We start from the raw sequence: 56,475 nt of genomic DNA, 5'->3' as shown, positions 1-56,475 counted from the left end.
TGCCCGCGAGGCGGCAAAGCACGCGGAAGTACCGATCCCGCAGGGTCGCGCGCCGTCATGAGACATCAGGCCGATGACGCAAATAACTACTTCCCGCGTGGCGCGCACCGTCGCGCCCGCCTGAACGGATAACCGGACATGACTGAACCCACCCGCGACAACGAGATCCTGCGTTACTACGAAGCGGAAATGCGCTACCTGCGCGAAGCCGGCAAGGAATTCGCGCAAGCGTTCCCCGACCGCGCGCGCGAACTCGACCTCGATCGCGTCGGCGAGCGCGATCCGCACGTCGAGCGACTCTTCGAAGGCTTTGCCTTCCTGATGGGGCGCCTGCGCCACAAGCTCGACGACGAGTTGCCCGAGCTGACCGAGGGCCTCGTCAGCATGCTGTGGCCGCACTACCTGCGGATGATCCCGTCGCTCGCCATTCTCGAACTCATCCCGGAAACCGGCGCGCTGCAAAAACACGAAACGCTCGAAGCGGGACTGGAAGCCACGTCCGATCCGGTCGCCACCGAACTCAACGCGGGCGATGCCGCGATCGAGTGCGTGTACCGCACCACGCAGGCGGTCGAGCTGTATCCGCTCGCCTTGAGCGAAGCGGGCGTGTATGCCCGCGAGGATGGACGCTCCGTCATCCGTCTGCGTCTGGCGATTCAGACCCAGGCCGAACGCGAGCGGCTGCAGGTGCCGCGCCTGCGTCTGTACCTGAATGCAGACCGGCCCGTTGCGCTCGCCCTTTACGCCGCGCTGACCGCACAGCCGGTCGCGATGCAGGTGCGCGTGCCGGGCTGGCCCGAGGACCGGCCCGGTGTGCCGATGCCGATGCCGGGACTGCGCCTCGCCCCCTCCGGGTTCGCCGCCGAAGAACGGCTCTGGCCCAAGGCCGACAACGCGTTTGGCGGCTACCAGTTGCTGCTCGAGTACTTTACGTTCCCCGAGAAGTTCATGTTCGTCGACCTGCTCGGGCTCGACATTCAGGCAATTCCCGCGTCGGCGACCTCGCTCGATGTCGAGGTCGTGCTCGAACATCCGTATCCGGACGACATGCGCTTCAACGCGGACAACATCCGTCTGTACTGCACGCCCGTCATCAATCTGTTCCCGGTCGGCGCCGATCCGGTCACGGTCACGCAGCACGAAACCGAATACCGGGTGCGCGCGCGTGCCGAACACGGCTCGCTCGTCGATATCTATTCGGTCGATGCCGTGAATTATTTCGAGCGAGGGCGGCGCTATGAATATGTGCCGTTCGCGGCGTTCCGTCATCGCGGCGGCATGCTGCGCCACGACATGCCCGAGCGGTACTACCACACGCGCATGCGGCGCGGTCCGTCCGGGCGGTTCGACACCTGGATCGTGCTCGGCGGCCACGCCTGGGATCAGGCGAAGACCTTGCCCACCGAGACGCTGTCCCTGTCGGTGACGGGCACCAACGGGATGCTGCCGCGCAAGGCCCTGCGCGAAGCGGGCATCACGCGCATGCGCGGCGGCTTTACCAACATCGGCGCGGTGCGCAACTTGACCGCGCCGACGCTGCCCGTCTATCCGCCCACCGGCGACCGCTTCCAGTGGCGCGTGCTCTCGCATCTCGCGCCAAACTACCTGTCGCTGCTCGACGCGGAGATTTTGCGCGGCTCGCTCGCGCTCTACGACTGGACCGACGGCGAACTCAACAGCCGGCGCATCAACGCGATCACCGACGTGCGTCACCGGCCGCTCAGCAAGCTCGTCAAGGGCGGCCTGCTGCGCGGCGTGGAGATCACCGTGACGCTCGACGCGGGGCGCTTTGCGGGCAACGGCGATCTCGAACTCTTCGGCGGCATGCTCAACCGGTTCTTGGGCCTCTACGCCACACTGAACCTCTACACGAAGCTCGTGATCGTGACCCAGCCGACGGGGCAGCGTATCGAATGGCCTGAAACGAAGGGCGAGGGGGCACCGTTTTGAACGCGAGCACGATGCTGGCGGCCGACGCGCCGTCGCTGCTACCGGCGATTCTCGACGACGCGCCGCGGATGAACTTCATCCGCTTCTGCGAGCTGCTCGAACTGGCCGCGCCCGATGCGCCGCCGCTCGGGACGACGGATTCCCCGGCCGCGGACCCGATCCGGTTCCGTTCGCGCGCGCAACTGGGCTTTCCCGGGCGTGAAATCGATGCGGTGCGGTACGACACCGACCAACCGGCCGCGCCACCCTCGGTGGTGACGACGTTTCTTGGACTGTATGGCGTCGACGCGCGCATGCCCGCGTATTTCGTCGATGAGGTCGCGCAGAACCGCGATGGCGCCGAGCGCTTGTCGGCGTTTTTGGACTTGTTCCATCACCGCGTCATCACGCAGTACTACCGTGTCGCGCGCAAATACCGGTATCCGGTTGGGTTCAGGCGCGATGGGACGGACCCGGTGTCGCGTTATCTGCTCAGTTTCGCCGGCTTCGGGTTCAGTACATCGGCGCGTATTAGCACGCACATCACCACGCGCATCGGCACGGCCACGGAGAAGCAGCAGGCCTCGGTCGCACGAGCGCAGCTCTCGGAGATCGCCGACAAACGCCGGTTGCTCTCGATGCTCGGACTCGCGATGCAGAAGACGCGCACCGCGGAAGGCCTCGCCGGTGTGCTGCGGCATGCGGTGCCGGACGCGTCGATTGCGGTCGAAGAGTTCCACCCGGTGTGGCGGGAAGTCGACGAGGTCGAGCCCGCCGCGCTCGGTGAGCAATGTCTGCTCGGGCGCGGCTTCTACGACCGGGCGAACACGGTGCGGGTCGTCATCACGCCCGGGTCGCGTGAAACGGTACTGGCGCTCGTGCCAGGGCAGCGCGCGCATCGTGAGGTGATGGCGCTGCTGCGCTTCTATCTGGGCTACGAAAGCGAAGCGGATCTGGAGATGCACGTGCGTCCCGAGCTGATGCCGACGCCCACGCTTGAGCCGCGTCAGGCGAATCTGGGTTTTACGGCGCAACTCGAAGCGCCGGCTGGCGATGCGGCGCGTATCACGCAAATCACGCCTATCACGCGCATCACACGCGTGCAGCTCGGTCGCTGGAACGGCGCCGGCGAGGCAATCGCATGAAGAACAACAACAGGAACAGGGGCATCCCCGAAATGGACGCAAACATGAAGCGCGCGGCACGCTGCGCAAGTCTGGCGATCGCGATCTTGTCGGCTGTCGCCACGGCCGGATGCGGCGTTGCGCAGTCGGTCAGCGATAGCACCGTCGATGCCGCGAAGTGGGCCTTCACGACCCAGGTCAAGACGATGAACGTGGACCTCAAAAGCCGTGCGTCACTCAACGCCGACGCCCAGGGGCAATCACTTTCGACGGTGGTGCGGTTCTACCAGCTCAAGGACGCGAAGACCTTCGCGCAACTCAACTACGAGCAACTACAGTCCGACGATCTGAATCTGCTCAAGGCGGATCTGCTCGCGACGAAGGATGTCGTGCTGCGTCCGGACGCGAGCGCGAGTATCGCCGAGCCGATGAACCCGGATGCGCAGGTCGTGGGCGTGGCGGCGTTCTTCCGCGATCCGGGGCAGGACGCGGTGTGGAAGCTCACGATCGCAAAGCAGCAATGGAAGAAAACGGACCCGGTGAAGATCGAAGTCAACGGTAACGCGCTGGTGCTGGGTGGTTCGGAGTCGCAACCCGTAAGACATCAGGCGCCGTTGCAGAGTCCGCCGGCGAACGCGAAGCCGGCGCCTTCCGCAGCCGCACAGCCGGCTCCGTGGTGAGCGGGAGGGACCTAGGGCCCGCGCGGCCCACTCGCGTACCGCGATAAACCGCATGTCGGGACCGAAGCGGATCGCCACCATGTCGCGCGGCACGTCCTGCAGGACCCGGATCCCGGCATCGAAACCGTCGGCGACGATATCCACGAGTCGCGTGTCGACGACGAACTCCACGTGGATTTCCGGATAAGCCGCGAGAAAGTCCGGCAATACATTGCGCACCAGCGACTTCGCCGCGGATTCGGACGCGCTGATACGCGGCGAACCCGAAGGACGGTCGCGCTCGGACGCGACTTCGATGGCTCGAGTCACGCAGTCTCGATCGTCCTTTCTTCCTCGCCGGACATCGGCCCGAAGCCCGTCGGCACGATCACGAGCGGATGACCGGATGACGCGCTTGTCTCGTGCGCATCGGCCAGCGCGAAGGCCTCGGAGATGATGCGCTCGACGTCCTGGCGCATCATCGTCACCTCGAAGGGCAGATGGGCGGCAAACGGGTCCCAGTCGAAGCAGCCGACCACCGCCGAATGCCAGTCTTCCCGCGACAGGCGCGAGGCGAACTGCACGAGTCCTTCGAACGCGGTGATCGAGTTCATCAGCAGGCCGTCGGGGAGGCGGCCGAGCGTCTCGTAGCGGCGCGCGACCGCTTGCCGCGCAGACGACGCGTCATAGCCGAAGCACTCGACGGCATCGTCCGCAGGGAGCAGGCCGCGGGCCGCGAAGGCGTCGCGAAAGCCGGCGATGCGCATGTCGGTCGCGTATTCGTCGACGACGCCGCCAAGGAACACGAGTTCCCCGGGCGAGGCGCCGCGAGCGATCATCTTGTCGATCAGCGCATCGGTCAGCGCGCAGGCGCCGCCACGGTTGTCGGAGACGACGGAAGGCGCGTCGGCGCCGGGCAGGTCCACGTTGATGCAGATGATCCCGGCCGCCAGACACAGCGCGTTGAGCGGCGACGGGTCCCGCACGCCCGCGATGAACAGCACTTCGACCCGTTGCGATAGCAGTGTCTCGGTCACGCTCATCTCGACCGACGGATCGCGCTGGGTGCTCACGACGATCGGGCACAGGCCGCGGCTTCGTGCCTGCTCCTCGAAGGTCTCCGCGAGGCCCGCGAAGAAGCGGTTCCGGTAGTGCGGCAGGATCATGCCCGCGAGTCCGGAGCGCGAGAGCCGCAGTCCGCGCGCCTTCATGTTGACGTTGTAGCCGAGCTGCTGCGCGCTCGCCAGGATGCGGTTGGCGGTGTCTTCCTTGATGCGGTAGCGCGCCCACGTGCCGTTGAGCACCATGCTGACCGCAGACGTCGACGAGCCCGTCGCCTTCGCGATGTCGTAAATCGTGGACTTGCGTCCTGACTTGTTGCGGACCATCTGCCGTTCACTCCAAAAGCACGCCCGTTCTCAATTTACCCGATACCGGACACTGCCAGGCGCACGCTCGACGGCAGGGTATTTACCCGATTGACCCTTATGCTAAATGGATTCAGCATCCGTGTCACTGAATGCTGAATGGATTTAGCAAGACGTATCAGCTTCAGCAGGCAGCGCGCACTTTCCACGATCTAATTGGCCGTTCGGCGACAGTTGCCAGCGGTTCAGCGGAGGAGACAATGTCGAAGAAACTGGTACGCACCCTGTTTGCGGGCGTCGTTGCGTTCGCGCTGTCAGCCGGCTTTGCTTCGGCGTCGCCTGACAAGCCGGTGATCGGTGTGGTCGTGAAGATCGGCGGCATTCCCTGGTTCAACGCGATGGACGCCGGGATCAAGCAGCAGGCCGAGAAGCTCGGCGTCAAAGCTTTCATGGTGGGCCCGACGAGCGCCGACCCGGCGCTCCAGGTGCGCGCGATCGAGGACCTGATTGCGCAGAAGGTCGACGTGATCGGCGTGGTGCCGAACGATGCCGAAGTGCTGGAGCCGGTGTTGCAGCGGGCGCGGGCCGCGGGCATCAAGGTCATCACGCATGAGTCGCCGAAGCAGAAGAACGCCGACTGGGACTTCGAACTGGCGTCCGTCAAAGGATTCGGCGAAGCGTACGCGAAGAAGCTCGCCACGGCGCTGGGCGGCAAGGGCGAGTACGCGGTGTTCGTCGGGTCGCTCACCGTGCCGCTTCACAACGCGTGGGCCGATGCGGCGATCGCTTACCTCAAGGCCAACGATCCGGGCATGAAGCTCGTCGGCGACCGCTACGGCGTCGCGGAGGACGTCGACGCGTCGCGCAAGACCGCGCTCGACCTGATGCGTGCGCATCCCGACCTCAAGGCGATTCTCGCGTTCGGCAGCCAGGGGCCGATCGGGGCGGCGCGCGCGGTCGCGGAGAGGCAGGCGAAAGGAAAGGTGCTCGTGCTCGGACCGTTTTCGCCGGGACAGGGCAAGCGTCTCGTCCACGACGGCGTGTTGACCGGCGGCTACATGTGGAATCCGAAGCAGGCGGGCGAGGTGTTCGTGACGCTGGGCGTGATGGTCGCGAAGGGCGAACCGATCAAGGACGGCACGAATATCCCGGGCCTCGGCGTGGTTCATCCCGATGGTCACAATCTGATCGTCGATCAACTCGTCGAACTCAACGAGAAAACGGTAGACGATCTCGCGAAGTCGGGCCTCTGAGCGCAGCGTCTTCGCGGCATGCGTGAAAGAGCCGCACGACGGCTTGAGCGTGCTCGGATCAGGAGCGTTCCCATGACGACAGCAGCTTCCCCGGATCACCACGCGGTGCAGCCGGATCGGGCGGACGGTGCGGCGACTCCCGTCGACGCCGGCCGCACCGAACTGCTCAAGCTCGACAACATCTCCAAGATATTCGGCGGCGTGAAAGCGCTGCAGTCCGTGAAGTTCGACATCATGCCGGGCGAAGTGGTCTGCCTCGCGGGCGAAAACGGCTGCGGCAAGAGCACGTTGATCAAGGTGATCAGCGGCGTCTATCAGCCGGAAGCCGGGGCCGTGATGCTGATGGACGGCCAGTCCATCGAAGGGCTGAATCCGGCGAAGGCGCGCGACCTCGGCATTCAGGTGATCTGGCAGGACCTCGCGCTGTTTCCCGAGATGACCGTCGCGGAAAACATCGCATTCGAGCAGAACCTCGGACCGCGCCCGCGCCTCGTGAACTACCGGCAGATGAAGGACGCGGCGCGCCGTATCCTGGCGCGGCTGGGCGTCGCGATCGACCTCGACCGCTCGGTGCGCACGCTGTCGATCGCGCAGCGGCAGACGGTCGCGATCGCGCGGGCGCTCGTCGCGGACGCGCGGCTCGTGTTCATGGACGAGCCGACCGCCTCGCTGTCGCACGCGGAGACCGAGGCGCTGCTTGCGATCGTCCGGCGTCTGTCGGCGGACGGAATCGCGGTCGTGTTCGTAAGTCACCGCCTTGCCGAAGTGCTCGACGTCTGCACGCGCGTGACCGTGCTGCGCGACGGACAATACGTCGGCACGTTCCCGACCGCCGGCATGACGCAAACCCGGCTCACCGAACTGATGACCGGGCGCACGTTCGACTACGCGGTGCGCAGCACGGATCTCTCCGGCGCGCCGGTCGTGCTGCAGGTCGAAGGCCTGACGCGTCGGAGCGAATACGACGGGGTGTCGCTCTCCATCAGGAAAGGGGAAATCCTCGGCCTCACAGGCCGGCTCGGCGCGGGTCGAACGGAACTCGCGCTGACGCTCTTCGGCATGTCGCCGGCGAATTCCGGTTCGATCCGGCTCAACGGCGAGACGTTGTCGCTGCGCTCCAATAAACAGGCGATCCGCGCGGGCATTGCGTATGTGTCGGAAGACCGGCTTTCGCTCGGCCTCGTACAACCTCAGTCGATCGGCGACAATACGGTGGCCGCGGTGCTCGACAACCTGCTCGGCCCGGCGCGTCTGATCGACCCGGCGCGGCGCGGCGCGCTGATCGACGACTGGATCAGGAAGCTGGCCGTCAAGATCGGCAAACCGGAGGATGCGGTGTCGACGCTCTCGGGCGGCAACCAGCAGCGCATCGTGCTTGCCAAGTGGCTCGCGACCAATCCGAAGCTGCTGATTCTCGATTCACCGACCGTCGGCGTCGACGTGGGCGCTCGCGCCGGCATCTTCGCGATCATCCATCAGCTGGCGGCACAGGGCATGGCGATCCTGCTGATCTCGGACGAGATTCCCGAGGTCTACTTCAACGCGGACCGCATCCTGCACATGCGCAACGGCCGCATCGTGGCGGAGTATCTGCCGGGCGCGACCACGATGGACCGGATCGAAGGAGACGTCCATGCCTGATCTGCGCAAATGGGGCATCGGCTCGATCGAGGCGCTCCTGATCCTGCTCATCGCGGCGATGGTCGTCGGTCTGAGCATCTCGACCACGACCTTCCTCACGCTGCCGAACCTGTTCGATCTGCTCAACCAGAGTTCGGTCAACATCATCTTCGCCGCGGGGCTGCTCGTCGTGCTGATCGCGGGCGGCATCGACATCTCGTTCGCCGTGGGCGCGTCCGTGGTTCAGTACCTGACCGCGCTGACGGTCATCCAGCTCGGCGGCGGCAACTGGGCGATCGGCTTTCTCGCGGCGGCCGCATTCGGCTTCCTGCTGGGCGCCGTCAACGCCACGATCATCTACCGGTTCCGCATTGTCTCGATCGTCGTGACGATTGCGACCTTCAACGTGTTCTTCGGCGGCCTGATGTTCCTGACGGGCGGCGTCTCGATCTACGATTTGCCGGACTGGTGGACGCATCGCGTTTCGCTGATCCAGCTGAAGACGTCGAGCGGCGTCGCGGATCTCGCGCTGCCCGTCGCGGTGATGGTCGTCATGGTGGCGGCCACCTGGTTCCTGCTGCGCCGCACGACCACGGGGCGGCAGCTCTACGCGATGGGCGACAACCCGGACGCGGCGCGACGCGTCGGGATCAACATCGGCACGATGCACTATGTCGCGTTCGGCTGGCTGGGGATGATGGCCGGCATCGCCGGGCTCATGCAGGCGCACTACGTTCAGGAAGTCGTGCCCAATGCGCTCTATGGCCGCGAACTCGATGTGCTCGCCGCCGTGGTGCTCGGCGGGGCGCGGCTCGGCGGCGGACGCGGCACGATCCTCGGCGCCATCCTCGGCATCCTGCTGACCGCCATCACCGCGAACGGGCTGAACCTGCTCGGCATCTCGCCTTACGCGTTCAAGATGATCATCGGCGCGATCATCCTGATTGCCATCACGATGTCGAGCGGCGGCTTTGCGAAGCTCGTCGGATCGCGATTCACTTCGCCACGCGCAGAGGCCAGATCATGAAACTCCTGTCGTCACAACGCTCGGGCGTGCCGCTCGTGCCTCCCGATGTCGTCGGCCTGCTTGGGTTTCTCGCCTTCGTGATCGCGGTCATGAGCTTCGCCTCCGAGCGCTTTTTCTCCACCAGCACGTTCGTCTCGGTAGCTTTCCAGTTGCCGGAACTGGGACTCTTCACGCTCGCGATGCTGATGCCGCTGATCTCGGGCGGCTTCAATCTCGCGGTGACGTTCACCGCCAATATCGCCGGGCTGGCGATGGCGTGGGTGCTGCACTCGCAAGGCGGCGCCGACGCGGGCGCGGGCGCCATCGCGCTCGGGATTGCCGCAGCGCTCGCCACGGGCGCCGCCGCCGGCTGGCTGATGGGCGCGATCATCGCGCGCACGGGCGCAAGTCCGATCCTCGTCTCGCTCTCGATGATGATTTTCCTGCGCGGGCTGGGCGAATTCCTGACCCACGGCGGCGACATTTCCGGCTTCCCGCCTTTCGTGCGCGAGATGGGCAACGGCCTGTTGTTCGGCGTGCCGATCCCGCTCTGGATCTTCGCCGGATGCGCGGCGCTCTGGCACGTCGTGATGACGCGTTCGCGACTCGGCTTTGCCACGCGCATGATCGGCTCGAACCTGGAGGCCACGCGCTATTCGGGGATCGCCACGACGCGCGCCGTCACGCGGATCTACATGCTGTCCGGCCTGATGTGCGGCGTCGCCGGCGTCGTGATGGCCGCGCGCTTCAACTCGGTGCGCGTCGGTCACGGCGAGGCGTTCCTGCTGATTGCCGTCCTCGCCTGTTTCCTCGGCCGCGTCGATCCGTTCGGCGGCTTCGGGCGCGTCGTGCCGGTCGTGATCGCGCTCGTGATCCTGCAAGTGATCGCGTCAGGGCTGAATCTGCTCGGCGCCAACCAGCACCTCGCCACGGCCTTGTGGGGCGTGTTCTTGCTTGCCGTGATGCTCATCCGCTGGGCGTGGGCGAACGGCTTTTTTCAGTCCTTGGTCCGCAGACGCGTGACCGCTTCGGGAGGAGTCGCACAATGAATACGCTGGGTGTTCACGCTTTGGTATGGGCCGGCGATCTGACGCCGGAGTCGACGCGCAAGGTCATCAGCCAGACCAAAGAGGCCGGCTTCGACCTCGTCGAACTGTCGCTGCACGGGCCGAAGGTCATGGACCTTGCGATGACCCGCGGTCTGCTCCAGGAATACGGTCTTCAGATCGGCTGCTCGCGCGGTCTGACGCTCGACGCCGACGTGTCGAGCGACGATCCGGCAACCGTCGCGCGCGGACTCGCGCTGCTCGAAGAGGGCATCGGCATCACTGCGGAACTCGGCGGCAATTACTTTGGCGGCATCCTGTACGGCGCGATGGCGAAGTACGGACAGCCGCTCACCGCGCAGGGCCGTCGCAATGCGGTTGATTCGCTCAAGCGTATCGCCGACTTCGCGCTGAAGAAGAACATCACGCTCGGGCTCGAAGTGGTGAACCGCTACGAAAGCAATCTGCTGAACACGGCATCGCAGGCGCTCGCCATGCTCGACGACGTCGGCGCGCCTAACGTCGTCGTGCATCTCGACACGTATCACATGAACATCGAGGAGTCGGACTTCATGCAGCCGGTGCTCGCGTGCGGCAAGCGCCTTGGCTACGTTCACATCGGCGAAAGCAATCGGGGTTATCTCGGCTCCGGGACGATCGATTTCGCGCAGTTCTTCCACGCGCTCGCGATGATCGACTATCAGGGCGTGGTCACGTTCGAGAGTTTTTCGTCGACCGTCGTGAACGAACAGCTATCCAACGCGCTCGCGATATGGCGCAACCTGTGGGACGACAGCATGGATCTGGCGACCCATGCACGCACGTTCATCGCGGGCGGGATCAACGCGGCAGCGAAGGCGAGAGCCCATCACTAGACGCGTTGCGCTAACCCAGCGCGGGCGACCTCGAAAACGCGCGCGCCACGATGGCGCGCGTGCCGGGCGTCGTGCGCCAGTCGGACACTTCGCGATGATCGACCCATTGCACCGACTCGACCTCCGCGCCCGAGCGCACACGCGCATGGTCCGCGATGACCATGCGATACACGTGATGCACATGATGCGCCGAGACGTGTTCGAAGAGGAACGCGGCCGCCCGCGCCTCGACGCCGGTTTCGTCATACAACTCGCGGATCGCGGCGACGATGGGCAACTCGTCGTGTGCGACGGAGCCGCCCGGTAGCAGCCACATCCCCGTGTATTCTCTGACCATCAAGACCGCGCTTTGGCGGATCACCAGCCCTGTTGCTCGGATTCTCATTGTTTTGTTCTGTAGATTTCCGCGCGGCCACGTTCCGCGCGGGGCTCCTTCGCAAGCGTACATGGACATTCGCGAGGACTGCGACGCCGACGATAGCTCATCTGCCACCGGCTTTCAGTTCGACGACGCTCGAACGGTTATCGCACGGTTCGAAGAGCGCGAGAATTAGAAATATCCCTGCCGCTTCGCTGTGTCGAACTGGCGCACGCCGCCTGTGCTTTGGCGTCCAGCGCGCGGCTTCGCGATCCATAATGGAAGACGCGTGGGCGATGACACACGCATGATGGGGAAGACACGATGTCGAGCGATTGGAAACGCCGCGTCAGGCTGTTCGTCCAGCGCTTCTGGCAACCGACCAGCGCATGTATGACCTGCATGCCGGGAAGCTGGAGCAATGTCCTGAGCCTGGCGCACTGGACGATTGCACTGCAGACCGGTCTCTTCACGGGAATTCTGGCCGTGCTCCTCACGTTCACGCCGGCGTCGAAACTCTACGGCCACCGGTACGGCAATGCGCTCGTGGTCGGCACGCTCACCATGCTGGGCGATGCCTATTCGCACGTCAATCACTACGGCATGCCGTATGCAGAGGCGGTCGTCACGGGCGTGATTTCGGGTCTGCTAACGCTCGCTGGCTCGTATCTCTTCGAAGACCGCGCCCGCCGTCTTCGGGCAGCATGGGCGCGGATTGTCGGGTAGTGCGCCTTAGCCGCGCTTGCGCGCTTTGGTGCCGTCCGCCTGAACGGCGAGCGGTTCGGCAACGGTCAGAAGCAACAGCAGACAGAGCGTGGCCGTCCCGACCATATACAGGAACACGCTCGTCCAGCTATAGCGGTCCAGCAGGATGCCGACCGCGAGCGGAGCACACGCGCCGCCGATCTGACCGACGCAGTTGACGATGCCGAATGCAGTCGGATACGTCGATTTGGTGGCGAGGCCCATCGGATAGGCCGAGTAACCCGCGAAGCCGATACCCAGCATGAGTCCCGACGCGACCAGCGTCACTCCGAGATAGGCGACGCTATCGGGCGCGTCGATTAGCAGCACCATCATGATGACGGTGCCGAGTGCGCCGAGCATCATCATCGGCTTGCGCCGGCCGCCGAGCAGACGGTCGGAGATCACGCCGCCGAGCATGTTGCCGGCCACGGCGCCGATGAACGGCGCTGACGCGAGAAAGCCCATCTTCACGGAAGCAAACCCCTTGACCGTGACGAGATAGGTCGGAATCCAGGACATGAAGATATTGCTGATGCCGATCATGCAGCCATACCCGATCGCGACCCCGAAAATATTCCACGAGCGAAAGACCTGGCGAATCGTCTCGAGTTGCGGAACCTGCTTCGTGCGGTTGATCGCGTCGAGATAGGGCATGGGCGTTGCGCGCACGGCGCGTGCCGATTTCGTGTCGGTGTCGTTCGCGGGCGTTTCGTCGAGAATGTAGCGGCGCTCGGCAGGCGAGCAAAAGCGGTTCTCGCCGGGCGAATTCGTCACCAGCACCATCCATACGATCGCGAACAGGATGCCCGGGATCGCGAACACATAGAAGATTTCGCGCCATCCCCACAGCTGGATCACGACGATGCAGACCGAAGGCACGATGAGCGGACCCAGCTTCGACGCGGCGATCCACAGACCGGTCGCCGTGCCTTTTTCCTTCGTGGGAAACCACCGGTTGATCACGTTCGTGCAGCCGATCCCGAGCGGTCCTTCCGACAATCCCAGTCCGACACGGTACGCCTGCAGCAGAAACACGGACGACGTCGTGCCCATCAGTCCCGTGAAGATCGAGGTGAGGATCATGAAGATCGAGAACAGGAAGCCGGTCGTCTTTTCGCTAAGCCGCTTGTAGATGAGACCGACGGGAATCTGCACGAAGCCATACGCGAACGAGAACAGACTGACGATCAATCCGGCCTCGGTATTGGTGATGCCATATTCCTTCCTCAGGTACGGCAACGCGATGCCGAAGTTCGCGCGGTCGGCGCAGGCGATCGCCCAGATGCAAAAGATGAGCCCCATCACGACCCAGCGATGGCGGGTGCGTTTCTCCGTCATGGGCTCCGCTTTCGCGGAAATCGCCACGCTATCAGCGTTATTCATTTGAATTCCTCCCGATTGTCCGGCGTCGGCGACCACTGTCGCGAGCGCGGATGCCGTCTTCGTCATGCGAGCAAGCCGGCTGCGCGAAGTCGTGCAGCCTCGATGAGTTGCGCTGAATCTAGACGGCGCGTATCCGGCGGGGCTCGACGTCTGGCGATGTCCCGAGCGAACGGGCATTGATGCGGAAAGGGAATGTGATGCGGATCGAATTCACGCTGTTGTCTCCGGATTTGGGCTATTAGGGCTTTTTATTATTTTTCGATTGGAAAGCATATTTCGAAGGTCGCGCAACGACCGTTCCAATGCGCTTTCCGACGCTTCGAATTGTGGCGATTCGGAAATAGGCCGTCTAATCTTTTATTGCTATTACGTGATGCTCGGATTGAATCGATACGACACGCCGATTCGTGGATCAACTGATAGCGTTTTGGGATTGGACGCGCCTGCGGAAAAGGACGATCATCCGGCCACATTTCAATCTCACGGAGTGCCTCAATTGAAACCGAGCATCTTGCAACTGAATCCCATCCTCGTTCCGGCCATCAACGATAAACTGCGCGAGCTTTATACCGTGCATCGCCTCTTCGAACAGGACGACAAGGACGCTTATATCCAAGAACACGGCGCTTCGATCCAGGGCGTGATAACCGGCGGACACACGGGTATTTCAAACGCGCTCATCGAACGGCTTCCGGCTTTGAAGGTCATCGCGGTGAACGGCGTTGGAACCGATGCCGTCGATCTCGGCTTTGCACGTGAGCGCGGTCTTCCCGTCACGGGCACGTTCGGCGCGCTGACCGAAGACGTCGCCGACCTCGCCATCGGACTGATGCTGGCCGTCTGCCGGGAGATCTGCGCGGGCAACGAATTCGTGAAGACGGGAAGCTGGGTCGAGAATCCGCATCCGGGCGCGCTGCCTTTGTCCCGGCGCCTGAGCGGCAAGCGGGTCGGTATCGTGGGCATGGGCAAGGTCGGCCGGGCGATAGCGCAGCGTGTGTCTGCGTTCAACTGTCCGGTGTCCTACACCGACTTGCGCCGTATGGAGGACGTGCCCCATCAGTTCGTTCCCGATCTCCTGTCGCTCGCTCGCGGCTGCGACTTTCTCGTGTTGTCCGCCGCGGCGGACAAGGCGCACGGCATCGTGAACGCCGCCGTGTTCGACGCGTTGGGCAAAGACGGCTATCTCGTGAACATCGCGCGCGGGAAGCTGGTCGTCGAAGAAGATCTGGTCGAAGCGCTGACGAACGGCGTCATTGCGGGCGCGGGCCTCGATGTATTCGTCGACGAACCGAATGTGCCGTCGGCGCTGTTCGGCATGGATCGCGTGGTGCTGCAGGCGCATCGTGCGAGCGCCACGGTGGAGTCGCGCACCGCGATGGGCGAGATGGTGCTTGCCAGTCTGGCTCAGGCCCTGGCGGGCGAGCGGCCCGAGGGCAGCCTGACGACGTGAGTCGAGGCGCGAAGCCTTCGCCCTATAATGTCCGTCGACCATGACCTTCCTGTCGACTGAGAATGCTTGATCTTGGACAAGTGCGTTGCTTCGTTGCTGCCGCGACCGAATCGAACTTCAGACGCGCTGCGGCGCTTCTGAACATGACTCAGCCGCCGCTCAGCAGACAGATTCATTTGCTCGAAGACAATCTGGGCGTGAAGCTCTTCGAGCGCATCGGCCGCACGGTCAGGCTGACGACGGAAGGACGGGTGTTCCTCGCGGACGCGACGCGTCTGCTCAGCCTGGCCGAGCAGGCCGAAAGCACGGTCCGGCGCGCGAGCAAGGGGAAGACGGGGCGCGTGCGTATCGGGTTCACGGGCGCGGCCGGTTATGAACTGATTCCCGAGTTGCTGGTGGCGGCCGGCAGCGCGCTGCCCGATATCGACGTCGTGCTGCTCGAACTGATCTCCGTGTCCCAGATCGAAGCCTTCTCCGCGAACGCGATCGATCTGGGCTTTCTCAGGCCTTTGCCTTCAAGACAGAACCTGGAGTTTCTGCTGGTCGATGAAGAGCCTTTGATCATCGCGCTTCCCAAGGGCCACGCGTTGTGCCGTTATGAGCAGATCGAACTCAAGCAACTCGACGGTCAGCCGTTCATCATGCATTCCCCTACGCATGGAAAGTACTTCCATGACCGGATCATGGGCATGCTCACGAACGAAGGCGTAAATCTGAACGTCGCGCAATACATCGACCAGACGCCGACCATCCTCTCGCTGATTCGTGCCGGACTCGGCCTTGGGATCCTGCCGGCCTCGGCTCAACGATTCCACTACGACAACGTCGAGTTCCGGTCGATCGCCGACAATTCGACGCAGGCCGAAATGAGCATGGCGTGGCGCACCGACCAGGACAATCCCGCGGTCACGGCCTTCAGGCTCATGGCGGCGGACCATTTCGCGGCGAAGGCGCGGGCCTGACGCCGCATCTTCGCCGCGCCGTCACACCTCGGCGCCGACGCGCGTTCGCTGCGTGCCAAGCGACTCCAGCACGGACTGCACGACTCGTTCGACGCTCGGCCAGTTCCTTGCGTGCTGGTCCGCGACGTAATGGTCCGGCGACACGCTGCGATAGTGCGCCGGATAACCCCAGATCGCATCGTGAACCGTCGGCCGCGTGATGCTGCCGCCGATCACCGCGACGGTCGGCCGGCGGAACGCGGCGGCGACGTGCATCAGCATCGAGGAGTTCGTCAGCACAGCGGTGGCCGCTTCGGCAAGGGCGAAAACGATCCGCATCGGCACCGCGCCCGCCACCGAGCGAACGGGCACGCCCGGGCCCGCTGCGGCGATCGCTTCGGCGGCGCGCGCCTTATCGGCCTCGCTGCCGACGATCACGATGTCGCACGCATCGCCCGTGCTTTCGAGCGTCCGCGCGATTTGCGCGAGCGCGGCGCCGACCTGACGCGGGTCCCATACCTTGGTCGGCACGCCGGCCCCGATGCCGACGAGCAGGCGCACGGTACGCTGACCCGGCACGGCGGCCTTCCATATTTTCGCTGCGCGGGCGCGTTCTTTCCTGGTCAGGAAGAGTTGCGGACGCGCGTCCGGCAGCGCGGTCGCGCCCAGCAATTCGGCCTGCGCGAGCGCCGCGCGCCCGGATTGCCGTCGCGCGAAGTCGATGTACTCGTGGCATGCGCTATGGCCGCCGCGATAGCCGCGCACGCCGATGCGATATCGCACGCCCAGACGCATCATCAGCAAGGCGCCCATGTAGCTGCCGAGCACGTCGATGCCGACGTCGAAACCGCCTCGCGCGCGCAGCGCCGCGACCTGCGGCGACTTGCGCAGGAAGCGCAGTACATTGCCAGGCGAGCGATCTTCGACGAGCTTGTTGTTCCAGGGCGCGTCGATGTCGACGATCTCATCGATGAATGGATTGTTCTCCAGGATCGGACGTCCCCAACTGCCCACGCCGGCAATGAGGCGCGTCTTCGGAAAGCGCTTGCGCAACGCCTCGAAGATCGGCGTGGTGGTGAGCAACTCGCCGAAATCGTTCGGACGCAGCACGAGGATTTCGCGCGGCGTGTCGCGATGCGGGTCGTGTCGTGGAGGATAGAACCGGCCGATCATCCAGACCGGCATTTCCGTCAGCAGGCTTTTCCAACCCATTGCTTCTCCAGATTCGCTTTGGCTTTGAGCCGTCGAGTGGCATCGATGCGCCGGGCAAGGCCGGCCTATCGCCTGGATTGTGCATAAGAGCGGGCCTGCGTTCTGTGGCCGGCCTTACAGAAGTCCGGACGTCGTTTAGTCGAATTCCGCCATTCGATCGTGTCGGGTCAGCGCATACAGCGGGGTCGAAAAGCGTTGTCCGCGCGCCGACAGGCTGGGTCGCTGGCGTCGGCGGGAATGTCGTTCGGGCCGGCGGTGATATTGTTTGTTTTCAACCAGTTAGGCTCATGTCGAAGGGAGGAGGCCGCAGATTGGCACAGCCTCTGCATTGATAGTGACGGGCGCTGCGCAATGGATCGGATCCTGGCGCATGCGAATCTTCGACAAGCTTATTGGAGTCGTCATGAAAGCGAAATCCGTCGCCGTGTTGTTAGTCGTAAGTGCCGCATCGATGGCGGTTCCCTGCTTTGCCGGCAGTCACGCTCCGGCTTCCCCGAGTCGCGGATGCACCGGACTGCCCGTAACGCACCACGCCCGGACCGCGCATGCGAAGGCCATGAAGGAAGGCCAGGGCAGCGCGGTCGACGGGATGAGCGGTGGCGTCGGCGGCGACGAAGCGGGCCGTTCGCAATCCGGCCGACGCGCCCCGAGCGACAGCATCGACGCGATGTATCGCGGGGGCTGAACGGCGGTCGATCTGTCTCAGATCGACGCGGACGCTTGCTGCAAATACGGCGCGATATTGCGCATCGCGCGCGACACATAGTCTTCCTTCTCGGCGACGGGCGCCACGTAGTGCAGGGCGTTCGCGGCCGCCTCGACGCCCTCGAAGCGCGCGATGATCCATGCCGCAAGGTACTGCGACGCAAGGCAGCCTCCGGCGGTCGCGACGTTATCCCTCGCTACGAACGGCTGGTTCAGCACGGCGACGCCTGCTTCCTCGACCCACGGTTTCGTCGTCAGGTCGGTGCATGCGGGCACGCCGCCGAGCAGCCCCAGCTTCGCCAGCACGAGCGTGCCCGAGCACTGCGCGCCCAGCAGTTGACGCGCCGGATCGAACTGCATCTGCGCCATTAGCGCTTGATCGGCGACGACCTCGCGCGTCAGCATCCCGCTGCCCACGATGACCGCGTCCGCCGCATTGGCCTCACGCAGCGATATGTGTCCTTCGATCACCACGCCGTTCATCGACTTGACGCGTGTCTGCGGCGTCGCGATCGACACGCGCCAGCCCGGCTTCCTGATGCGGTTGAGGATGCCGAGCGCGATGAACGAATCGAGTTCGTTGAAGCCTTCGAAGGTCAGAATGGCGATGTGCATGATGGTGTGTCCGGTGCGTGTCGAGTGGTCGTTGAAGATATGGTATTTGCGGAGACCAGGACAATCAAATAATTGTCATGGATACAGCTTCGAATGAGGAGCATGTCGCCTCGAAAACGCCATCAAGAAATCTCGTGCGCCGCCGTTAACGACATGTGGATCGCTCGCGGCGTGTCATGCGCGGGCGGCCTGAATACTCGGAAAGGCTCCAGAACAAAAACGATCGCACCTTCGGAGTGAAACGTGCCGATATTGCTGTACCAGCTGACTATCATCGGGACGTTGATCCTGACTCGAATTCTGGCGCCGAAGCGGTTGCAGGCGGCTTGCCTGATCTGGACCGTTCTGACGGTAGTGAATCTGTTCTGGCCGCCTCTGATCATCCTCCAGTTGTTCGTGATCTGGATGACATTCGCCCTGATCAAACCGCGCGAATCCACCGCGGAGAAGGGAGCATCCAAATCGCGCGATGCCGATGTCAAAGCGCGGGCCGATGCAGCGTCCGCTCGATTCGGGCCGTCGCAGCGCATCTATGGGGAATCGTTGGTGTCGAATGGGGCGCCGGTGATCGAGGAGCGCGCGAATGCTGCGCTGGAACAGCCGCCTCCCTATGTGCCCTCGCGTATCGATCTGAGGTTCGATTCGCCCGCCGTCCAGACGTTGATTCATCCTTTACCCACGAATCTCGCGGATCGTGCTTTCACGCAGGCAGACCCATCGCCACGCGGCGATGGGCGGCGCGAGATCGAGGAAACGGCGATCGGCCTGCAGGTGCCGCTGCTTGCGCATTTCACGCGCGCATGTAATCTCGAGTCCATCCTCAAGCATGGATTGCGATCGATCGAGAAAGCGCAGGCTGCGGGCGTCAGGCTGCGCGTCAACGACGCGCTCCGTCTGGATGGCCGCCCTGACGCGATCTCCGTTTCGATTGCGTTTCCGAACCATAAAATGTTCTACAGCTATCGGCAGAGAGATCCCGAAGAAGAGTGGGTGGTCCTGCTCATCGATCCCGCGATCCTCTGGATGAAAAGCTGTGGATTCTGTCAGCGCAACGCGTCCGACCATCGAGTCCGCGAACTTCCGCTTCGAAGCCTCATGAACGCGAGCGCGTTTCGCAGCATGTTCGATCCGGTCGCCGATCTCCCGACGCGGCAAGAGCAGAAGCTGACGGATTTCGATCCAACGGACCCACAGGCGGAAGTGCTCGTTTTCGATACCATCGAGCCTCGGTTCATCGAGGGGATTGCCTTCGATAGCGCGGAAGTTCAGGCCGCTTGCGCTCATTTAGTCGGCGACCGGCGATGCGCGGTTTTCGACCGGAATACCGGTCCGTTTGCTTCGCGCGGCTACGCGCGCAAATGGAGCCACTGACCGGAAAGATAATCAGGACCGGTTCTGGGGTAAATTGTAAAGCCTCAAACACGACTGACGCCGCATCGGCTCATCATGCGCAAGAGCGGCCCGACACGGAGTCGAGGATGAACGTCAAACGCACTGCCACTGTGCTGCTCTTTCTTCTCATAGGGACGAGCCATGCGTCTGCACAGGCGGAACGTCTGTCCGATGCACAGATCGCGGGCGTCGTCTTCGTGGCGAATCAGGGGGAAATCACAGCGGGCGAGGCGGCGTTGCGCAGAACCCGCTCGAGGAGCGTGCAGGCGTTCGCAAGCCGGATCGTCGCCGAGCACGGGCAGGTCAATCAGGAGATCGTCGCACTGACGCAGAGGCTCGCGGCCAGCCTGCAACGAAGTGCCACGAGCGACGCGCTCACCCAAGACAGCAATGACGACCTCCCGAGACTCAACGCAGTCGACGCACGTGGCTTCGACGCAGCGTACCTCGATCGCGAAGTCGACTCGCTCGGCAGGCTGGTCAATGCCACCGACGCCTTCATCCGGACGACGACCAGCGCCGATCTCAAGATGCTTCTGGTCCGGGCCCGGCCGTCCTTCATTTTTCACCTCGACCAGGCGCGGCGATTGAAGTACGCCATCGGCTCTCCGGAAATCGGTCGATAGGCTCATCAAGCATCCCTTAGTACGTTCGTACTGAAACGTTCGACCGCGCACATCGCGCCCAGAAGATCGACCGTTCGCACTCCGCGTATACCCCGCAACAATTCGATGGTCTCCGTAAGAAACAGGTAAGCGCAGCCCCATAAGCTGAGGGTGAGAATTCTGGTGCGGGAGTTCATCATCATGCCCCGCGCGAGGATGGATCCCGGCCATCGTCGAGCGACGTATGGACATCGCGTGAGAATGATAGGAGACAAGGATGATCGACGACGAAGTGCGCAGAATCAAGCAGGTCCGCCAGTATTCGAAACTGGTCAGGGACCGCTCGCGACTCGGATGGACGCTGACCGCGGCGGTCCTCATTGTCTACTACGGATACGTGCTGCTGATCGCGTTCAACAAGGAATTTCTCGCTACGCGTACCGGCCACGGCGTCATGACGCTTGGCATTCCGATCGGTTTGTTCGTTATCCTCTTCACCGTGGTGATTACCGGTCTGTATGTGCGTCATGCCAACCGGACCTACGACGAACTCACCGAGCAGATCAAGCAGGAGGTCGCATGAATTCCAAACGCATCTTCACAGCGGCGAGCCTCCTCGCGCTATCGGAAACGGTCTTCGCAGCCGGTGGCGATCTCGGCCAGACCGTCCGGCAAGCGACAAACTGGACCGCCATCGGCATGTTTATCGTATTCGTCATCGCGACGCTGTTCATCACCAAGTGGGCGGCAAAGAAGACCAAATCGGCTGCCGCGTTCTACACCGGCGGCGGGGGCATCACGGGCTTTCAGAACGGCCTCGCCATTGCCGGCGACTTCATGTCGGCGGCGTCCTTCCTCGGCATCTCCGCCGCCGTCTACGCAAACGGCTACGACGGCCTCATCTACTCCATCGGCTTTCTCGTCGGCTGGCCCATCATCACGTTCCTGATGGCCGAGCGGCTGCGCAACCTCGGCCGTTTCACCTTTGCCGACGTCGCCGCATACCGCTTCAAGCAAGCGCCCATCCGCGCGTTCGCCGCTTCGGGCACGCTGGTGGTGGTCGCCTTCTATCTGATCGCGCAGATGGTCGGTGCCGGTCAGCTCATCAAGCTGCTCTTCGGGTTGGAATACTGGATCGCTGTAGTGATCGTGGGCGCGCTGATGATGGTGTACGTCCTCTTCGGCGGCATGACCGCGACGACCTGGGTGCAGATCATCAAGGCCTGCTTGCTGCTCGCGGGCGCCTCGTTCATGGCGTTCATGGTGCTCGCGCAGTTCGGCTTCAGTCCCGAAGCGTTGTTCGCGAAGGCCGTCGAGGTGCACGAGAAGAAAGACTCGATCATGTCGCCCGGCAATTTCATCAAGGACCCCATTTCGGCGATCTCGTTCGGCATCGCGCTGATGTTCGGCACCGCCGGCCTGCCGCACATCCTGATGCGCTTCTTCACCGTGCCGAATGCCAAGGAAGCGCGTAAGTCGGTGTTCTGGGCGACGACGTGGATCGGCTATTTCTATATCCTGACCTTCATCATCGGCTTCGGGGCGATCGTGCTGGTCGGCACGAATCCGGTTTTCAAGGATAGCGGCGGCAAGTTGCTGGGCGGCGCGAACATGGCGGCCGTGCATCTCGCGAGCGCCGTGGGCGGCAACGTGTTCCTCGGCTTCATTTCGGCCGTGGCATTCGCGACGATCCTCGCGGTGGTGGCCGGGCTCACGCTCGCGGGCGCATCGGCCGTGTCGCATGATCTCTATGCGACCGTCTTCAAGGAAGGCAAGGCATCGAGCGCAAGCGAACTGCGCGTCTCGCGCATGACGACGGTCGTGCTCGGCATCGTGGCGGTGGTACTCGGCATCGTGTTCGAGAAGCAGAACATCGCCTTCATGGTGTCGCTTGCATTTGCGGTGGCCGCGTCGGCGAATTTTCCGGTGCTCTTCATGTCGGTGCTCTGGAAGGGATGCACGACGCGAGGGGCCGCCGTCGGCGGGTTCCTGGGACTCTTGTCCGCCGTGGTCCTGACCTTGCTCTCGAAAGCGGTGTGGGTCGACGTGTTCCACTACGCGAGCGCGCCTTTCCCGTACGCATCGCCTGCGCTGTTCTCGATGGCGGCCGGCTTCTTTGGCATCTGGTTGTTCTCTGTCACGGACAAGTCCGCGAGAGCGCGCATCGACAAGGCCGGTTTCGAAGCGCAAACGGTTCGGTCGGAGACCGGAATCGGCGCGGTGGAATCCGCCGGGCACTGACGTTCTTGCCCGCTTAAGGCGGCGTCGGGTCGGTCACTTTCCCTGCGGCAAGGAAAGTGACCGCGCTGCGCGGCGTACTGGTCAGGACCTCATGCGCGGCCGGCAGATCATGAAATACTGCGACGAAAGCCACCACGGCGTATGCGGCACAGGACTGAGATGCACCGCGTCGATCACGAACCGCTCGCTCACGATCGCCCGCAGCTCGCGAAAATCAAAACCCTTGTGCGTCGTGCGCGGATTCTGCGGCCGGCAAACCGGAATGCCGACCATCGACTTGAACAGTTCGCCCGGCGTGTATTCCGACTTGAACGATCGGCTGCGGATCATCCAGTTCGACACCTTCGGCGCGATCGCGAGCCCGTACATGATCGGCACCGAGATGACGAGCGCGCCCGCCGGCTTGAGAATGCGCGCGGCGTCGTCGAGCAAAGCTTCGAGTTCGTTAGGATAGAGATGCTCGCAGACCTCCAGCGCGGTCAGCACGTCCACGCTCTGCACCGCGACCGAATCGAGCGATTCGGCGTACCTGACTTCGGGGAAGGTCGGCGCCATGTACGGGTCGTGACCGACGAGCGTCACGTCGTGGCGCGCTTCGCCAAGCGTATGCAGAAAGAGTCCCGGCCCGGCGCCGAAATCGACAACCGTGCCGCTCGCCGCACACAGCTTGGTCACGAGATCGATCGCCAGGGTCATGCGCGTTCGATGAGCGAAGCGAGCGAGCGGATTTCCTGATTTGACCGTTTGTTCTTCGTAAGAAATTTCGCGCATCGAAGTGTCCCCACGTATCGGTTAGTTTTTGTTGAACGGCCCGGCTTTTACCCAGCGTAACGAACCTGTTTTTATTTATCGTTTGGGCGATCTTGCAACCGCCGGCGACGCCGCGCAACGCTTCCCCGTAGGCGTTTTTCGCCGAACTTCCGCTGAGTTCCGCCACGTGTGTCGGATTCGCACAGACGTCGAAAAGCGCGCTGATTCGGCATCCAGCGTGCGCTTTCATACGGACACGACGCTTTACTTTCCGGAAGTCGCGAGGTCTTCTTCGATGAAGCGCAGGACCGCTTCGGTCAGCGCCTCGCGCGGATAGTCGTTCTGCGTGACGAAGAGCGAACCCACCATCGCGTGGGTTCGGGCAATGGGCACGGCGAGCGCCCAGTGATCCGCATTGACGTAGCCCATGAGCGTGCTCCCGGGCACGATCTGGTCGTAGAAGATCATTTGACTGTCGTTGCGCGCGTCGATGCGCGCGAGTTTCTCGTAGCTCGACTTGAGGATCGAAGAAATGCGTTCGGGCTGCGGATACGTCACGAGCGAGTAGTAGCGAACATCGCGTGGAAGCGGGTGGTTTGCCATCCACGCCTGGCGTGTCGCCGGTCGCAGGCTTTGCACGGCGCCGCCGTCGCCCGACGTGCACGTTGCGCCCGGAAAGTATCGCAGCATGTCCGCCTGGAATTGCTCGGCGTCGTTGGCGAGCGGCGAGCCGCCGATCGCCCCGGCCGCGCTTACGACGGCCGCCACGCGGCCGCGGATCTCGGGATAGTCGACCACGGCCTCCAGGATGTCCGGCGCACCCTTCGAGTAACCGATCAGAACGAGCCGCGATGCGCTTCCGGAAAGCGGCATCGCCAATATGGCATCGCGGATCTGGCGTGCGTTGTTCGCCGAACTCGACAACCCTTCGACGTCGAGCATGATCGCGTCGTAACCGGACTGCCGCAGTTGTGTCACCACGGTGCCGGGCGAGTTCAGCCACGGCTTGAAGCAATCGTAGCCGACGCCCGGCACGACGACCGCAATGAGATTCCGCCCGGATTGCCCCAGATCGACCGGCTTGCCCGCGCCGGCGGGCTCGTTGCCCACGCGTGTCAGGGCATCCTCGCATGGACGATGATCGGCGAGGTCGGAGCCGTGCGCTTCGAGAACCGCGCAGTAAATCTCGCGGAATCGTGCGCGCTTGTCCAGCACGCCTGCCTGCGATGCCGGTACGAGCGCGAGCGGCGGCGTATCGGTCGAGTAGGGAACGAGCGGCTTCGTGGCGCACGCGACCGACGCAACGCAGGCGGCGACCGCAGCCATCCTGACGCCGGCATACCGAAGCGCACCCAAGCGAGGAGCGAATCGCGCGATGCCGCTACTTGCCTGCATCGCTCGTCTCCTTGCGTGCGGCGGACTCGCGTGGGTCGAGATAGGGCACCCAGTCCAGAATGTCGACGTTCGTGAAACTCAGGGGCCGCGTTGCAAAGAACATCACGGCGCGCAATCCGTCGGTATGGTAAAGCGCGCCGTTGAGCGTCGTCCGAGGATGGGCCCGCGGTGCCGGACCGACACCGTTCACGAAGCCGAGCTTGTCGAGCCCGCCCGAATACATCATGTCCTGAACGATGAAGTTTCTGGCCTCGTCGACGTCGCCGTGCAGCACGTCGCTGGTCGATCCGTTGCGCGCGAAGCGCCCGCCGACCGGCCGTCCGACCTGCGCCACGTACACGACCTCGCCGTTGAAGCGAATGGGTGTGAGCCACGCGCGTATCGACGTCGCGGGCGTGCCCGTCTGCGCTTCCCGGCGAAGGACGACGTCCGGCCGGCGTCCGAAGGCCCATTGATCGAGATCGCTCTCGCGCAGGTTGCGCCGATAGCTGCGCCGCACGAGCGCCGCGCCGATGTCGCCCAGATTGCCGACCACCACGACGTTCAACGGGTCCGCGCCGGTCGTGGCGTGCGGATCGGTAGCGCAGCACGGCAGCCGTTCGAGCGCGGCACGCAGCGACGCGAGGTCGTGGTAGTCCGTGACCTCGGTATCGGGGTACTGGTACAGCGTCAGCGCGAGGCGGGAGTCGGGCGTGTCGTCGGGCACGCTGACGAAGAGCGAGAAGGGCACAAGCGTCCTGCTTCCGAACAGGTCGATATTGAGGAGCTTGGGGTCGCGATCCGGATTGGTGAAGACGATCCCCGCGCGCGTCTCGCCCGGCGGCACCGGATTCTTGAAGCCGAGCTTGTTCAAGTGATTGTCGATGTTCGCGTTCGTTGCGAAGCCGAGCAGCGTATGCATCGACCACGCGACTTCGAGCGGCGAGAAGTAGTCGGGATCGGTGCCCGAGTGCAGCAGCCACAACGGTTGCAACGTCCGGTTCTGAACTTCGATCCAGACGGGCTGCATGTTGTTCTTGTTGATGTCGGCGCCCAACATCCGTTGGCTATCGGCCGACGAAAGCACGGCCGCGCTCACCTGGACATCCTGTTTGGTGGCGCTGACGGCGCGCTTGCGCAGCGGCGCATCGTCGACACTCGCCGGCGCCGTCCACGTCCCGCAAGCGGCCAGAACGAAAAGTAGGGCCACGGCGCCGGCCGCACGAATCCACGCACGATGCGACCGGCGCGGCGCGCTCATTGTTTCGCTCCCGCACGCGGATGATTGTTCGGCTTGGCATTCACTTCCCATGGAAAAATCCCGATCTCCGAGAGCGACGTGGGATGGCGGTCGAACACGAGCACCTGGCGATAGCCGTCGGTGTAGTACGGATCGGTCGTGAGATTCTCGCTCGGCGCGCTCTGCGAAGCGGCGCCCACGCCCTTGACGAAGCCCAGTTCGACGAGGTTCTGCGAGTAGGCCATGTCCTCGGCGAGCGCTCGGCGCGCCTCGTCGACGTCCGGGTCGATCTTGTGCGTGGTGAAGGTCGGCGAATGAAACGTGAAGCGCACGCCGATATCGCGGCTGATCTGGCCCACCCACACGAGCTTGCCGTGGTAGCGCATCGGACTCAGCCAGAGCCGCAGATGATTGCGCTGGTGAATGGTGTCGCGGGCTTTCTGCAACGCGAGATCCTGGGCCCGGCCGAACAGGTAGAGGTCGCTCACGGGCGCATTGACGTAGCGATCGCCGGACAGCGCGGAGGTCACGGTGCGCATGATCGCGCCCGACCACTTTTGTTCGGTCGGGCTCCAGCCGCGGCGCACCAGTGCGGGAAAGGCGTCGTCGAGTCCGCCCACGACGACCAGATTGAGCGGATCGCCGGTCTTCGAACCGTCCTTGTTCGTGGCGCAGCACGGCAGGGCTTCGAGTGCGGCGCGAAATGCGTCGTCATCCGTGTAGTTCACGATCTGGTCGGGCGGATACATCTCGCGCCGGAAGACTTCGCTCACGTGGTAGTCGGCGTAGAAGCCGGGCACGATCACGAGGATGGAGAAGGTTCGCGCTTGCGCGCTCGCCACGAGATCGAGCTGGACGAGCTTGGCGCCTTCGTCGAGATGCGTCAGCACGAATCCCGACTTGGTTTCGCCGGGCTGGATGGGGTTCTGGAAGGCCAGTTCGCGAAAGCGCTGCGCGAGTGTGCCGCCGGCATGCGCCGGATCGCCGTTGCCGAATGCCTCGGCTGCTTCCGATGCGGGAAAGAAATTTGGGTCGAGACCCGGGGACATCAGGAAATAATTAAGCGCTTCGTCGTTTGCGACTTCGATCCAGACGGGTTGAATTCCCTTCTGTGCGAGCGGCACGCCGTAGACGGACGCGCTCTCCTCGGCCGATAGCACGGACGCGGATACCCGCAGTCCGCCTTCGGTGCGGGTCGCGGCGCGGATCTTGTAGGTGAGCCCGCTTTCGGCCGGCGGCGTGATGGCGCAGGCGGCCAGAAACAAGGCGACAACAACGGCAGCCAGCAGTCGATTCACGATGCGGTTCATCGCGTAACCTCATTGCCGCTAGGCAGATGCCAGGGATCGTTGTGATGCGTCCTTCTCGGGTGTTAGCGGAATTATAGTGTGCAAGTCCGGTAATACCGCGGCTGAAATGTCGATGACAGCCGCGTCGTGCTTTTCGGCCGCTCAGCGCCACGCGACGGTGGCGACGGGCGTATGCGCGTCCATCCAGTCGTACACCTCCGTGGTGCTTGCCCACGCCCACGTGCGGGCGGCGGCCTGCTCGCGTCGCTCGACGGAGGCTCGATCCTTGTTCAGGTCGTGGTCAGAGTTGAAGCTGCCGGCCTCGTTTTGAAGTGCGCCGGCTTTTGCGTGAGTAGACATGTCTTGCGTTCCTGTGATTGGCGAGCAGCCGTCGGCATGCTCGTAACATCGAAAATGATTCGTTGATTCGCGTCGTAGCCGTGCGTCAGATCAGCTCGGCCACGAATTCGTCGGCGCGCGTCCATTCGCCGTGCCCCGAAGCCGGATTCAGGTGGCCGGCCGCGCCGATATTCACGACACGGCTGCCCCATGCATCGGCGAGTTCCGCGACGCGCTCGATTCGGCCGAGCGGATCGTTGGTACTGGCGGCCACGATGCTCGGGAACGGCAGGCGCTCGCGCGGAATCGGCAGCCAGCCGTGCTCAAACAGCGTCTCGACCGTCGGATAGCCCTCCGGCATCGGCGACTCGAAATCGGGCGGCGTCGCGAGCAGGGCGCCCTGAATTTCCCGCCGATGCAGCCGGGCCCAGTGCACGGTAATCATCACGCCCGCGCTGTGCGCGACGAGCACGACCGGACCGTCGATCCTGGCGAGGGCCGCATCGAGCGCGGCGACGCGGGCCGCGCAGTCCAGCTTGTCGCGTTCCAGCGGAGGCACCGAGCGCGCATTCGGAAGCCTGCGTTCGAGTAACGTCTGCCAGTGGTCTTCGACGTGATCGCGCAAGCCCGGAACAATCAGGACCGTGGGCGTTGAAGTAGATGTCATGGATCGTTTTTCCCCGTGAAGGCTCATTGTTTTGCCGCTTGTCCGCGCAGCGCGTCGATGCGGCTCAGGTCGCGCGTGTATCTCGACCGGCCGATCGCGAAGGCCACCATGGCCGCGAGGCTCACGAACGGAATGATCTGCAGGGCGCCCAGGAGGCCGATCCGGTCGGCGATTGCGCCCGTGACGAGCGGACCCGGCGCGAGACCCAACAGGTTGTTCGCAAGCGTGAGCGTCGCGAAGGCGGATGCGTGGATCGACGACGGCGTGAGGTTGGCGACCATCGCTCCGGCCGGGCCGGACGTGCCTGCCACGACGAGAATGCCCGCGCCGAGCAGCACGAGTTGCAATGCGCCAGCGTCGAGACGGAACCCGATCGACAGCAACACGAACGAGATCAGGCAATAGGCGACGGCCGTGACCCACTTGCGCGCGGGAACCTTTCGGCAGATTCGGTCGGTGGCGATACCGCATGCGACCATCCCGACTCCGCCCAGCAGCACGAAGACCGCGGCGCCGGCGGCGGCTTTGTCGGCGGGCAGCCCGTAGTAGCGATTCAGGAAGCTCGGCATCCACGCGATCACGGCGCCCATGATGAAGAGCTGCAATCCGCTGCCGACATAGGCGCACACGACCGAGACCGTCGAGAAGAGGCCCGCCAGCAGTTTGCGCAGGCTCGTGCGCATGCCGCCGGCGTTCTGGTCCGCGGCCTGTGCGTCCGGATACCGGGCGGCAATGCGCTTGTCCGACACCATCAACCGATAGGCGATGACCAGCAAGATGCCGAAGCAGGCCATCGCGGCGAACGACGCGCGCCAGCCGAAGTGCACCGCGACGAAGCCGCCGAGCGCCATGCCGAGCACCGAGCCGAATGCCCCGCCGGCCATGAAGGCGCCGGTGAGCGTGGAGCGCAGATGCGCCGGGAAGATGCTGAGAATGAGCGCGATGCCGACGCTTCCGTAAGCGGCTTCGCCGAGTCCCACGAAGGCGCGCGCGACGAGCATCTCGCCATAGTTGGTCGCGATGGCGCAGCCGAGCGTGGCGAAGCTCCAGAGCGCTGCCATGACGATCAGGCTGCGCACGCGGCCCCAGCGGTCCGCGAGCACGGAGAGCGGGAAGGTCAGCAGACCGACCATCAGCGCGACCACGCCGCTCAACGAACCCAGTTGCGTGTCGGACAGACCCCAGGACTGTTTCAGCAAGGGAAAGACCGCGTTCAGGACCTGCCGTGACATGTAGTCCGACAGCAGCAGACCGAAGGTCAGCGCGAACACGACCCACGCGTATTTGCGCGAGATGGCCGGAGCGGCGACGCCGCTCGTGGCCGGCTTGATGCAATGAATATCCAAGATCGTCTCCTCCGATGTCTGGCGTGCGGCCTCGTCATGCGCCTGAGCGCAGCGGGCCGTTTGTTGTTGTGGCCGGCAAGCGCTGCTTGCCCGGCCTTCGCCATGGAGTGTTAAGTGAAAGGTGCGGGCGCGGCGTTCAAGACCGCGTCCGCGTGGGGGTGTCAGGCAGCGCGCAGCGGAAGATTGACCTGGCCGGCCTTGCGGTTCGGCGCCATGCCCATCTGCGCGAGCGTCTCGTCGGCGTCCTTGTATTGCACGCCGATCTTGTAGATCGCGCGCGCCTCCTTGCCGCTCGCAATCTCGCGTCCCAGCTCCCGGGCGACGCGCACGCACTGCTCGATCTGCTGCACCGACGTCATGCGGTTGCCGTGCTGGTCGATGATCGTGTCCTCGATGCCGCAGCGCGGATGCAGGCCCATCGACATCGCCATCATGTTGAACGGCAGCACGTTTTTCAGCAGCGACTCCGCGGTCAGCGTGCAGCCGTCCGGCGCACGGTGTACGAAGTTGAAGAAGTTGAACGGGTTCGGGCCGTCGAAGCCGCCGCCGATGCCGATCCACGTCAGGTTCAGCGGACCCGTGTACACGCCCTTGCGCACGAGGCGTTCGAGCGTCTCCAGCGCATGGATGCCCGTCAACTGGAAGTGGGGCTGGATGTTCGACGCCTGCAACCGCCGCAGATGCTCCTCCACCCACGCCGGGCCGGCCGGCACGGTCATTTCGCTGTAGGCGGCGTGAATCGCCTTACTCGCGAGCGAGGTGCCCTCCAGGTATTCCGGATACAGCAACTCCATGATGTTCATCTGCGTGGTGTTGATCGCCACGGTCACCTGATCGGGCTTCGGATCGAGATCGGCGAGCATGTGACGCGTGTCGTCGGACAGCCACTTCGCCGCCTGACCGTCGTCTTCCGGCGCGAACGAAATCGAGCCGCCCACCTGAATGATCATGTCGGGCACCGCGGCGCGCACGCCCGCGATCAGTTCGTTGAACTTCGACAGGCGCTTGGAACCCTTGCCGTCCAGTTCGCGCACATGCAGGTGCAGTACCGTGGCGCCCGCGTTGTAGCAGTCGACTGCCTTCTGAATCTGTTCGTCCATCGTCACCGGAATGTCATCCGGGAAGTCGGCCGGCATCCATTCGGGGCCGTAGGGCGCGACCGTGATGACCACTTTGTCCTGGTTCTCGGGGTGCAGGGAATCGTCGAGGAATTGCATGTGTTGCTCCAGCGTAAATAGGATCGATGTAAGGCAGGCAGGCGGCGTTCGGGGCGCCTGAATCAGTAAGGCACGTCGCCGACGATTCCGGCGCGCTCCATCTTGCGATGGCACGGCGGGTAATCCATGACCGCGTAGTGTTGCGTGCTGCGGTTGTCCCAGATCGCGATGCTGTTCGGCTTCCAGCGCCAGCGGACCTGGTGCTCGGGGATGTACGCCTGGCTGATCAGGTAGTTGAGCAGCTGGCTCGCGCCCGGATTGGCGTCCTGCCCGAAGCGCACGCGCGAGGCCGTGTGATAGTTGCTGAAGTGCGTCGTGAAGGCGTTCACGAAGAGCGTCTTCTCGCCCGTCTCGGGGTGCGTGCGCACGACCGGGTGCTCGGCATCCGGAAACTGGGCTTTCAGCGCGAGGCGCTTTTCGATCGGCATCGCCGCGCCGAAACTCGCTTCGATGCTGTGGCGTGCGCGCAAATCGGCGATCTGCGTCTTGATGTGCTCGGGCAGGTTCTCATAGGCCAGCACCATGTTCGCCCAGATAGTGTCGCCACCGACCGGCGGACATTCGACGCAGCGCAGCACGCAACCGAACGGCGGGGCTTCGCGCCAGGTGGCGTCGGTGTGCCACGCGTTTTCGTAGCGGTCGTTGGGCTGGTCGGGATTCTTGTAGATCCGCACGAGGCCCGGATGCTCCGGATCGCTGCCGGCGACCGGATGGTCTTCGAGTTCGCCGAAGCGGCGGGCAAAGGCAACGTGCTCGGCACGGGTGATGTCCTGATCGCGCAGGAACACCACGCGATGCTTGAGCAGCGCGGCGCGGATCTCGGCGAAGAGGCCGTCGTCGTGCACCGCGTCCGCGAGGCGGACACCGGTCAGTTCTGCTCCGATCGAGCAGGTGAGTTGTTCGACGCGCATCATGGTCTCCTACACGACGAAAATGGATGAGCCGGTGGTCCGGCGCGATTCGAGGTCGCGATGCGCCTGGGCGGCATCGGGCAGCGCATAGCGCTGGTTGATCTCGATCTTGATGCGGCCGGCCGCGACGTGCCCGAAGAGCTCGCTTGCCAGCGCGTCCTTCTCGGCCGGATCGGCGATGTAGTCGGCGAGCGCCGGGCGGGTCAGATAGAGCGAGCCCTTCATCGCGAGCAATTGCGGATTGAACGGCGGAATCGGGCCGGACGCGGTGCCGACGCAAACCATCAGGCCACGGCGCGCGAGCGAGTTTAGCGACGCTTCGAAGGTGTCCTTGCCCACGCTGTCGAACACGACGTTCACGCCTGCGCCTTCGGTCAGCTCACGCACGCGCTTTGCGACGTCCTCATGGCTGTAGTCGATGACGTGATCGCAGCCGTGCGCGCGGGCGACCTCGGCCTTGGCTTCGCTCGACACCGTGCCGATCACCTTGATTCCCAAGAGACGCGCCCACTGTGACACGATCAGCCCGACACCGCCGGCGGCGGCATGCAGCAGGATCGAATCGCCCGGCTTGAACGCGTGGATGCGGCGCATCAGGTAGGACGCGGTCAGGCCGCGCATGGTCATCGCGGCGGCGGTGGCGCATTCGATATCGTCCGGCAGCCGGATGAGGGCGGCCGCGGGCACGAGCCGCTCGGTGCTGTACGCGCCGAGCGTGTTGATGAAACCCGTGTAGGTCACGCGATCGCCGACGAGCAGCTGATCGACGTCCGGTCCCACCGCCTCCACCACGCCCGCTGCTTCCACGCCCATGCCGGCGGGCAGGGGGACGGGATAGAGGCCGCTGCGGAAGTACGTATCGGCGAAATTCAGGCCGACGGCCTCATGACGCAGCCGTACCTGCCCGGGACCGGGCGTGCCGACCGGCACCTCTTCCCACGTCAGAACCTCGGGACCGCCTGTTTCGTGAAAGCGGATTGCGTATGCCATGTGTCTCTCCAGTCATGCGTGCGAGCCGTCGGGCTCGCTGATTGAGTAGCGGTTGCTCGCAGCCGGACCCGCCGGCGCCGCGCAATTGAATTCGTCGTTGATTTCGGTCCAGTCGGCGTAGCTCAGATAGCGTCGCGCCGCCGGAAGGATCACGCCCTGTTCGCGGCCCATCCATTCCGAAACGAACCGCACATAAGCGCTCACTGCCTGTTCGAGTGCATCGGCCGTCGATGCGGCATGCGGGTTTCGTCCGATCATTCCGGCCAGCCCGTCGAGCAGTTCTTCGTCGCGCAGATGCAGGCGTTCGAGTTCGTCGAGTTCGGCGTTGACCACCGATGTCCGTTTGCGAAGGCGCCGGAACAGCGACTCCTTCGCGTTCGCCCCGAAGCCTCGTGCCGCAAGGCTGTGCAGCCTGTCGACCGCTTCGCGCAGCGTCCCGGCCTGCGGAACGCCGCCACGCTCGCGCTCGGCGCGGATCGCGTCGAGCCATTCGTGCAAGGCTTCGGCGAGCGCCCGATGCGCGCCGAGCAGAACGCCGATCGACGCCTGCACGGCCGGCCGAGCGTCGCTGCCGCACGTCAGCATGGCGGGCCTCGACGCGTCGGGTGTGCCTGCGACCGGCGCGGCCATCGCCGGCCGGGAGGCGGCCGCGAAGATCAGATCGCAGCCGTGCCTGCGTGCCTGCGCCAGGGCGGGATCGCATGCCTGCTCGCTCTGGGCGACCACCGACGCGCTGGGCACGCCTTGTGCGCGGGCGCCGGCTTCGGCTCGTGCCAGCAGTTGGGCGGCGTGTTCGTCGGCCGGCCCGGGCAGCACCGCCGGCGACACGTACAGAAACGTGATGCGCGCGCCGATGGCCTGCGCAAATTCCGTTGCTTGACCGATCGCTTCGATGCTGGTGTCGGTGTCCTCGACAGGGACGAGTAGATGTCGGTACATGGCGTTTTGCGCTGGTTTGGGCGTGTGCGTGAACTCATCTGCATCGTAGTTCACGCAAGCCCCGCGCGACCCTCTCCCGGCGGGAGGGGCTTGACGCCTCCCGGTGATTCGACCCATGCTGTGGACCTGATTCGCGACCGAAGCGGCCGTTCCAGGTCGCCGATGGCATTCCGACCGACCTTTCCCGATGGCATCCATCTCAAGCGGCTCCCCACCCTCGACGACCGAGCTCGTCCTGAAGACCATCGCGCCGCGCGCACCGCTGAACCTCGTCGCGCGGGCACGGTTGAGCGCGGAAGCCGCGGACTACCACGATCTCCAGGTGACGCTCGTGCAGGCGCCGGCCGGCTACGGGAAAACCTCGCTGCTCGCGCAGTGGCGGCGCGAATACCTGTCGCGCGGGATCGCCGTGGCGTGGCTTCTCGCCGACGAGCGCGACGACCCCGAACGGCTCTTGCGCGCGCTCCTGCAGGCGGTGAGGACGGGCTGCGCGCGGCCGGCTTTCGGCGCCTTGCTGCTCGACAGCGCGATCGCATCGGTCGGGGAACTGGATGGCGCGACGGGCTGGCTTGCCGAGCTCGCCGTGCTGTCGCTGGACGTCGTGCTGATCGTCGACGAGGCCGAGCGGCTGCCCCCCGCCGGCGCCGAGATGCTCGCCTACGTGCTTCGCAATGCGCCGCAGAACCTGCGCGTGGTGGTGGCGGCAAGACGCGGCCTCGAGGCCCCGCTCGCCGATCTCTTGATGTACGGCCAGGCCACGCTCGTCGGCCCGGATGCATTGCGCTTTCGCCTCGACGAGACGATTGCGCTGATCGCAGGCCGCTTCGGCGAGCGCGTCGACGCCGACGCGTGCGCGCGGCTTTTCGAGGTCACCGACGGCTGGCCGCTCGGATTGCAGCTCGCGCTCGCCGCGATGGCGCATGCGTCGGACCCGCGCAAGGCGGTCGAGACGATCGCGTCGGGCTCCGGCAGCTTGCGCGAACATCTCGTGGGCGCCTTGATCGCCAATCTTTCTTCCGCAGACGACGCCTTTCTCACGCGCATCAGCGCCGTGGACATGCTGCACCCGGCGTTGTGCGAGGCGCTCACCGACAATCCGCACGCGTCGGAACACCTCGCGCGGCTCGTGCGCGAGACGCCCGTGTTCATCACGGTGGAGGACAGCGCGTGGTGCCGCCTGCATACGGTGGTGCGCGACGCGCTGCGCGTGCGTCTCGCGCGTCTGCCTGCCACCGATCGCGAGGAACTGCATGCGCGCGCCGCGAGATGGCTCGTCGGCCAGGGGATGATCGAGGAAGCCGCGCATCATGCGCATGCGGCCGGCCAGCACGAGCTTGCCTACGACCTCGCCGAACGCAGCCTGCACGAAGCGGTGCGGCAAGGGCATCTGAGCGTCGTGCTCGACTGGCTCGATCTGCTGCCGGAGGAGGAATTGGAGCGGCGTCCTCGCTTGCGGCTCGCCGCGGCGTGGGCGCTGGCGGTCGGGCAGCGCCACGAAGAGGCGCAGCGCCAGGTCGAGCGGATTCTCGCGGGGCCGGCCGTCGGCGACGAACTGCATTACGAGTGCGCGCTGATCCTGAGCGCCGCCGCCTATTTCGCCGACGAACCCGACCGCTTCGTCGAACTGTTCGAGCCGTGGGCCGGGTCTCCGCCCGATGTCGAATCGTGGCTCGCGCAGGTTCACGCGAACCGGCTGGCGGCGCGCGCGATGCTGCTCGGCGAACCGGCGCAGGCGCGCCGCGCGCAGCAGCGCGTGCAGCAGGGCGGCGGTGTCGAGCCGCTCGGCTATCTGCTGCGCTGGGGCGAGCACATCACCGGTTCGAGCTATCTGTGGGAAGGCCAGATGCCGCTTGCCGAAGAGGTGATGAAGCCCGCGCTCGCGAGTGCCGAGGCAGAACTGGGACGCCGCCATCCGCTCAGTTGCATGTTCGCGGCGGCGTGCGCGGCCATCGCGTATGAAGACGATCGGCTCGACGAAGCCGCTGCGTTGCTCGCCAACCGCCTCGACATGCTCGAACGCGCGGCTACGCCTGAAACCGTGACGCTCGCTTATCGCACGGCGGCGCGCCTTGCCGCGGTGCGCGGCAGCGAGCATCGCGCGCTCGACATGCTGGAAGCAATGCACGCGCTCGGCGTGAGCCGGCGCCAGCCTCGCTTGTGTATCGCGAGCCTCGTCGAGCAACTGCGCATGCACGCGGGCCGCTACCGCGCCGAGACGTGCCTCGCGCTGGTGCGCCGCATCGACGACATCCTGGCTCGAGAGGCGGGTCGCGGGCCGCTCTGGCGCGAGTCGGTCGCGCTCCTGCAGTCGCTTGCGCACGCCGATGCCGCCATCGCCGCGCGAAACTGGCCGCAGGCGCTCGAGGCGCTCGACACCGCCGCCAGACAGGCCGACGCAATGAAGATGGGGCGTTATCGCATCGAGATCATGGGCTTGCGGGCATTCGCGCAACAGCAGACGGGTATCGATGCAACGCCCCTCCTGCTCGAAGCGGTGAATCTCGCGCAGACCTTCAGGCTGGGCCGCACGCTGCTCGATGCGCATCCCGCGCTCGCGGACTGGGCGCGGCGCGCAGGCAGCGCAGCCGACATCGCCGATGGCGCGCGCCCCCCGGCTTCGTTGCCGAATGTGCGGCCGCGTCCGCAGGACACCGGCGGGCCGCGCGCGGTGCCGTGCGTCGTCCTGACGCCCAAGGAGCGCGAGATTCTCGAACTGCTCGCGCGCAATCTGACGAACAAGGAGATCGCGCGCGCAGGCGCGATCGGAGAGGGCACGGTCAAGTGGCACCTCAAGAACCTGTTCGGCAAGCTCGATGCGAGTTCGCGCAAGCACGCCGTGCGCCGCGCGGCGGTGCTGGGCCTGCTTGAAGGCACGATCTAACGACTGCCCGCCACCCGCCGCTCTCACGCGGCTTAGATGCTCACCGTCCAATCCCCCTCCCTCCGCGAGAGGGGCCGGAAGTCGTCTCCTTCCGTATTCTTGCTGCATGACTTCACGCGCCATTGCAATGTCGTCCGCGCTGCTTGCAGATCGCGGCGCTCGCAGCGCGCCGACTGACTTGCCGATGGCACGCGTGCAGGTCGAAAAAGAAAACATCCGGAGACCCCTCATGAAATCCAGACTTTCCTGCCTCGCTGCATTACTGGCCTGTTCCGGCGCCGCTCACGCGCAAGGATCGGTGACGCTGTACGGTGTACTCGACGCCGGCCTGCTCTATCAGAGCACGTCCGCGGCTTCCTTCGCACCGAACGCCCCTAACACGGGCAAGATCTATCGCTACAAGGATGGCGGCATCTACGCCAGCTTCTGGGGCCTCAAGGGCAGCGAAGACCTCGGCGGCGGATACCGCGTCAACTTCAAGTTGCAGGGGACCTTCGACACCGGCAGCGGCAGGTTCGGCCTCTCCGACACGCCCGGTGTTCCCGCGCAATTCAACCAGTTCGCGACGATAGGTGTTTCCGGTCCGTTCGGCACGTTCAATGCGGGCCGCCAGATCGTACCGATGGTCTACGCGATGTTCGATACCGACGTGCGCGGAGCGCAGTACTTCGGCAGCATTCTCACCGCGTGGCTCGGCATGAACCAGGCAGCCGGCTGGCCCGGTAACAGCACGAACGGTCCGATCGGCGCGCTGTACGACAGCAACGCGCTCGTCTACGAATCGCCGAAGTTCTATGGCGCTTCGCTTGCGCTGGAATATGCCCCGGGCGGCGTCGCGGGCCAGTTCCAGGGCGGCACGCGCGAGTCCGCCGTGCTGAAGTATTCGAACTACGGCCTGAATCTGTCGGCGGTCTATTACAACGGCCACGACGCGAACCCGCTGCCCGGCATTGCGCCGTCGGGGCTCAACAACAACCGCTTCGTGTACCTCGGCGCGATGTACACGTTCCGCGACTTCTCCGTGTCCGGCTCGTACAGCCACGGCAAGAATCCGGCGAACACCGGCCGCGCTGACTACGATCTTTATTCGGCCGGCCTTGGTTATCGGTTCAATCCCGTGCTGAAAGTCACCTCGGGCTTCTACTACCTGAAGGACAAGAACAACTCGACGAATCATTCGAGCGAATTCGCGGTGGGCACGGAATACAGCCTGTCCAAGCGCACGCTCGCATATGCGCAGGTCGGCTATGTCGACAATCACGGCACGATGAACCAGACGATCGTGTATGGACAACCCGTGGCTCCGGGAGAGGGGACCACGGCTGCAATGATCGGCATACGCCACAACTTCTGAGCGTAGCCGCGCGGCCGTTGCGATCCGCAGATCCTATGAACAATAACCGGAGTCATCCATGAAGAGAATCAAGCCACGCAGTTCAGGTTGTGCAGCGTTGATCGTTTTGGCATCGGTCGGCGCCAGCCTTCAGGTCGGCGAAACGATGGCGGCCACAAGCGAGCCTTCGGTGGCGTCGAGTGCGGCGCCCGCGAGCAGCAGCCGCTCAGCCAATCGCGCGCTGCGCAAGCGCGTGTACGCCGCATTCGCCAAGGACAAAAGTATCGATGCAGGCGACATCGGCGTCAGCGCAACCGACGGAGCCGTCACGCTGACGGGCACCGTAGCGGACGCCGCGCAGATCGAAAAAGCGGGCGCGCTGGCGAGCAGCGCGGCCGGTGTGCAGTCCGTGAAGAACAAACTGACCGTCAGACGGCCGTTCGGGCAATAGTCCGCGCCGCTTCGCATCAAGGGAATCTAAGTCATGATCGAATCAACTCAAGCGGCGTATGCGTACCCGTTGCTCATCAAGCATCTTCTGCATACGCCGCTCGCGCATGCGCCCGATCAGGAGATCGTCTATCGCGGCGACACGCGCCTGACTTATCGCACGATGAGTGAGCGCATTGCGCGCCTCGCACACGGCCTCGGCCGTCACGGCGCGAAGATGGGCAGCACCGTCGCGGTGATGGACTGGGACAGCCATCGCTATCTCGAATGCTATTTCGCCGTTCCGATGATGGGCGCCGTGTTGCAGACGGTCAACGTGCGACTCTCGCCGGCGGAGATCGCCTACACGATCAACCATGCGGGCGCGCAGATCCTGCTCGTTCATACGGACTTCCTGCCCGTCGTCGAAGCGATCAGAGATCAGCTCGAAACGGTGCGCACCTTCATTCAAATCGACGACGAAGGCAGCGAAGCCGTCGCGCACCCGATCCCTTTCGCGGACGACTACGAGACCATGCTCGCGGCAAGCGAGCCCGTCTATGACTTCCCCGATTTCGATGAAAACACGCCCGCTACCACGTTCTATACGACGGGCACGACGGGTCTGCCGAAGGGCGTCTATTTCTCGCATCGTCAGCTCGTGCTGCACACCATCACGGGGATGGCGGCGCTGGCAAGTCCCGTATCGGGGCAGCGTTTTCACCGCGGTGACGTGTACATGCCGATCACGCCGATGTTCCACGTCCACGCGTGGGGCATGCCTTATATCGCCACCGTGCTCGGCGTAAAGCAGGTTTATCCGGGCCGTTATCTTCCGGATCGGCTCGTCGGGCTCGTGCGCGATGAAGGTGTGACGTTCTCGCATTGCGTCGGCACGATCCTGCACATGCTGCTCGACTGTCCCGAAGCGAAGACGGTCGATCTGAGCAAATGGAAAGTGGTCATCGGCGGAGGCGCGCTGCCTCATGGACTCGCGCGCGCCGCGCTCGATCGCGGCATCGATATCTTCGCGGGCTACGGGATGTCGGAGACCGGGCCTCTGCTGACGCTCGCGCAACTGCAACCCGGCAGTGAGGCACTCGACGCCGACGAGCAAGTGCGCCTGCGTTGCAAGACGGGCCTGCCGTTGCCGCTCGTCGATCTGCGCATCGCGGACGAGGAGGGCGCCGACGTCGCTCACGACGGCAAAGCGAGCGGTGAAGTCGTCGTGCGCGCGCCGTGGCTGACGCAGGGCTATCTGAAGAACCCCGAGGCATCGGACCAGCTTTGGGAAGGCGGCTATCTGCACACGCAGGACATCGCCAACATCGACGGGCAAGGATATCTGCAGATCGTCGATCGCATGAAGGACGTCATCAAGTCGGGCGGCGAATGGGTGTCGTCGCTTGCGATCGAAAGCCTGATCTCGATGCATCCGGGCGTGTCGGAAGCGGCGGTGATCGGCATCAGCGATGCGAAATGGGGCGAGCGGCCCGTGGCGCTCGTCGTGCTCAAGCCGGAGTTTGCACAGACAGTCTCGGAAGACGACATCCGGAATCACGTGCTTGCGTTCAGCAAGACGGGCCAGATTTCCAAGTACGCCGTGCCGCAGGTCGTGAAGATCGTCGAGCGACTCGAAAAGACGAGCGTCGGCAAGCTCAACAAGAAGCGGCTGCGCGAACAGTTCGCTTAAGGAAAGCGTCGAGAGGATGGGGCAAGGCAAGGCACGGCACCCGATGACGGTACGCCGTGCCGCCTCATTACTTGCTCGCAGGTTCTACGGATATCGCCAGTGCTTCCGTGTAGACGGCCTCCACCTGATCACCCTTCTTGATGCGGTTAAGACGTTCGGGATCTTCCACTTTGAGGTCCACCGTGTTGCCTTTGGGTCCCTTGAGCGTGACCGTCTTCGCCTTGTGATTCACGGCGACCACATCCGCCACGATCGTGACCTCCCGCCCGACCTTGCCGCCCGGCTTGGCGCCGGCAGCCGAGCGCTGCTCCGAACCCTGCTCGGTGTGCGACGCGGTCCCTTTCTCCTTCATGAGGCTGACCGTCAGGGACTCGCTATACGCGACGGTCACGACATCGCCCAACGCGATCTGGTCGAAGTTGCGCGCTTCCTCGGTGACTTCGAGTTCGACGACCTTGCCCTGGCGCGTCTTGAGCGTGACCGTGCGAGTGGCGCGGTCGATGCCCACCACTGTCGCGGTCATTTTGGTGAGGCCCGTGACGGTCGTCTGGTCCTGTCCCTTGGTGACTTCGACATCCGTCTGCGGCTGAGCCAGTGCAACCTGCGCGAGCAACGCAACGACGACAATCGCGAGTCCTTTCGTGGTCTTCATCCTGGTTCTCCCATGAAAAATGCATGTCGCCTTCATGCCGAAGGCGGGCGGTCCGTGCGTTGTCAGCGGGGCCTTGCCCCGGCCATTAAATTCGATCGACGCAATCAGGAACCCATCAGGAACGCTCATCCACACGCGTCCAGGACGAGTCCGGATCGAATTCGGTGAGAGGTGCCGGTGCCCGGCCACGATCCTTCTGATAGATGACTCCGTTGTTGTTGACGATGAACGTCATCACGCCGCTCGTGCCGTATTCGGCGGGAAAGGCGACCATCGCAAAGCCGGCAATCATTCTTCCGTTGATGACATAGTTGTACGCGCCTCCAGGCGCGCTCTTGCCCTGCCGGGTGAGAATGCGATAGTGATAGCCGTGATACGCATCGCCCGCCCGACGTTCCTTGAAATGCTCGGAGCTTGCCGCGATCAACGGCCCGAAGGGACTCGGCTCTTCGCCTTTGTCGGCATCGGCCGGCCAGTAGAGACCGTCCTGTCTGCCGGGCGAACTGCCGAGCTTCCTCGCGTATTCCAGCACGCCGTCGCCGTTACGATCGCGCGTGGCGTACTGCCTTTGCGCATCGAGATACGCGCGCATCACGACAATCGCTTCGCGCTCGTTCGCACCAATCCGGCGATTCACGATTTCCTGCTCGCCGAGTTCCGTTGCGAACCGCCAGGCGCCTTTCTCGCGAACGAGCGGTATCGGCAACGGCCATGCTTCGTCGCCGACGAGCAGCGTGCGACGGTCCGGCGCGGTTTCGTCCAGTGCATGAAACGCGTTGAGTTCCGCGAGGGCGTTCTCGCGCAGGACGCGGTTCTCGGCCGGGTCCGGCGATATGACGAGCCGCTTGTGCGCTTCGCCGAAGATCGCGACCAGCGCGGTTTCATCGTTCGCCTTGAGTGCCGCCGTCAGCGCGCTGACGGCGGCTTCGGGCGTCGGAAACGTTTCCTGACCGGCGGCGAGACTCAAGGGTGGCATGCAAAGGCCGAGTGCCAGCGCGATGCCGCCCAAGGTCCGGACGATCGCCGGCCAGCGAAGCAGACGCGCGCGTGTGCCGATCTTTCCGGATCCGTGCATGATGGTCTCCGTTTCGTTATCGGCGGCCAGCGCGACCTCCGCCCCCTCCGCCCCCACTGAAGCCTCGTCCGCCGCCGCCCGAATAGCTACCGCCGCGCCCGGCGCCGCCGCCAGCGGAAGCGCCGGCGCGTCCGCTGCCGCTCGTCCGGTCGACTGATGGACTGCGCGTGCTCGCCATCGACTCGCGGCTCGCCGCTCCGCGCGAACTGTTCGCCTGTGCATCGCGCCCCGAGCCGTAGCCGCTGAAGGCGTCGCCGCCGCGGCCTTGCGACGCCGCGTTGCTTCGGGGCGCCGAATCCTGCGTCGATGCGCGCGGCGTCGTCTGCCGGTTGCCTGCCGCGCCTGCGGTGCCTGCTCCGCTGCGGGTCGAGGTGTCGCCTACGCGCGGTGAATTGGCGCGCGCCGTGCTGCCGGATACCTGACCCGGCTTCTTCTCCGACTTCCACGTACTCGACTGCGCCGACTGCCGATTCGTGCGATTGGTGTTCGCCGCGTCGACATTGGTCCGGTTGACGTCGCCCCGGTTGACGCTCTGATCCCGGTTGATGTTGATCGTGTTGTTGCCGCCGCTGTAGTTGGCTTCGTAGCGACCGCCGCTCCATGCGGCGCCGATGGCCGCGCCCCAGATCAGGCCGGTTGCGAGCGCGGCGCCGGGTGCGTAGGGATAGTAGTAGACAGGATACGGCGCGGGCGCATAGCCGTAGACGGGATACGGGCTGCTGACGACCACGGTCGACGGGTTGTACTGCGGCACATAGATCACTTCAGGATTGGCCGGCACGATCTTGACGACTTCCTTTTCCACCACGACTACCTGCTTGTCGTCGGATTTCAGGTTGCCCGCCGATTGAGTCTGACGGCGAAAGCGCTGGATGGCCTGAAGCACGCCATTCTGGTCGGCTACCACGGCTTCACCGAGGGCCGCCGTCCAGTCGAGCTCGGCGCTCATCTTCTTGATGACCTCGGGGTAGTTCAGCAGCGCCTTGATCGGTTCCTGCCACGCATCGTTGACCGGGAGATTCTTGTCGCTCTTGCGGCGATCGAGAAACCGGTCCGCCTGCACGATTTCGAGCGGGTAAGTGGCGGAGGGCAGGATGATCGCGATCAGGTCGTCCGGGTAGAGGGCGATCGGTCCGACGAGCTTGTCGAGATCGGCAGCCGACATCGGCGCAGGCTCGCTGCCGCTTGCGGCCGGCGCCTGAGCGAGTGCGCTCCCCGCGGGAAACACGAAGCAGGACAGCAGAAGCACAATCAGGATGTTGCGCATGGCTATCACCGTTCGATGTCACGACCGAGTCACATTTCTCTGCTTCTGAGGTTCAGCCCATTCCGTGGTCGATCAGGCGAGGTCATTGAGGATGCGTCGCGCCCGGCGCCGCCTTGCGAAGAAGGTTTCGATTGCAACGTGTCCGGAGTCGAGCAAGGACGGAGCGATCTCGAAGCGGGCCGGGCGGAAGTCTTGTTCATCCATTCTAGGACATGCACACGCCCATAACAGCGCTGAACGATTATGTATTACCCGGGTATGATCGATTCGATCGCTAAAAGCTCACTGCAAATCCGAACGATACGCCGTGAACATTGTGGCCGAACACGTAGCGCACCATCGCACGCGTGCGCGTGATGATCACGGGATAGGTGCTGCTGTCGAGTTCCAGGCCGACACCCAGCGACGTGAGATCGTTGAAGCCGAGTGCGCCTGCGCTGTCGCCGAAATAATGGGAGTACGCCGTTTCCAGGACATAGCGCACGGGCTTGTCGAGTGCTCGCAGGCCCGTGGGCGCGCGCCAGCGCGCCCAGAGGCTGAACTGCTGTGCCGTCGCCGATCCCTGTACCGCTGCCGACGATGCGCCAAAGCTGCGCAGATAGATGTCGGTGGCCCGCAGTTCCACGTCGATTTCGTACTTCTCGCGATAGTGCTCGTAGTCGAGCACTAGCGAGCCGCCATAACCATAGGCGTCGAGCACGCCGTCCTGAAGGAACTCGAGGTTCGTGTCCTTGATCTGGTTGATGACCGTCTGGGCGATCCGCAGGTCGCTCGCCACCCGGCCGAGCGTGCCGTTGAGAATGGGCCGGAACTTGAGTTCTTCCGTGATCGCGAAGTCCCAGCCGATCCCGATGGTCGTGCTCGCGGTGTTCCATTTGGCGGGAAGCGGCCGTTGCTGGACGCCCTCGGTCGCGACGAAGGTCGGATCGTAGCGGCTGTAGGCGACCGTCCCTTCGAGATAAAGCGGAAAGGATCTGCTGATCGTAAAGCCGCCGCCCAGTTGCGTCTGACCGAAGCCCGGATTGCCCGTGGCGCCGTTATTGATCGACAGGGAACTGGTCGTCACGTCGGGCACGGTGGTGTACGTCATGATCGCGAGCACCGCGTCGGCGTGCTTCTTGACGTTGGTGCCGAGTATCAGCGGCGCCTGAGGCTGACCGCCGCTCGACTGGGCGTAGCAAGCGCCGCAGAGCAGGGCTTGGGCGAAAATCGCCGATACGAATGATAGCGCGTGCCTGGAGGTCGGACTCGAGTTCGACATGTTCGGCGTGCCTTGTGTTCGACCGGTGACGTCCGTTGTCTAACGATCAAGCCGGATGTATGTCAACGATTAATCCCTTCCGATCTTCCGTTCTTGTTTGCGTTCTTCTTTGCGGCGAAGGCACGGCCGAACGCTGCGCATAGCGGCGTCGTGCGTCCGCAGAATGTACATGAGCCGGATCGAAAGCTGCAAGCACCGGGTCTTTCTCTGCGCAGTGGACGCGCTAGCCGGTCATGCCCTTGCGTGCGTTCATGGCGCAGGCGAAGAGGCGCGCTACGATCCACCTATAATTCAGACGCAAGCTTGATGCGCACCTCGCGCACTCGAGCCCGGCTGCCAACGGCGGGGAGAGCTTCTCGTGAATGCCTTGATCCAGGAGCGCAATGTCGACGCGCGCGAGCCCGTTCTCGATACCGTCGACCGGGTTTCGGAGCTGTGTTTCGGACTCTTCATGGCGCTGACGTTCGTCGGCACCGTGTCGGCGACGACGACCGGCGAGGATGCCGGGCAGAAGATGCTCTACACGGCGCTCGGCTGCAATCTCGCCTGGGGACTCGCCGACGCGCTCATGTTCCTCGTCCGCACGCTGACCAACCGCGGCCGGCGGCTGACGCTCGCGCTCGCCATCCGGAGCGCGCCCGACGCGGCAGCGGGACGTCGCGTGTTGCGCGACTCCTTGCCGAAGTTCATGAGGTCGCTGGTCTCGGACGAGGACCTCGATTCGATCCGGCGCAATCTCGCGGCCACGACGAATTTGCCGGACCGCCCGCGTTTAGTGCGCGACGATTTCGTCGGGGCGCTGGCGATCTTCGTCATCATCGTGCTGTCGACGTTTCCGGTTGCTTTACCGTTCATTGTTTTCAGCGACGTACCGACTGCGTTGGTCGTTTCGCGCATCCTGACGCTCGTGATGCTTTTTTGCGGCGGGCTGGCGCTCGGTCGTCACGCCGGGTGGGGCGGATGGAAGGCCGGCCTTGGAATGGTGATCTTCGGCGTCCTCTTGACGATGGCGATCGTCGCGCTGGGCGGCTGAGCGATGTGCCTGCGAGGAGGTCATCGTGTTGCTCATGCCGGCGCCGGACACCTGTCATATCGTCGACGCGACCGTGCTTCAGGCCTTTCTCACGCGCGAGGCAGAGCGTCACCGAGTGCGTGACGGCTCCATGAGCACGCAATCCATTCATCTGGCGCTATCGATCGAGTCGATCTGGCTCTAACGAGCGATTTTTGCGCCGCCGATACTGTCTGCAGACTTGCCGGCACCCTGCCGAGCGGGCGAACAAAGTCTGGAGACGACAATGCTGAGATACCTGATCGGCCTGGGGCTGCCCTATGCCGGCGTGATCGGCTTCCTGCCCTGGATCGCCACGAAAGACGCCTACGTTCTCGGCGTTCCGCTGCTGTACGCCTGGATTTTCCTCTGGTTCGTGTTGACTTCGGGGTGCCTCTTCGTCTGCTGGCATTTCTTCGATCGTCACATACCCGATACCGATCCACGCAACGCCTGAGCCGGGAGTTCCTGCATGTCCACCCTTGTCTTTCTCGGATTCATCGCCTTTTCGCTCTATCTCGCCGTTCGTTCCGGCAAGGGACGCGGCGGCCAGAGCGTCCATGACTTCTTCGTCGCTTCGCGGCAGTTCGGCGCGGCGCTCGTGTTCTTCCTCGCGGCCGGCGAAATCTACAGCATCGGCACGATGGTCGGCTTTCCCGGCGGCATCTACGCGAAGGGGCCGACCTACGGCATCTGGTTCCTCGGCTACATCCTGCTGGCCTACCCCATCGGCTATTTTCTCGGACCCAAGATCTGGCAGGCCGGCAAGCGCTATAACGCAATCACGTTCGCCGATCTCTTCAAGGGCCACTATCGTCATCGTGGCGTCGAACTGGTGGTCGCGGTGTCGTCGATCCTGTTCCTGATTCCCTGGGGACAGTTGCAGTTCACCGGACTGGTCGCCGCCTTGCGCGGTCTCGGCTGGCACTTCGAGCCGTTGCATCTGATCCTGATCTCGGCCGCGCTGGCATTCACCTACATCGCGATCTCGGGCGTGCGGGCCTCGGCCTACATCGCCATCCTGAAGGACATCCTGATGGTGGTGGCGATCATGATCACGGGCGTCGCCGTGACGTGGGAATACGGCGTGCACGACGTATTTCACGCGGCGAGCCAGCACGTCAGCAACACGATGAATCCGGAGCAGCTCCACTTCTCGATGAGCACCATCGTGTTCCAGGCGCTTGGCTTCTACATGATGCCGTTCGCCGCGCAGAACTTCTTCACCGCGAAGAGCGCGAACACGATTCGCCGCACGCAGGTCGCGATGCCGCTCTACATGCTGATGTATCCGTTCCTCGTGGTGGCCTCGTACTATGCGATCAGCGCGAACCTGAAGCTCGCGACGCCCAACGACGCATTCTTCACCGCCGTGGTGAACCTGCTGCCGGGCTGGCTCGTCGGACTGGTCGCGGCCGGTGCGGCGCTGTCGGGCCTGCTGGTGCTCGCGGGAATCTGTCTTGCCATCGGTCCGATCGTCACGCGCAACCTGCTGCCGAACATGCCGGAAAGCCGCCAGAAGCGCGGCGCGAAAATGGTGATCGTGGTGTATCTGGTGGTGTCGATCATCACGACGCTGCTCACGCCCAACCTCATGCTCACGCTCATCAACACGACCTACTACGGCGTCACGCAGTTCCTGCCGGGTGTGCTCGTGATCCTGTTCGGACTGCGCGTGCGGCCGGCCGCCATCGCGCTCGGTATTGTCGTGGGACAGGTGCTCGCGATCATCCTCTACACGAAGGGCGTCGACTTCGGCGGCATCAATTTGGGCCTCGTTTGCCTCGGCGTCAATCTCGCGACGGTGGGCGTGTTCAATACCGTGATCCGGTCGCCGAGGCCCGTCCATCTTTCCTGAACGCATTGCTGTCATCAACGGGAGAACCATGTCCTCAGCACCAACCGCACGCCAGGCCGCGACGACCGTCTTCGTTGCACGACGCATCCTGACGATGAACCCCGCGCAGCCGCGCGCGACGCACGTGGCGGTGCGCGACGGCCGTATCCTGGCCGTCGGCAATGCGGAAGACGTGCAGCAGTGGGGCGACTGCGCGATCGACCAAACCCTTCGCGACAAGGTGCTGATGCCGGGGCTCGTCGAAGGCCACTGTCATCTGATGGAAGGCGCGATGTGGGATGCCGCTTACGTCGGCTATTACGACCGGCGCGGTCCGGACGGTACGCTGTGGCGCGGACTGACGTCGATGGAATCCGTTCTCGACCGCCTGCGCGAAGCCGAGCGTCGCATGGACGACGATGAAGCGCCGCTTCTCGCATGGGGCTTCGACCCGATCCTGTTCGGCACGCAACGCCTGACGGTGCGCGAACTGGACTCGGTTTCGGCGACGCGTCCGATCGCCGTGCTGCATGCGAGCGTGCATCTGATGAACGTGAACAGCGCGATGCTGCGCCTGGCTGGCATCGACGAGGACACGGACATCGACGGCATCGTGCTCGACGAAAGCGGCCAGCCGACGGGCGAGTTGCAGGAGTTCGCGGCGATGTTCCCGGTGTATCAGGTGATTGGCGGGAAGCTGTCGATTGCGGCGAGCGAGAAGCCGGACGCGATCTGGAACTTCGGGCGCGTGGCGCAACTCGCGGGCGTCACGACGGCTACCGATCTGGTCAACGATCTGTCGCCGCTCGGCAACGAGACGCTGCACACGGTGACGGGCGACCCGGACTATCCGGTGCGCATCGTGCCGGCGCTAGCGCCGCAGCGCAGCCCGTCGACGGGACCGGAAGCGCTACGCGCAGCGATGTCAGCGAATACGGACAAGCTGCGTTTCGGCCCGGTGAAGTTCATCGTCGATGGTTCCATTCAGGGCTTCACCGCGCGCGTGAAGTGGCCCGGCTATTTCGGCGGGCAGCCGAACGGTCTGTGGCTGATCGCGCCGGAGCAGCTCGCCGGCGTGCTGGCGCCGTTCCACAAGGCCGGTTTGCAACTTCACATCCACACGAACGGCGACGAAGCGACCGAGGTCACACTCGACGCACTGGAGAAACTGCTGGCCGAGACACCGCGTCCCGACCATCGCCATACGCTGCAGCACTGCCAGATGGCCGACGCCGCGCAACTGCGGCGCATTCGCGCGCTCGGACTGTGCGTGAACTTCTTTTCGAACCACATTTACTACTGGGGCGACGCCCACTACATGCAGACGATGGGCCCCGACCGCGCGAATCGCATGGACGCGGCCGGATCGGCGCTGCGGCTCGGCATTCCGTTCGCGTTCCATTCCGACGCGCCGATCACGCAACTGAGCCCGCTCTTCACGGCGTGGTGCGCGGTGCGCCGCCGCACGGCTTCGGGACGCCTTTTGGGCGCGGAAGAATGCGTCCCCGTCGACGACGCGCTGCGCGCCATCACGCTCGGCGCCGCCTATACGCTGAAAATGGACGATGTCGTCGGCAGCATCGAAGTGGGCAAGTTCGCCGACTTCGCCGTCCTCGACGAGGACCCGTCCGAATGCGCGCCGGAGCGGCTGAAGGATGTGCGCGTCTGGGGCACGGTGCTCGGCGGGCGGGTCTTCCAGGCGCCGGCGTAATGTCGATCGCAACGAGCGCGCCGCTTGCGCCGATCGAACTGGTCGTGCTCGGCGGCTATCTCGGCGCCGGCAAGACCACCGTGCTGAACGCGCTCCTGACGCAGCCGCACGGACGTCGCGTGGCCGTGATGGTCAACGATTTCGGCGAGGTCAACGTCGACGCGCGGCTCGTGCGTTCGCAAAGCGAGGACCTGATCGAGCTTCAGAACGGCTGCATCTGCTGCTCCATCGGGGGCGCGCTGGTGGACGCGTTGCGCCGCGTCGCCGCGAGGTCGCCGCGGCCGGATCTGCTGCTGATCGAAGCGAGCGGCGTCTCCGATCCGCGTCGCATTGCGCAGATCGGCCTGGTCGGGCGGGATTTCCGCCTGCACGGAATCGTCGTGATGGCCGATGCCAGCGGGCTCGATGCCACGCTGGCGAATCCGCTCGTCGGCGAGATGGCGCGCGAGCAGATCGCGGCCGCGACGGTCGTGGCGGTCACGAAGCTCGACTTGCTGCCCGAGACCGCGCACGCGCCGGTCTTTGCGACGATCGCGTCGATCGCGCGCACCCGGCTGATCGTGGCCGCCGATCACGGCGCGGTGGCGCCGGAACTGATCTTCGGAACGGCCGCGACGCCCGATCGCGCTGACGATCGGCCGCTGCGGACGTCGCCGATACCGCGCCGGCTCGAACTTCGCAGCCTCTCCGTGCGGCTGGACGGCCCGGTGCGCAAGGCCGCGCTCAAAACTTTCCTCAAGTCCTTGCCCGGCACCGTGCTGCGCGCGAAGGGGATCGTCCGGCTGGACGACGACGGCGGTCTCTACGTTTGTCACGCCGTCGGGGGACGCGTGGCGCTGTCGCGAATCGCAGACGAACACGCGGTGAACGACCGCGTGCTGGTCCTGATCGGCAGCTTCGATGCGCACGCGGAGCAGGCGCTCGCCGACGCCGCCCGCGCGATGGCGCGGCAGGAAGCCGAACGCTGATCGACGTAACGCCTTCGTGATGCGCGCTCGCGCGTCACTGTGCTCGGTTCCTCGCCCGCTGGAACGGCTATCGGAGCAGCGAGCGAAAAATCCCTCTTCCAATTGATGCCAGAAAGCGATGCCTTCCCGGGATCGCATGTCTGCGCGCGCGTTTTCCGAACTGGAAAGCAAGCACGACGGTGTTCATAAACCGTTTCATGTTTGCCGAGTTGGTTTAAGAAGTGTCTGACTGAAAGGTCGATGTTGGCTGGATACAATTTTTTACATCCTAATCCAGCAACGACTACTGATGACCGCCAACAAACGCCCCGCAAACCAAGTCAATATTTCCGAACTCACGGCCAATGTCACCCACGCGCAGTTGTCGCGCCGCAAATTTCTTTCGTATTTGATCGCCGGAGCGAGCGGCGCGGCGCTGGTCGCCTGCGGCGGCGGGGGCGGAACGGAGGGCACGGATGCCCAGCTAAAGGGCGTCGACAAGGCAACGGCCGGCGCCTCGCCGGATGGAACGACGATTCCATCGGGCACGTCGATCACCGACAGTTCGGGCAACACGTGGACGCTGGTCAGCAATCGCGTCACGAAAAACGGCACGTCGGTCGCGACCGGCTCGCCCAAGCCGCTGACGCTGATCCTCTGGTACGGCGGCGTCATCTACGCACAGAACGCCGACGGCACCTGGTTCCAGAGCGGCACTACGTGGACGTCCATCGGCACGACCGATCCGCGCACCAAAGGGAGCGCCGCCGCGTCGGCGCTCTTCTATGGCATGAACGGCCACATGGCCTACAACAGCGGCATCTACAAGACGACCACGCCGGCCGCGCAACTCGCGTTGCTCAAGGATCTCGGCGCCAAGATCTATCGCTGCGACGTCGCGAGCGGCGGCATGTCGCAAGTGCTGGCCGACGCGCTGAACGGTCCGTTCGCGGGCAGCGGCGTTCAGATCATGCCGGTGCTCAACCCGAAATCCGCTGGCTGGGATGTCGCGAGTTCGGAATCGGCGGCTTACACGCTCGGCTATAACCTCGCCGTCAACTGCACGAAGCCGCTGAAGGGCCTCGTGAAATACATCGAATGCGGCAACGAATGCGACGTCCCGCTAAAGATCGGCGGCAACGGCGCCTCGTGTGCGGACTGGAATCCGGCTTACTGGCCGTCGTTCCGCGGCGTGATCCGCGGCATGATCGACGGCGTGAAGGCAGTCGATCCGGCGATCCAGGTCGGCGTGGACGTCGGTATTCCGATGGCCTATCGCGCGCTGCAGATGTTGTGGAACGGCATCTCGCCGAACGGTACGCCGAACGGCGTCGGCGGCGCGGCGCTCGTGCGCTGGGACATCACGATGTATCACTGGTACAAGAGTTCCTACGACATCCAGTACGCAGGCGGCTCGGCGTCGGTCGACATTCTGCAGGTGCTGAAGGATTCGTTCGGCAAGCCGATCTGGCTGACGGAGTTCGGCTGGTCCGGCTCGCAGGACACGCCCGATTCGGCGGCCGCCTACGTGACGAAGGCAATGACGCAGTACAAGTCGGTCAAGGACAAGTACAACCTCCAGTGCATCATGATGTACTGCCTGATCGACGCGAACTACGGCCTCATCAAGGCGGACGGCGTGACGAAGACTCCGGCCTACGCGGCCTACAAGAACTTCGTCGCGGCCAATCCGGTTTAAGCGTCGAAAGCGCGTTCCTAAGGCAACCGGAACGCGCTTTCTCTGAACCCGACCCGGCGCAATGCCGGGTCGAAGCTACACCGCGAGCGCCGCGCGCCCCTCGCGCGGCGTCATGCGGGCAAAGAACACCACCGCGGCGGCCACCACCGACATCACCGCAAGCCCCGTGAGCCCGCCCTGGATCGACCCGGTCTTCTGTTCGAGAAAGCCGAAGGTCGCGGGCGCCACGAAGCCGCCCAGATTGCCGATTGAATTGATCAGGGCGAGCACCGCGGCCGAGATCCGCGCATCGAGGTAGCCCTGCGGAATCGGCCAGAACAGCGATGACGCGGCCTTGAAGCCGGTCGCGGCGAAGCAGATCGCGACGAACGAGAACAGCGGGCTGCCCTGGCCGGCCGCATACATGCCGGCCGCGGCGATCAGCAGCACGCACGCGACCCAGGCCTGCTGGAACTTGAAGCGCGCCGCGAGCATCGCGAAGAAATACATCGCCGCGATCGAGATCAGCCACGGGATCGAATTGAAGAGGCCGACCTGGAAATCGTTGAAATGCCCCATCTTGCGGATGATGCTGGGCAGCCAGAAGGTCGCGCCGTAGATCGTCAGCGAGACCGAGAAATAGATCAGGCAGAAGATCAAAATCTGCGGATCGCGCAAGAGACTCCAGACCGACGGCTTGACGGCATGCACGGCATCGCGAACGCGCTGCTCTTCCTCGATTTCGGCGACGACCGCGTCCTGCTCTGCGCGGGTCAGCCATTTGGCGTCGCGCGGCTTCGAGTCCAGCCAGAACCAGACGAAGCCAGCCAGCACCACCGAGGCCATGCCTTCGATCACGAACATCCACTGCCAGCCGTGCAGGCCGCCGCCGCTGATCAGCATCAGTGCGCCGGAGATCGGCCCGGAGAGCACCGAGGCGAGCGCCGAGCCGCTGAGAAAGATCGCCATCGCCTTGCCTCGCTCGTCGCGCGGCAGCCACTTGGTGAAGTAGAAGAGCACGCCGGGAAAGAAGCCGGCTTCCGCCGCGCCGAGCACGAGGCGCATCGCGTAGAACGACATCTCGCCCCGCACGAACGCCATGCCGACGGCGGCCAGACCCCACGTGATCATGATCCGCGTGAGCCACGCCTTCGCGCCGAAACGCTGCAGCAGCATGTTCGACGGCACTTCGAAGATCGCGTAGCTGACGAAGAAGAGTCCCGCGCCGAGTCCATAGGCCGCGGCGCCGATTCCCAGATCGGCGCTCAGGTGCTGGCGCACGAAACCGATGTTCACGCGGTCGATGTAGTTGACGATGAACATCACGACGAAAAGCGGCAGCACGTGCCACTTGATCTTGCTGACGGCGCTCGCCAGCGCGTCGGCTCGCTCCGGATGGGCGGGGGCCGGGGTGGTTCTGCTCATGGGTTGTCTCCGTAATGGGCAATGCGTATCGCGTGTCGAGCGTCTGCGCGGATCAGAAGCGCGGGTTCTTGCCGCTGAAGTCCGGGTCGTACTTTCGCATCTGCTTCAGGTCGTCGCGATTGCGCACGCCGCACGAGAGATACTGCGCATGCAGTTCAGCCAGCCGGTCGCGATCGAGCTCGACGCCGAGACCGGGCGTGGTCGGCACGCGCACCGCGCCGTTGTCGAAGCTCACGCGGCCGCCCTTGATGACTTCCTCTTCCTGCCAGGGGTAATGCGTGTCGCACGCATACGTGAGGTTCGGCACGCTCGCCGCGACGTGCGTCATTGCCATCAGGCTGATGCCAAGGTGCGAGTTGGAATGCATCGACATGCCGAAGCCCCAGAGCTTTGCCATGCGCGCGAGCGTCTGCGTCGCGCGCAGGCCGCCCCAGTAGTGATGATCGGAAAGCAGCACCTTGATCGAGCCCATGTTGCAGCCGCGGCGGAAATCGTCCATTGTCGTGATGACCATGTTGGTCGCGAGCGGCAGCTTCGTGTGCTTCTGCAGTTCGGCCATGCCTTCGAGTCCGGGGCACGGGTCCTCGTAATACTCGAGGATTTCGTCGAGTTCGGGCGCGGCGTTGATGCTCGTTTCGAGCGTCCAGTTGGCGTTCGGATCGAGGCGCAGCGGCATGCCGGGGAACGCCTTCGCGAGCGCCTGCATGCAGGCGATTTCATGTGCCGGCTCGAACACGCCGCCCTTGAGCTTGATGCTCTGAAAACCGTACAGGTCGATCATGCGCCGCGCCTGCGCGACGATCTGCTCCGGGCTCAGGCCTTCGCCCCAGGCATCGGGCGCATAGGGTTTCTCGATGTGCTCCGCGTACTTAAAGAAGAGGTAGGCGCTATAAGGCACGGCGTCGCGTACCTTGCCGCCGAGCAAGTCGACGATCGGTGCGCCGACGATCTGCCCCTGCAAGTCGAGCATCGCGACTTCGAGCGTGCTGATGACCTTCGGCGCGTTCTTCGCGGCATGCGAGCCGGGCGCGAGTTCGAATTCGACCGCGCCGGGACTCGCCTTGATCGTCGCGCGCACGCGTTCTTCCATGCGGTTGAGGTCAAACGGCGAGAGGCCGATCACCAGCGCCTTCGCCTCTTCGAGCACGCGCAGCATCGGTTCGTCGCCATAGGTCTCGGAGATGCCGACGCGGCCATCGCTCGTCTCCAGTTCGACAATCGCGCGCAACGCCCACGGTTCGTGGATGCCAGCAGCGTTAAGAAGCGGACCATCGCGGAAGGCGATCGGCGTAAGGCGCATTTGCGTGACGGTGATGTCGCGAGTCATGGTGGCAATCCGGAAAAGAAGGAATGAAGCAGACAGACTCATAGTAAAGCACTAATATATTAGTGTGTTACTGGGGAAAATACTCACGTCCGTTCTGCCCCAAAATGCCGCGCAGCCGCTTGGGGCGGGGCTGGCGTCGGCTATAGTATTAGTATCTCAGTGATGCGGTGCCGCCGGAACCGGCCTCCACCAACGCTTTTGCTCTCCCCATGAAAACCAACGCTTCCCCGTCGACGGCGACCCGGCTCGACCGGTCCCGCCATGCCGCGCCGCAGGTATTCGAACGACTGCGCGCGATGATCCTGTCGCTCGAACTGGCGCCGGGGACGGTGCTGTCGCGCGCCGAACTGGCGATGCAATACGGACTGAGCCAGACGCCGGTGCGCGACGCATTGATGAAACTCGGCGAAGAGGGTCTCGTCGATATTTTTCCGCAGCACGCCACGGTCGTCAGCCAGATCAACGTGACGTCTGCGTTGCAGGCGCACTTTCTGCGCCGGTCGATTGAACTGGAAGTCGTCCGCACGCTGGCTGAACAGCGCGACGCCGCGTTGATCGCCCGGCTACGCGCGACGATCGCAAAGCAGTCGGAACTACGCGACCTGAAGAACTACGAGCAGTTCTCGCTGCTCGATCAGGCTTTTCATCGGCAGATGTACGAGGCGGCGGGCGTGCCGCAACTCTGGGATCTGGTGCGCAGGCTGAGCGGCCATATCGACCGGTTGCGTCGCCTGCACCTGCCGGTGGAAGGCAAGACGATGGCCGTGGTGCGCGATCACACCGAGATCGTCGATGCGATCGAAAAGGGCGGAGCGGAAGCCGCGCAGGCCGCGTTGCGCAAGCATCTTTCGGGAACGCTCAACCAGGTTGATCAGATCCGCACCAGTCATCCCAACTTTTTGACGGACGATTGACCCGACGCTATCGCGGCGTGGCCGCCGGCCTCGTCGCTGCATCGACGGCGCCAATTTTCTTCGCGGTCAAACCGTATCGTATTCAGCGGGCTCGCGGCACAGCACGTCTTCGGCTCAGGGTTGCACGGTGCTGGTCGTAGAGGGGAAGGCTTCCTCGGTCGTCGCGGGATGAGCGTCAACGGCTCACTGCCGGGATCAAGTCCGCTTCGCTGAGACGTGGCTAGCGATCGACACAAAGTTGGCTGTCTTGGCCGTGGCACCGTCTTCGCGCGTAGCAAGTGCGAGACGAATCGAAACATTCGCGCCTTGTATGTCGACGTATCCGACGCCTTCGACCTGAATCTGGCAAACCGATGCAGGCACCAGCGAGACGCCGAACTCGGCAGCAACCAGGTTGACCACGGACGACAACTGGGGCGCCTGCTGACCGATAACGGGTTCGAAACCGGCATCCCGGCATGCGCCGATGATCACGTCGTGCAGCGTGGGACTCGCCTCACGCGGCAGCAGGACAAAAGGTTCGTCCGCGAGCGCGGATAGCGGCGCCTTCTTCTTGCCCGCCAGTCGATGACTCGCCGGTAATACGATCTTCATCGGCTCCGTGGCGATGTGATGAAACGAAACGCCAGCCGGTGACTGACTTCCCAAACGGACGAACGCGACGTCCAGGCGCTTGTCGTTGAGATAGCCGAGCAGTTGCGCCGTATTCCCCTCGACCAGACTGAGGCTGACGCTCGGGAACGACTGCCTGAACTCGCGAATCAGCTTCGACACGACCGGGTTGAATGCGGCGGATCCGGTGAAGCCGATATTCAATTGCCCGACCTCGCCGCGGCCCGCGCTCTGCGCCTTCTCGATCGCACTGCGCGCATCGCTCATTAGACGCTTCGCGTCGATCGCGAACGCTTCGCCGGCCTCCGTCAACACCACGCCGTGACCCGTGCGACGAAACAGGCGAACGCCGATTTCGCTCTCCAGCGCATGAATTTGCTGGCTGAGCGGGGGCTGTCCGATGCCGAGCCTCTCGGCGGCGCGCGTCACATTGCGCTCTTCCGCGACGGCCAGAAAATATCGAATATGCCGGAGTTCCATGCGATATATATAGAATCAATATCAGATAGACGAGATAGATATTGGACAGTATATCAACGCTGCGACAAAATGCTGCTATCGCGCAATGCGCGGGCAAAAGAACTCATCCCCGAATACATCGCCTGCTGCTCTTAGGACAGGCGGGACGAGTGGCGCCCGTTGCCGTGTGTCCGCGGCGTGCGATCGTCAATCAGATAGAAGGATGGGATGAGTCATGGCTGAAGCCGTAAAAAAACCAAGGCCCGAATTCCGTAACATCGGGATCGGTCAAATCGCGAAGTATCGCTTGCCGCTAGCAGGGAAGGTCTCGAT

The 56,475-nt window shown here is 64.2% G+C and carries 52 protein-coding genes and 2 pseudogenes (1 of these 54 only partly in view); 30 read left to right on the top strand and 24 right to left on the bottom strand.

From position 1 onward, the window contains the following. From QCE48_RS15660 to tssJ, 4 genes are all read left to right on the top strand, one after another. Positions 1–61, top strand: partial view of an ImcF-related family protein gene (locus QCE48_RS15660; RefSeq protein ID WP_404982632.1) — the 3' portion only. Its footprint begins 3,551 nt before the window's first position; 61 of the gene's 3,612 nt are visible here — the last part of the coding sequence; its start codon lies beyond the left edge, outside the window; it ends in the stop codon at positions 59–61. A 77-nt stretch (positions 62–138) separates the two neighbouring features. Continuing rightward, positions 139–1,950, top strand: coding sequence for a type VI secretion system baseplate subunit TssF (tssF, locus tag QCE48_RS15655; RefSeq protein WP_309784940.1), 1,812 nt, complete (start codon positions 139–141; stop codon positions 1,948–1,950). A gap of 11 nt (positions 1,951–1,961) precedes the next feature. Next, complete coding sequence (tssG, locus tag QCE48_RS15650; RefSeq protein ID WP_309784939.1) at positions 1,962–3,074, top strand: type VI secretion system baseplate subunit TssG; 1,113 nt, start codon at positions 1,962–1,964, stop codon at positions 3,072–3,074. 32 nt (positions 3,075–3,106) lie between these two features. Next, complete coding sequence (gene tssJ / locus QCE48_RS15645) at positions 3,107–3,733, top strand: type VI secretion system lipoprotein TssJ (RefSeq protein ID WP_309785086.1); 627 nt, start codon at positions 3,107–3,109, stop codon at positions 3,731–3,733. Positions 3,734–3,823: 90 nt separating this feature from the next. Here tssJ and QCE48_RS31880 read toward each other — a convergent pair. Both QCE48_RS31880 and QCE48_RS15635 read right to left on the bottom strand, forming a co-directional pair. Beyond that, a pseudogene (locus QCE48_RS31880) lies at positions 3,824–3,952 on the bottom strand (LysR family transcriptional regulator); the annotation flags it as partial. Positions 3,953–4,038: 86 nt separating this feature from the next. After that, complete coding sequence (locus QCE48_RS15635; protein ID WP_309784938.1) at positions 4,039–5,100, bottom strand: LacI family DNA-binding transcriptional regulator; 1,062 nt, start codon at positions 5,098–5,100, stop codon at positions 4,039–4,041. Between the two features lie 239 nt (positions 5,101–5,339). Between QCE48_RS15635 and QCE48_RS15630 the strand changes: the two genes are divergently transcribed. The 5 genes from QCE48_RS15630 (at position 5,340) to QCE48_RS15610 (ending at position 10,879) form a co-directional block, all read left to right on the top strand. Next, on the top strand, positions 5,340–6,332 hold the full coding sequence (locus QCE48_RS15630; RefSeq protein ID WP_309784937.1) for a substrate-binding domain-containing protein: 993 nt from the start codon (positions 5,340–5,342) through the stop codon (positions 6,330–6,332). 72 nt (positions 6,333–6,404) lie between these two features. After that, complete coding sequence (locus QCE48_RS15625) at positions 6,405–7,973, top strand: sugar ABC transporter ATP-binding protein (RefSeq protein ID WP_309784936.1); 1,569 nt, start codon at positions 6,405–6,407, stop codon at positions 7,971–7,973. After that, complete coding sequence (locus QCE48_RS15620) at positions 7,966–8,979, top strand: ABC transporter permease (protein ID WP_309784935.1); 1,014 nt, start codon at positions 7,966–7,968, stop codon at positions 8,977–8,979. Before QCE48_RS15625 ends, QCE48_RS15620 begins: the two co-directional genes overlap by 8 nt. After that, a complete protein-coding gene (locus QCE48_RS15615) occupies positions 8,976–10,007 on the top strand; it encodes an ABC transporter permease (RefSeq protein ID WP_309784934.1) in 1,032 nt (343 codons plus the stop codon). Before QCE48_RS15620 ends, QCE48_RS15615 begins: the two co-directional genes overlap by 4 nt. Further along, positions 10,004–10,879, top strand: coding sequence for a sugar phosphate isomerase/epimerase family protein (locus QCE48_RS15610; RefSeq protein WP_309784933.1), 876 nt, complete (start codon positions 10,004–10,006; stop codon positions 10,877–10,879). Before QCE48_RS15615 ends, QCE48_RS15610 begins: the two co-directional genes overlap by 4 nt. A 10-nt stretch (positions 10,880–10,889) precedes the next feature. On the opposite strand, the gene QCE48_RS15605 is transcribed toward QCE48_RS15610, so the two are convergent. Continuing rightward, entirely contained in the window at positions 10,890–11,264 is a 375-nt protein-coding gene (locus QCE48_RS15605; RefSeq protein ID WP_309784932.1) for an NUDIX domain-containing protein, read from the bottom strand. 297 nt (positions 11,265–11,561) lie between these two features. Between QCE48_RS15605 and QCE48_RS15600 the strand changes: the two genes are divergently transcribed. Next, on the top strand, positions 11,562–11,963 hold the full coding sequence (locus QCE48_RS15600; protein WP_309784931.1) for a hypothetical protein: 402 nt from the start codon (positions 11,562–11,564) through the stop codon (positions 11,961–11,963). 6 nt (positions 11,964–11,969) lie between these two features. On the opposite strand, the gene QCE48_RS15595 is transcribed toward QCE48_RS15600, so the two are convergent. After that, positions 11,970–13,367 carry an MFS transporter gene (locus QCE48_RS15595; protein WP_309784930.1) on the bottom strand — a complete coding sequence of 466 codons (1,398 nt, stop codon included), beginning with the start codon at positions 13,365–13,367 and terminating at the stop codon, positions 11,970–11,972. Positions 13,368–13,863: 496 nt separating this feature from the next. On the opposite strand from QCE48_RS15595, the gene QCE48_RS15590 reads away from it, so the two are divergent. Beyond that, a complete protein-coding gene (locus QCE48_RS15590; RefSeq protein ID WP_309784929.1) occupies positions 13,864–14,817 on the top strand; it encodes a 2-hydroxyacid dehydrogenase in 954 nt (317 codons plus the stop codon). Between the two features lie 62 nt (positions 14,818–14,879). Beyond that, positions 14,880–15,779: a LysR family transcriptional regulator gene (locus QCE48_RS15585; protein WP_309784928.1), complete on the top strand. Its 900-nt coding sequence runs from the start codon at positions 14,880–14,882 to the stop codon at positions 15,777–15,779. A 21-nt stretch (positions 15,780–15,800) separates the two neighbouring features. Here the strand turns inward: QCE48_RS15585 and QCE48_RS15580 are convergent, their stop codons facing one another. Further along, on the bottom strand, positions 15,801–16,970 hold the full coding sequence (locus QCE48_RS15580; protein WP_309784927.1) for a glycosyltransferase family 9 protein: 1,170 nt from the start codon (positions 16,968–16,970) through the stop codon (positions 15,801–15,803). A gap of 370 nt (positions 16,971–17,340) precedes the next feature. Here QCE48_RS15580 and QCE48_RS15575 point away from each other — a divergent pair, with 370 nt between their 5' ends. Further along, positions 17,341–17,655 (top strand): hypothetical protein, encoded by a 315-nt coding sequence (locus QCE48_RS15575; protein WP_309784926.1) that lies wholly within the window; start codon positions 17,341–17,343, stop codon positions 17,653–17,655. A gap of 17 nt (positions 17,656–17,672) precedes the next feature. Here the strand turns inward: QCE48_RS15575 and QCE48_RS15570 are convergent, their stop codons facing one another. Continuing rightward, positions 17,673–18,290, bottom strand: coding sequence for a DJ-1/PfpI family protein (locus QCE48_RS15570; protein ID WP_309784925.1), 618 nt, complete (start codon positions 18,288–18,290; stop codon positions 17,673–17,675). A 243-nt stretch (positions 18,291–18,533) separates the two neighbouring features. On the opposite strand from QCE48_RS15570, the gene QCE48_RS15565 reads away from it, so the two are divergent. The 4 genes from QCE48_RS15565 (at position 18,534) to QCE48_RS15550 (ending at position 22,528) form a co-directional block, all read left to right on the top strand. Next, positions 18,534–19,661: a DarT ssDNA thymidine ADP-ribosyltransferase family protein gene (locus QCE48_RS15565; protein ID WP_309784924.1), complete on the top strand. Its 1,128-nt coding sequence runs from the start codon at positions 18,534–18,536 to the stop codon at positions 19,659–19,661. A 107-nt stretch (positions 19,662–19,768) separates the two neighbouring features. After that, positions 19,769–20,308, top strand: a complete 540-nt coding sequence (locus tag QCE48_RS15560) for a DUF4142 domain-containing protein (protein ID WP_309784923.1) — start codon at positions 19,769–19,771, stop codon at positions 20,306–20,308. A 256-nt stretch (positions 20,309–20,564) separates the two neighbouring features. Continuing rightward, positions 20,565–20,870: a DUF485 domain-containing protein gene (locus QCE48_RS15555; RefSeq protein ID WP_309784922.1), complete on the top strand. Its 306-nt coding sequence runs from the start codon at positions 20,565–20,567 to the stop codon at positions 20,868–20,870. Beyond that, entirely contained in the window at positions 20,867–22,528 is a 1,662-nt protein-coding gene (locus tag QCE48_RS15550; RefSeq protein ID WP_309784921.1) for a cation acetate symporter, read from the top strand. The genes QCE48_RS15555 and QCE48_RS15550 overlap by 4 nt, the downstream gene beginning before the upstream one ends. An 81-nt stretch (positions 22,529–22,609) precedes the next feature. On the opposite strand, the gene QCE48_RS15545 is transcribed toward QCE48_RS15550, so the two are convergent. The 11 genes from QCE48_RS15545 to QCE48_RS15495 form a co-directional block, all read right to left on the bottom strand. Continuing rightward, positions 22,610–23,224 carry a methyltransferase domain-containing protein gene (locus QCE48_RS15545; protein ID WP_309784920.1) on the bottom strand — a complete coding sequence of 205 codons (615 nt, stop codon included), beginning with the start codon at positions 23,222–23,224 and terminating at the stop codon, positions 22,610–22,612. 318 nt (positions 23,225–23,542) lie between these two features. Continuing rightward, positions 23,543–24,604 carry a hypothetical protein gene (locus QCE48_RS15540; protein ID WP_309784919.1) on the bottom strand — a complete coding sequence of 354 codons (1,062 nt, stop codon included), beginning with the start codon at positions 24,602–24,604 and terminating at the stop codon, positions 23,543–23,545. Positions 24,605–24,659: 55 nt separating this feature from the next. Next, positions 24,660–25,913, bottom strand: a complete 1,254-nt coding sequence (locus tag QCE48_RS15535) for an LssY C-terminal domain-containing protein (protein ID WP_309784918.1) — start codon at positions 25,911–25,913, stop codon at positions 24,660–24,662. Beyond that, positions 25,910–27,202 carry an LssY C-terminal domain-containing protein gene (locus QCE48_RS15530; RefSeq protein WP_309784917.1) on the bottom strand — a complete coding sequence of 431 codons (1,293 nt, stop codon included), beginning with the start codon at positions 27,200–27,202 and terminating at the stop codon, positions 25,910–25,912. Before QCE48_RS15530 ends, QCE48_RS15535 begins: the two co-directional genes overlap by 4 nt. Before the next feature lie 141 nt (positions 27,203–27,343). Further along, positions 27,344–27,541 carry a hypothetical protein gene (locus QCE48_RS15525; protein ID WP_309784916.1) on the bottom strand — a complete coding sequence of 66 codons (198 nt, stop codon included), beginning with the start codon at positions 27,539–27,541 and terminating at the stop codon, positions 27,344–27,346. 85 nt (positions 27,542–27,626) lie between these two features. Beyond that, complete coding sequence (locus QCE48_RS15520; protein ID WP_309784915.1) at positions 27,627–28,187, bottom strand: alpha/beta hydrolase; 561 nt, start codon at positions 28,185–28,187, stop codon at positions 27,627–27,629. A gap of 23 nt (positions 28,188–28,210) precedes the next feature. After that, positions 28,211–29,533: an MFS transporter gene (locus tag QCE48_RS15515; protein WP_309784914.1), complete on the bottom strand. Its 1,323-nt coding sequence runs from the start codon at positions 29,531–29,533 to the stop codon at positions 28,211–28,213. A gap of 161 nt (positions 29,534–29,694) precedes the next feature. Beyond that, positions 29,695–30,750: a 3-keto-5-aminohexanoate cleavage protein gene (locus tag QCE48_RS15510; protein WP_309784913.1), complete on the bottom strand. Its 1,056-nt coding sequence runs from the start codon at positions 30,748–30,750 to the stop codon at positions 29,695–29,697. 62 nt (positions 30,751–30,812) lie between these two features. Continuing rightward, complete coding sequence (locus tag QCE48_RS15505; protein ID WP_309785085.1) at positions 30,813–31,661, bottom strand: TauD/TfdA family dioxygenase; 849 nt, start codon at positions 31,659–31,661, stop codon at positions 30,813–30,815. 9 nt (positions 31,662–31,670) lie between these two features. Continuing rightward, on the bottom strand, positions 31,671–32,651 hold the full coding sequence (locus tag QCE48_RS15500) for a quinone oxidoreductase (RefSeq protein ID WP_309784912.1): 981 nt from the start codon (positions 32,649–32,651) through the stop codon (positions 31,671–31,673). Positions 32,652–32,663: 12 nt separating this feature from the next. Further along, positions 32,664–33,590, bottom strand: a complete 927-nt coding sequence (locus QCE48_RS15495) for a universal stress protein (protein WP_309784911.1) — start codon at positions 33,588–33,590, stop codon at positions 32,664–32,666. A gap of 187 nt (positions 33,591–33,777) precedes the next feature. Between QCE48_RS15495 and QCE48_RS15490 the strand changes: the two genes are divergently transcribed. From QCE48_RS15490 to QCE48_RS15475, 4 genes are all read left to right on the top strand, one after another. Continuing rightward, the gene (locus QCE48_RS15490; RefSeq protein WP_309784910.1) at positions 33,778–36,471 is read left to right on the top strand and encodes a LuxR C-terminal-related transcriptional regulator; all 2,694 of its coding nucleotides are present in this window, start codon (positions 33,778–33,780) and stop codon (positions 36,469–36,471) included. A 229-nt stretch (positions 36,472–36,700) separates the two neighbouring features. Further along, positions 36,701–37,825 carry a porin gene (locus QCE48_RS15485; protein ID WP_309784909.1) on the top strand — a complete coding sequence of 375 codons (1,125 nt, stop codon included), beginning with the start codon at positions 36,701–36,703 and terminating at the stop codon, positions 37,823–37,825. A gap of 58 nt (positions 37,826–37,883) precedes the next feature. Next, on the top strand, positions 37,884–38,255 hold the full coding sequence (locus QCE48_RS15480) for a BON domain-containing protein (RefSeq protein ID WP_309784908.1): 372 nt from the start codon (positions 37,884–37,886) through the stop codon (positions 38,253–38,255). A gap of 33 nt (positions 38,256–38,288) precedes the next feature. After that, complete coding sequence (locus QCE48_RS15475; protein WP_309784907.1) at positions 38,289–39,926, top strand: fatty acid--CoA ligase; 1,638 nt, start codon at positions 38,289–38,291, stop codon at positions 39,924–39,926. A gap of 67 nt (positions 39,927–39,993) precedes the next feature. Here QCE48_RS15475 and QCE48_RS15470 read toward each other — a convergent pair whose 3' ends face one another. From QCE48_RS15470 to QCE48_RS15455, 4 genes are all read right to left on the bottom strand, one after another. Further along, the gene (locus QCE48_RS15470) at positions 39,994–40,578 is read right to left on the bottom strand and encodes a hypothetical protein (protein ID WP_116566989.1); all 585 of its coding nucleotides are present in this window, start codon (positions 40,576–40,578) and stop codon (positions 39,994–39,996) included. Between the two features lie 115 nt (positions 40,579–40,693). Further along, on the bottom strand, positions 40,694–41,653 hold the full coding sequence (locus QCE48_RS15465) for a DUF2950 domain-containing protein (protein WP_309784906.1): 960 nt from the start codon (positions 41,651–41,653) through the stop codon (positions 40,694–40,696). Between the two features lie 16 nt (positions 41,654–41,669). Next, positions 41,670–42,920: a DUF3300 domain-containing protein gene (locus QCE48_RS15460; RefSeq protein WP_309784904.1), complete on the bottom strand. Its 1,251-nt coding sequence runs from the start codon at positions 42,918–42,920 to the stop codon at positions 41,670–41,672. Positions 42,921–43,194: 274 nt separating this feature from the next. Beyond that, on the bottom strand, positions 43,195–44,181 hold the full coding sequence (locus tag QCE48_RS15455; protein ID WP_309784903.1) for a hypothetical protein: 987 nt from the start codon (positions 44,179–44,181) through the stop codon (positions 43,195–43,197). 358 nt (positions 44,182–44,539) lie between these two features. On the opposite strand from QCE48_RS15455, the gene QCE48_RS15450 reads away from it, so the two are divergent. From QCE48_RS15450 to QCE48_RS15420, 7 genes are all read left to right on the top strand, one after another. Then, on the top strand, positions 44,540–45,214 hold the full coding sequence (locus QCE48_RS15450) for a VIT1/CCC1 transporter family protein (protein ID WP_309784902.1): 675 nt from the start codon (positions 44,540–44,542) through the stop codon (positions 45,212–45,214). Positions 45,215–45,239: 25 nt separating this feature from the next. After that, positions 45,240–45,398: a hypothetical protein gene (locus QCE48_RS15445; protein WP_309784901.1), complete on the top strand. Its 159-nt coding sequence runs from the start codon at positions 45,240–45,242 to the stop codon at positions 45,396–45,398. 81 nt (positions 45,399–45,479) lie between these two features. Next, complete coding sequence (locus QCE48_RS15440; RefSeq protein ID WP_309784900.1) at positions 45,480–45,689, top strand: DUF3311 domain-containing protein; 210 nt, start codon at positions 45,480–45,482, stop codon at positions 45,687–45,689. Positions 45,690–45,704: 15 nt separating this feature from the next. Beyond that, positions 45,705–47,090, top strand: a complete 1,386-nt coding sequence (locus QCE48_RS15435) for a sodium:solute symporter family protein (RefSeq protein WP_309784899.1) — start codon at positions 45,705–45,707, stop codon at positions 47,088–47,090. A gap of 28 nt (positions 47,091–47,118) precedes the next feature. Next, positions 47,119–48,780 (top strand): amidohydrolase, encoded by a 1,662-nt coding sequence (locus tag QCE48_RS15430; RefSeq protein ID WP_309784898.1) that lies wholly within the window; start codon positions 47,119–47,121, stop codon positions 48,778–48,780. Then, a complete protein-coding gene (locus tag QCE48_RS15425) occupies positions 48,780–49,748 on the top strand; it encodes a GTP-binding protein (RefSeq protein ID WP_309784897.1) in 969 nt (322 codons plus the stop codon). The genes QCE48_RS15430 and QCE48_RS15425 overlap by 1 nt, the downstream gene beginning before the upstream one ends. A gap of 289 nt (positions 49,749–50,037) precedes the next feature. After that, complete coding sequence (locus QCE48_RS15420; protein WP_309784896.1) at positions 50,038–51,426, top strand: glycosyl hydrolase; 1,389 nt, start codon at positions 50,038–50,040, stop codon at positions 51,424–51,426. A gap of 75 nt (positions 51,427–51,501) precedes the next feature. Here the strand turns inward: QCE48_RS15420 and QCE48_RS15415 are convergent, their stop codons facing one another. Both QCE48_RS15415 and QCE48_RS15410 read right to left on the bottom strand, forming a co-directional pair. Continuing rightward, on the bottom strand, positions 51,502–52,830 hold the full coding sequence (locus tag QCE48_RS15415; protein ID WP_309784895.1) for an MFS transporter: 1,329 nt from the start codon (positions 52,828–52,830) through the stop codon (positions 51,502–51,504). Positions 52,831–52,882: 52 nt separating this feature from the next. Continuing rightward, positions 52,883–54,157: a glucarate dehydratase family protein gene (locus QCE48_RS15410; protein ID WP_309784894.1), complete on the bottom strand. Its 1,275-nt coding sequence runs from the start codon at positions 54,155–54,157 to the stop codon at positions 52,883–52,885. Between the two features lie 209 nt (positions 54,158–54,366). Here QCE48_RS15410 and QCE48_RS15405 point away from each other — a divergent pair, with 209 nt between their 5' ends. Then, entirely contained in the window at positions 54,367–55,071 is a 705-nt protein-coding gene (locus QCE48_RS15405; RefSeq protein ID WP_309784893.1) for a GntR family transcriptional regulator, read from the top strand. Positions 55,072–55,266: 195 nt separating this feature from the next. On the opposite strand, the gene QCE48_RS15400 is transcribed toward QCE48_RS15405, so the two are convergent. After that, positions 55,267–56,163: a LysR family transcriptional regulator gene (locus QCE48_RS15400; protein WP_309784892.1), complete on the bottom strand. Its 897-nt coding sequence runs from the start codon at positions 56,161–56,163 to the stop codon at positions 55,267–55,269. Positions 56,164–56,377: 214 nt separating this feature from the next. Here QCE48_RS15400 and QCE48_RS15395 point away from each other — a divergent pair. Continuing rightward, a pseudogene (locus tag QCE48_RS15395) lies at positions 56,378–56,475 on the top strand (succinate dehydrogenase, cytochrome b556 subunit); the annotation flags it as partial.

The organism is Caballeronia sp. LZ024 (genome assembly GCF_031451455.1).
Lineage (GTDB): Bacteria > Pseudomonadota > Gammaproteobacteria > Burkholderiales > Burkholderiaceae > Caballeronia > Caballeronia telluris.
This window is presented reverse-complemented; position numbering and strand designations above follow the sequence as displayed.

Excerpts from the sequence above, each read along its gene's own strand:
- QCE48_RS15470 (WP_116566989.1), bottom strand. The coding sequence starts at position 40,578 with ATGAAGACCACGAAAGGACTCGCGATTGTCGTCGTTGCGTTGCTCGCG.
- QCE48_RS15575 (WP_309784926.1), top strand. The coding sequence starts at position 17,341 with ATGCGAATCTTCGACAAGCTTATTGGAGTCGTCATGAAAGCGAAATCC.
- QCE48_RS15605 (WP_309784932.1), bottom strand. The coding sequence starts at position 11,264 with ATGAGAATCCGAGCAACAGGGCTGGTGATCCGCCAAAGCGCGGTCTTG.
- QCE48_RS15600 (WP_309784931.1), top strand. The coding sequence starts at position 11,562 with ATGTCGAGCGATTGGAAACGCCGCGTCAGGCTGTTCGTCCAGCGCTTC.
- QCE48_RS15525 (WP_309784916.1), bottom strand. The coding sequence starts at position 27,541 with ATGTCTACTCACGCAAAAGCCGGCGCACTTCAAAACGAGGCCGGCAGC.
- QCE48_RS15585 (WP_309784928.1), top strand. The coding sequence starts at position 14,880 with ATGCTTGATCTTGGACAAGTGCGTTGCTTCGTTGCTGCCGCGACCGAA.
- QCE48_RS15475 (WP_309784907.1), top strand. The coding sequence starts at position 38,289 with ATGATCGAATCAACTCAAGCGGCGTATGCGTACCCGTTGCTCATCAAG.
- QCE48_RS15630 (WP_309784937.1), top strand. The coding sequence starts at position 5,340 with ATGTCGAAGAAACTGGTACGCACCCTGTTTGCGGGCGTCGTTGCGTTC.
- QCE48_RS15400 (WP_309784892.1), bottom strand. The coding sequence starts at position 56,163 with ATGGAACTCCGGCATATTCGATATTTTCTGGCCGTCGCGGAAGAGCGC.
- QCE48_RS15495 (WP_309784911.1), bottom strand. The coding sequence starts at position 33,590 with ATGTACCGACATCTACTCGTCCCTGTCGAGGACACCGACACCAGCATC.
- QCE48_RS15410 (WP_309784894.1), bottom strand. The coding sequence starts at position 54,157 with ATGACTCGCGACATCACCGTCACGCAAATGCGCCTTACGCCGATCGCC.
- QCE48_RS15490 (WP_309784910.1), top strand. The coding sequence starts at position 33,778 with ATGGCATCCATCTCAAGCGGCTCCCCACCCTCGACGACCGAGCTCGTC.
- QCE48_RS15440 (WP_309784900.1), top strand. The coding sequence starts at position 45,480 with ATGCTGAGATACCTGATCGGCCTGGGGCTGCCCTATGCCGGCGTGATC.
- QCE48_RS15465 (WP_309784906.1), bottom strand. The coding sequence starts at position 41,653 with ATGCACGGATCCGGAAAGATCGGCACACGCGCGCGTCTGCTTCGCTGG.
- QCE48_RS15460 (WP_309784904.1), bottom strand. The coding sequence starts at position 42,920 with ATGCGCAACATCCTGATTGTGCTTCTGCTGTCCTGCTTCGTGTTTCCC.
- QCE48_RS15540 (WP_309784919.1), bottom strand. The coding sequence starts at position 24,604 with ATGGCTGCGGTCGCCGCCTGCGTTGCGTCGGTCGCGTGCGCCACGAAG.
- tssJ (WP_309785086.1), top strand. The coding sequence starts at position 3,107 with ATGGACGCAAACATGAAGCGCGCGGCACGCTGCGCAAGTCTGGCGATC.
- QCE48_RS15500 (WP_309784912.1), bottom strand. The coding sequence starts at position 32,651 with ATGGCATACGCAATCCGCTTTCACGAAACAGGCGGTCCCGAGGTTCTG.
- QCE48_RS15560 (WP_309784923.1), top strand. The coding sequence starts at position 19,769 with ATGAACGTCAAACGCACTGCCACTGTGCTGCTCTTTCTTCTCATAGGG.
- QCE48_RS15485 (WP_309784909.1), top strand. The coding sequence starts at position 36,701 with ATGAAATCCAGACTTTCCTGCCTCGCTGCATTACTGGCCTGTTCCGGC.
- QCE48_RS15550 (WP_309784921.1), top strand. The coding sequence starts at position 20,867 with ATGAATTCCAAACGCATCTTCACAGCGGCGAGCCTCCTCGCGCTATCG.
- QCE48_RS15635 (WP_309784938.1), bottom strand. The coding sequence starts at position 5,100 with ATGGTCCGCAACAAGTCAGGACGCAAGTCCACGATTTACGACATCGCG.
- QCE48_RS15405 (WP_309784893.1), top strand. The coding sequence starts at position 54,367 with ATGAAAACCAACGCTTCCCCGTCGACGGCGACCCGGCTCGACCGGTCC.
- tssG (WP_309784939.1), top strand. The coding sequence starts at position 1,962 with ATGCTGGCGGCCGACGCGCCGTCGCTGCTACCGGCGATTCTCGACGAC.
- QCE48_RS15505 (WP_309785085.1), bottom strand. The coding sequence starts at position 31,661 with ATGCGCGTCGAACAACTCACCTGCTCGATCGGAGCAGAACTGACCGGT.
- QCE48_RS15535 (WP_309784918.1), bottom strand. The coding sequence starts at position 25,913 with ATGAGCGCGCCGCGCCGGTCGCATCGTGCGTGGATTCGTGCGGCCGGC.
- QCE48_RS15620 (WP_309784935.1), top strand. The coding sequence starts at position 7,966 with ATGCCTGATCTGCGCAAATGGGGCATCGGCTCGATCGAGGCGCTCCTG.
- QCE48_RS15610 (WP_309784933.1), top strand. The coding sequence starts at position 10,004 with ATGAATACGCTGGGTGTTCACGCTTTGGTATGGGCCGGCGATCTGACG.
- QCE48_RS15435 (WP_309784899.1), top strand. The coding sequence starts at position 45,705 with ATGTCCACCCTTGTCTTTCTCGGATTCATCGCCTTTTCGCTCTATCTC.
- QCE48_RS15430 (WP_309784898.1), top strand. The coding sequence starts at position 47,119 with ATGTCCTCAGCACCAACCGCACGCCAGGCCGCGACGACCGTCTTCGTT.
- QCE48_RS15415 (WP_309784895.1), bottom strand. The coding sequence starts at position 52,830 with ATGAGCAGAACCACCCCGGCCCCCGCCCATCCGGAGCGAGCCGACGCG.
- QCE48_RS15570 (WP_309784925.1), bottom strand. The coding sequence starts at position 18,290 with ATGCACATCGCCATTCTGACCTTCGAAGGCTTCAACGAACTCGATTCG.
- QCE48_RS15545 (WP_309784920.1), bottom strand. The coding sequence starts at position 23,224 with ATGACCCTGGCGATCGATCTCGTGACCAAGCTGTGTGCGGCGAGCGGC.
- QCE48_RS15425 (WP_309784897.1), top strand. The coding sequence starts at position 48,780 with ATGTCGATCGCAACGAGCGCGCCGCTTGCGCCGATCGAACTGGTCGTG.
- QCE48_RS15555 (WP_309784922.1), top strand. The coding sequence starts at position 20,565 with ATGATCGACGACGAAGTGCGCAGAATCAAGCAGGTCCGCCAGTATTCG.
- QCE48_RS15455 (WP_309784903.1), bottom strand. The coding sequence starts at position 44,181 with ATGTCGAACTCGAGTCCGACCTCCAGGCACGCGCTATCATTCGTATCG.
- QCE48_RS15510 (WP_309784913.1), bottom strand. The coding sequence starts at position 30,750 with ATGCAATTCCTCGACGATTCCCTGCACCCCGAGAACCAGGACAAAGTG.
- QCE48_RS15595 (WP_309784930.1), bottom strand. The coding sequence starts at position 13,367 with ATGAATAACGCTGATAGCGTGGCGATTTCCGCGAAAGCGGAGCCCATG.
- QCE48_RS15480 (WP_309784908.1), top strand. The coding sequence starts at position 37,884 with ATGAAGAGAATCAAGCCACGCAGTTCAGGTTGTGCAGCGTTGATCGTT.
- tssF (WP_309784940.1), top strand. The coding sequence starts at position 139 with ATGACTGAACCCACCCGCGACAACGAGATCCTGCGTTACTACGAAGCG.
- QCE48_RS15420 (WP_309784896.1), top strand. The coding sequence starts at position 50,038 with ATGACCGCCAACAAACGCCCCGCAAACCAAGTCAATATTTCCGAACTC.
- QCE48_RS15615 (WP_309784934.1), top strand. The coding sequence starts at position 8,976 with ATGAAACTCCTGTCGTCACAACGCTCGGGCGTGCCGCTCGTGCCTCCC.
- QCE48_RS15580 (WP_309784927.1), bottom strand. The coding sequence starts at position 16,970 with ATGGGTTGGAAAAGCCTGCTGACGGAAATGCCGGTCTGGATGATCGGC.
- QCE48_RS15530 (WP_309784917.1), bottom strand. The coding sequence starts at position 27,202 with ATGAACCGCATCGTGAATCGACTGCTGGCTGCCGTTGTTGTCGCCTTG.
- QCE48_RS15625 (WP_309784936.1), top strand. The coding sequence starts at position 6,405 with ATGACGACAGCAGCTTCCCCGGATCACCACGCGGTGCAGCCGGATCGG.
- QCE48_RS15520 (WP_309784915.1), bottom strand. The coding sequence starts at position 28,187 with ATGACATCTACTTCAACGCCCACGGTCCTGATTGTTCCGGGCTTGCGC.